Here is a 42718-nt window from a genome sequence, read left to right as displayed (position 1 = left end):
ATTGAAGTTAATAAACTTGCAGAAAGTTCAAATTCCTAGCAACAATTGAAGGCACTCAAAATGTAAAGGCCTCCCGAAGGAGGCCTAAGATCAATCCAAGTTAAACCAAACTCAGATTAGAAGCTGTGGCGCAGGCCAAGGTAAACCTGATAACCGTTCATAGCAACATCTTCTGTATTCTTCCAAGCTTTGGCGCCGTCAGCGTAACCGGCATAAGCCTTGACAGCTGTTCTCTTAGAAAGGGGATAGATATAAGCAGCGCCAATATTCCATGCGCGGACTTTCTGTTCTTCAGCACCGATAGCGTCATCGTCGCCGAAGAGATAACGGCCGCCAGCGAGGAGATCACCACCACCTACAGCAACCTTAGCAGAAAGGCCGAACATGTGAGTCTTTTTGCCTTCGTCCTGATGTGCCCACTGGTAAGCAAACATCGGTGTTACAGTACCAAGGTTGTATTCGAAGCCGTAGTTAATGACATACTGAGTCTTTTTCTTAGCATCGCCAGTTGCATCTTTATGATCAACTGCTTCGAGGATTAAGCTAGATTTGATCGCGTTAGCGTTGTAGAGTGCACCGAGGCCATAGTAATGGTTGTTTTTAGACCATTTGTTTTCATCGGCAGACGTGCCATTGGAGTACATAGCACTAAGTTTGAGGCCACCGAAGCTCGGAGTCTGGTATGCAACAGCATTATCCACGCGGGAGAAGGATGTGCCAATAGCACTTGTCCAGGAAGAAAGACCGAAGCCTGTTCCGAGAGCCCAACCTGTCAGAATAGTATTGGACTGAGCGCCGGAAGAAAGTGTACCGGTACGGCCTGCACCTAAGCGTCCGAAGGGGCCAGTTACATAGAGGAATGCTTCACGGCTGAACTGTTTGCCGCCTGTAGCTTCGCCGCCGTTGTCAACATTAAATCCCTGTTCAAGGATGAAGCCGACAGCATAGCCGTTGCCGAGTTCTTCAACGCCTTTGATACCCCAGCGAGAGCCCTGGTCAAAACCGGACTTCAGCTGAACTGTTGTGTCCTGATGTTTGGCTTTCTGAACCAGCACACCTTCTTCAATAACACCATAGAGTGTTACGTTGGAAGCGGCAATAGCCAGGGAAGAGAAAGCGCCGAGGACGCCCATTGCTAAAAGTGTCTTTTTCATTTGAGAAATACTCCAATTGAAGTTAAAAACTTGCAGAAAGTTCAAATTCCTAGCAACAATTAGAAGCAAGCTCCAACGGGATTCTTCTTCAAAGCTCATCTATCTCAAAATGTACAAACTATTGTTTTCTTTCCTGTCAGTCGGATACAAACTGAAATTCTTTAGGAAGCCACGAGACACTTTGTCCCAATGTATCTTCAACTTTTCTCTGAATAATCTGTTGAATTGTTCTACAGACTTTCGCTTGCAGATCCTCACTGCAGTTCCTGCGGGCAACTAAAAAAACTTTTCGCTTCTCTAACTCCGCAGGAGCCCTCCTTACCTGAATTTTGGAAGAACTTCTAAACAAAGAAATACCTTGCGGCTGAGTAATGCTCCAGCCTATACCTTGGCTGACAAACTCATAAATCATGAAGTTGCTGTCAAGCTCAAACTTATTTGTCGGAGCTCTTCTTTCAAAACCCTTAATAGCATTAAAACATCGGCTGTTTGCAGTGTATTTCCCATGATAAATAAAAGGCAGACCACAGAGCTGGAGCTCTTCCCAGCTCAAAGGATCGTGAGACGGAAGAGGATAACTCTTTGGGAAAAGTACGACCCAGGGTTCTAAAAATAAAAGATTCCATTGCAGAGTGGGAGATAAAACTTCCGGCACGGATACAACAGCCATGTCCAGTTCTCGCTCCATTAGACTCATCAAAAGTTTGTCAGACGTCTCAACACTCAGCCTCAACTGAACCAACACTGCCTTTCAAAGCCTGCGTGAGTTCCGCACCGCAGAACGAGGCTGCTGATTCAATTAAACCAATATCTAATACCGGCTTTAAATAATTTCTTGTACGAAACAGTTCTATCATCCTTCGATTCTGCTCGGCATCAAGAGTGAGTTTCTTGTAAAGCGCCTCACCTTCCTGCGTTGTTCTCAGAGGTCTAGTCTCCCTCTCAAAAAGATTAAACTGGAGGGAATTCTCTAAACGCTTTATTGTCTGAGAAATGGATGACTGACTTGTCTGCAGCACTTCCGTTGCGGCAGAGAAGGATTTAAGACGGGCGCATACAATAAAAATCTCACAGCTGCGAGTATAGAAACCACTGAAGTCTCTTAAGCCTGCTGTCACTTCCAGTCTCCTTCCTATCTCTGCTATTCAGGGATCATTATTTGAGAATAATATCACTTGTTAGTGAAGCTTCAACTCTCTCGCTGTTTTATAACTTCTCGATTAAATTGGACTCTGCTGTCGGCTGTTCGCCTCACTACAAATCAAGAGTAATCAGTCTACAGCCTCCTCCTCTTCTAATACTCTTTTGAAATGCCAACCAAGGAGTACAGATTATGTTTGCAGTTGAGCTCTTAGTTGTCCTCGTCGCCTTAGCTATTGGCACAAGATTAGGCGGTATCTTTTTAGGTATCGCCGGCGGTATGAAGCTTGCTGTTCTTGCTATTTTCTGCGGCCTCGCCCCTTCCTCCCCTCCAATGGATGTGATGCTGATCATCACATCCGTTATTGTCGCTGCGGCTGCGTTGCATGTAGCGAGCGGAATAGATTTTCTAGTAGATGTTGCCGAACGTATCCTTCGTGCAAATCCAAAATACATCTCTTTCTTAGCCTCGATGGTTTGCTATCTTTTCACAATCATGGCGAGAACTGGAAATATCGCTTTTGCCTTGTTGCCTGTTATCGCTAATGTTTCCAGAGAAACAGGTGTATGTCCTGAAAGACCGATGCCTATCTCCGTCGTAGCGAGCCAACAGGCAATTACAGCAAGCCCCGTTTCTGCAGCAATGGCAGCTTGATTGTCCTACTGACTCCGCATGGAATCGGCATGGAGCAAATCATGCTTATATGTATTCCGGTCACAATCGTTGCCGGAGTCACCTTTGATTCAACAGGTACAACAAAAATTGGTCGATTCATAATCAACCATTCTTATCTCCTTCCCGGTATGGTTACGACAATCACCAGTGTCGCCGCTGCATTCTTAATCGCGCCGCTCGTTCTGCAATAAAAAGGATTGGATTAAACATGAATCCCATAAACAACTTAACCGACCTCACCGTAACTGAATTCTGCGAAGTTACAGCCTCCGAAGCTCCAACCCCGGGCGGAGGAAGTATTTCCGCCCTTTCAGGAGCGTTGGCTGCATCTTTAGCTGAAATGGTCGCAAACCTTAGTCTTCCTAAAGACGGTTCGCCATCTCCGGAATTTTTGGCCATTAAAGAGAAAGCGAACTCTCTGCAGGCACGTCTTCTCACTCTCGTCGAAAAGGATGCAGCGAGCTTTGACAGTGTTATGGCTGCATTTAAACTGCCAAAAGCAACGGAGGAAGAAAAGCTGCGGAGAAAAGAGAAGATTCAGGAGGCTCTTAAACTCGCCTCTAAAGTTCCGCTGGAGGTGGCACTTGTCTCTACCGAAATCTTTGAACTCATTCCCACGCTGCTCGAGGGCAACCAAAACGCAATCACCGACGCAATGATCGCAGCAATGAATGCGAGAAACGCAGTTCTAGGAGCTCTCCTAAATGCCCGTATTAACTTAGGCTCTATCAAGGATGATGCCTATGTAAAAGCAGCCCTTCGAAACATAGAGGAAAGCGAGAAAATGGCTCGTGAATCTGAGGAAGCCTTACTGGCGATCGGATATAAGAAACTTTCTAAGGAGTAAAAAATGTCAAAAATTATCGAATGTATTCCAAATGTTAGTGAAGGAAAGAATCAGGCAGTCATTGACAAGATCTCTGAAGCTGCTGCCTCCGTTCCCAACGCGCGCCTTATTAACGTCAATGTGGACCCTGCTTATAACCGCTGCGTTCACACGATCATCGGGGAACCTCAGGCAGTCTTAGAAGCAACATTCAGAGCATGCAAGGCCGCTGTAGAAAACATCGACATGAATCACCATAAGGGTGAGCATCCGCGCATCGGTGCGATTGACGCAAGCCCGATCATCCCGATCGAAGATGTAACAATGGAAGAATGTGTCGAATACGCAAATCAGTTGGCCGAAAGAGTCTCCTCTGAACTGAAAGTCCCGGTCTACCTCTATGAAAAAGCGGCTAAAAAACCGGAACGCGTTAAACTCCAGAACGTCCGTCACCCGGAATATGAAGGCCTCTGCGAACTCATCTCTCAGCCGGAATGGGCTCCCGACTACGACGAAGCCAAAATGCACCCAACTGCAGGCGCTATGCCTCTTGGCGTAAGAGGCCCGATGGTTACCTTCAACATCACGCTCAACACTCCGGATGTAAAGATTGCAAAACACATTGCCCAGTCCTTCCGTGAGGCAAAAGGAGGTTATGAGGATGCTCGAGCAATTGGCGTTTACATCGCTGAACGCAATGTCTGCCAAGTCAGCTGCATGATTAATTACAAGATTGTTCCACTTTACAGAATTATCGAAATGGTCAGAAGCGAAGCAAGACGCTACGGCCTCAGCATTATCGGCACTGAAGTCTGCGGAATGGTCCCTTTCGACGCTCTGATGGACTGTTGCGAATTCTATATGCAGCTCGAAGGTTTTGATCGCAAGAAACAGATCCTTTAAGAGGCAGATCATGGCTGTCAGACTAAACTCAAAAACAGACTGTATCGTCCACTCATGGGCAGGCGGAAGCACAGAGGAAGTCCTGCTTCTGCCGGAAGGCTCCACATGGGAAAACAAGGATTTTAAAATCCGTGTTTCTTCCGCTGTCTACTTCGGAGGCTCTTCACTCTTTTCTGATTTCACGGGCTTTACCCGTCATATCAGCCCGAGAAAAGGTTTGCTTCAAATGGAGCATGTCTTGCAGTCGGGAGAGAAAAAGTCCGTGCATCTCGAGCCCTACGAGATAGATATCTTCCAAGGTGCCTGGAAAACAACATCTGAGGGGGCCTATGAGGATTTCAATCTTCTTACGGATAACTCCTTCTCCGGTGCAGTTCAGGCTGTCAAAGGATCAGCTGAATTCTCTTTCGATCCCCAAAAACAGTATCTAGCAGGATTCTTCTGCACCGCTGATACCGTATTTCACTGCTCCGGTGCTTCGCTAGAAGGATCTCTTTCACTTCACGAAGAAGACTTCCTCTACTTCCTTAGCGAAGACACAGACACAGCAGAGTCTGCTTCCATCTCCCCGAGAAAGCCGGATGCTCCGTGCGGATATTAGATAACGGTCCGTCATAGAAATTAATCAGAAGCCGCAATTGCTTAGCCGAAGCCTCTTTCCATGAGGCCTTCGGCTTTTTAATAAATCTTTATCTCGCGGCAAAGCCAAGGGGCTAAGGGACTAAGTCGGGTTTCGCTCTTTTGGACAACCAGACTCGACAGTGACTTTTTAATCGTTTCCCGTATTGTTCGATCTGATAGATGCGGACAAACCAACTGAACCTTACGGCTCGGCATAGCGACAGGAGCTTTTAAAATTTTCACCGTCGTTAGCGGTCCGCTTTCAAAAAGGCTCCACGGCTGAAAAAACTCCATCCCAATCCGGCGGAAATCATTTGGAAAATCGCTCGATTGTTATCCGCTTCCAACATGTAGGGAAAATTAAGAGAAAAGCGGTCTGTAAACCTCTGTATGGCAATCCCGTCCGCTGTAATCTTGGGATGATGGATAAACGGGATTCCCGCTCGGAGCAGAGTAGCCCAACTGTCAATCACTTCAATAGGGGAATCGATCGGAAGCATCAGTACCAGCGGAGACGAGAAAATCGGCTCCGGATCAAAATATTCTCCGGAGTAAAGTTCTGAGGAAATAATCGCCGCATCGAGCTCTCTGTTGGAAATCTGCGCCATCAGCGTTTCCGATGTAGCGACCTTAAGTCTCAGCTGACCGCATAAAGGTTTGAGTGACTTTACAAGGGAGGCCGCAGCAAAAGCCGCGATTGATTCTATTAATCCGATGCGCAGAATCGGACGAATAAAGTTGTCACTGCGAATACGCTGCAGCAGTTCAGAGAACTCCATTCGGTATCGCTGGAGCAATTCCATCACCGCGCTTCCCTCCGGTGTGAGGCGAAGCGGTCTTGTCGAACGCTCAAACAGATCGAAACCCAGTTTATCCTCAATAAATTTAACGGAAAGGGACACCGAAGGCTATGTGACAGAGAGCGTCTCTGCAGCTAAAGAAAAAGATCCGACTTTCGCAGCACACATAAAAACGGTAACGTGCCATAACAGAGTTGCAAAGATCCCAATTCGACTGATGCTTCTGCATAAGTCAAAATCAATACTAAATATAATACTTTGATTATAAATATATTCTTTTTCTTATGTTAGGAGCAGTCTGATCATTGTTCTCTCTAAACTCCCTCATAGGAAAAAATGATTACAGCCAAAGAAATCTCAGACTTTGTAGAAACCAACCGAACCGAAGCTATCGAATGCCTTCAGGAGCTCCTGAGGACCCCTAGCGTGACCGGAGACGAAGAGCCGGTCAGTTTCGTCTTTGAAAAGCGCATGAAGGACAGCGGCCTCAATGTGGATCGAATCGAAGCCTCACCGTCCGAATCTGCTTGCTTTGTGGGAAGGCAGTCAAAAAGGAAAAACTTTCGTTTTTAACGGTCATATGGACGTGTTTCCTCCGGATCCGGAGGACCCCGGTATGTTCGGCCCGTGGTCGGGAAAAGAGCATGAAGGCTGCATATACGGCAGAGGCGCTTCTGATATGAAAGGCGGAGACGCCGGCGCACTCATGGCGGTTATCTTCCTAAGAAAAATGGGGTTTGACCCCAAGGGTAATGTGCTTTTAAGCTGGATGTGCGACGAGGAGTTCGGAGGCGAGCTTGGCGTTCAATATCTGCTCAGCAAAGGCTATCTGCGCGGCGATTTTGGTATTTGCATGGAGCCGAGTGACGGAATGCTCGTCCCTCAGCACGGCGGAATTTTGAGAGGCTACATTTCTTATAAATCCGAGCCCGGACATACCGCGCTGCTCTACAAAGGGAAAACAGCACTTCAAAAAGCCGTCACAGCTATCGGGGAACTGGAGGTGCTCAACAGCACCCTGATCACACGTCCCTCCTCGAAAGGACTGCCGCCTCCGCACCTCACCATTGCCGTTATGAACTCCGGCAAGGCAGCTAATGTCTACCCGTCTGAGGCAACATTCTGGTTCGATCGACGCTTAGTCCCAGGAGAAAACCATGACGAAGCATTGAAAGAGATTACTGATGTCTTGGACGCTCTGAAGAAAGAAGACGATTCCTTTAACTATCAGCTCACGGTCACCTCAAGACGCCCGCTTCTGGACATCCCAAAGGATGACCCGTTTATCCAGCTAGTCGCCAAGTCGTACAAGGAAGTCATGGGTAAAGACGTGGAAATGGTTGCTGAACCCTGGGGCTCAGACGCCGCCTGGATCCGTAAAGCAACTCACATGCCGATTCCAAACTTCGGCGCCGCTAACGGCGAAAATGAAATGGGCAAAGCCAACGAAAAGATCAGCACGCAGAAATATCTTGACTTCATCAAGGTCTATATGATGACAGTAGTCAACGCTCTTAGTTAAAAGAACGATAAGGACACAGGCCTTCAGTCTTCATTGAAGGCCTTTTTTATCAACTGTGCCTGAGGCGATCCCATTAACGTTTTTAATCCCGTGTTATAAGCTTTATATATGGTTGTTGTTGTTTGATAACCGATACACAAAAATGAGACTGTCTTAAACACAAACCAAGGAAATCATAAATGATTCAAGGCAACAACAGAGGCAAAATCAAACAGCCCCCCGCAGCGGAAGTCATCAAGTACGTTATCGAACCGAGCATCAGCGCAGAAGAAGCGGAACGTTCGTTCCAAAATTATGTCCAGTGCAATAAAGCGCACGTCTTAATGCTGGAGAAACAAGGCATCATCAAAACGGATGTCGCCGCAAAGATCCTTGAAGTCGCTGAAGAAATGACCGCAATGGGTGACACCCCGAGCTTCCCGCTTCGCCCTGAGCTGGAAGAAATGTATTTCAATATGGAAAACTACCTGATCTCGAAGGTAGGCATTGAAGTCGGAGGCCAGCAGCACACCGCCAGATCCCGCAACGATCTTTACGCCACAGTCTGCCGTATGGATGTGCGCAAGCTTTATCTGGAAATCTGCCGTCTTTATAACGAGATGCGAAAGACAATCGAAACCGTTGCCCGCAACAATACAGACGCCGTTATGGCCGGATATACGCATCTGCAGCCCTCTGAGCCGATCACATTCGCCCAGTATTGTTCTGCGATCCTCAATGGAATGTCTCGTGACTACGCCCGCATCGAAAACGCCTGGAGTCAGCTGAATCTCTGTCCACTCGGTGGCGGATCAATGGGGTCCACTACCTGGAGCATTGACCGTAATTTCACATCTGATCTGCTTGGCTTTAACGCTCCCCTCGGCAATTCGATTGATGCCGTCGGCTCACGCGACTATATTCTCGAAATCCTGTCGGCTTTTGGGATTGCGGCCAATACTTTTACCAGACTGTGCCAAGACCTTTACGTTTGGGCAACCCCGGACTACGGTTATGTAGAAGTCGCCGATGAAGTTGCGGTTTGTTCCTCTATCATGCCGCAAAAGAAAAACCCATGGACTCTTGAGCATGTTAAAGGCAAATCCTCCAATGTCGAGGGCTGCTGTGTCGCTGCATGGATGGTTATGAAGAACACTCCTTACACTCACAACAACGAAAGCAGCGGAGAAGGACCCACATTACTTTGGACAGCTTTCAACGAAATGAAGGCCTGCATTGAATTGCTCAATGTAACCTTCAGAGGAATCAAGCTTAACAAGAAGCTGATGGTTCAGACCGCAACAAACAATTTCTGCACAATGGCAGAGCTTGCTAATACCCTCGTTCGTGCCGATGGAATTTCGTTCCGTACAGCACATGACATCGTTGCCCATGTAGTCAACCACATGCTTGAACACAACAAGAAAGCCAGTGAAATTGATGTTGCCGTAATTGCTCCAATTGCAAAAAATCTTTTTGGTATTGACACTAAAGTCACAAACGAACAAATTCAGCTTGGTCTTGACCCGGTAAAAAACGCTTACTCCAAGAATTCTCTCGGCGGCTCCGCTCCGGAAGAAGTCGTTCGTCAACTTGATGAACTTCATCTAGGGATTCAGGAAAACGAAAAAATCGTTGAGCAGCGCTGCGGACAGCTGAACGATGCGAAGGAAAGAACTGAAGCTAAGATCCAAGAACTTTTTGCTCGCTCTAAATAATTGACTCTCCCAGAGTGCCCGGCTCTCTAGCTGGAGAGTCGGGTCTTACTTTATTCAAAGAGGAAATCATGTTTTCTTTCTGCATCCCAACCGAATTCGTTTTTGGCGTCAATGCCCTAAAACATGTCCATGAATTAAAACTGCCCGGAAGCAAAGCTCTTATTGTCATTACCAACGGCAAATCTGTACGCGTCAACGGTTACCTAGCTGAGCTTGAGCATCAGCTGACCCAATCAGGTATCTCTTTCTCCGTTTTTGACGGGATCGGCCCAAACCCGACAAAAGACAGCATCATGGCAGGCGCAGCTCAAGCAAAAAAAGAGGCTTGTGACTTTGTACTTGCGCTTGGCGGAGGCTCTCCAATGGATAGTGCTAAGGTTATCGCTCTCATGGCAACAAACCCGGGAGATCTTTGGGATTACTGCATCCGCGGCACTGGAAAAGGAATGCCGATTCAGCACAAACCGCTGCCAATCGTCTGTATAACAACAACAGCGGGGACAGGATCCGAGGCTGACAACAGCGGGATGGTCAACAACATCGAAACCAATGAAAAGTACGGTATTGGTCACCCAAGCATGTTCCCAACACTGTCAATTGTTGATCCCGTACTGATGACAAGCGTTCCGCCGCTTCAAACAGCATTTCAGGGTCTCGACACGTTCTACCATCTAGCTGAAGGCTATCTCTCCAAAAAAGCCAATCTTTTTAACGAAATGTTCTCTATCACGGGGATTGAAAACGTTGGCAAGTATTTGGTTCGCTCTGTGAAAGACGGTAAGGATCTCGAAGCAAGAGAACATATGGCCTTTGCCAATACATTAGGCGGTCTCGTCATGTCCACAGGCAAACTTTTAAGTCAACATTCTCTTGAACATATTCTCAGCGCTTACCATCCTAACCTTCCTCACGGAGCCGGTTTAATTCTGATCTGCCGGGCTTACTTTGCGCACTTTATCCATAAAGGATGCTGTCCGGATCGATTCATTCGCTTGGCAATAGCGCTTGGGAAAAAAGACGCCTCTAAACCGGAAGATTTCCTTGAAGTTTTGGAAAAACTCTTGCAAAACTGCGGAGTTGCAGATATCAAAATGAGCGATTACGGTATTACATACGAAGAGCTCGAACACCTCGCAGTCGAAGCGAGAAAGGTTATGGCCCCTCTTTTTGAGAATGATCCGTCTCTCTTAACACCGGAAGACTGCATCCAAATTTACCAAGCATCCCACAGCTAATCTGTCTATACGGCGGTTCTCACTTGAAGTTTCGACGGAACCGCCTTGTTATTGCTGAATCCAGTAAATATGCTGGCCAAGCTCCGGCTTTAACTCTCTGATTTCCGGAGAAACTTCCTGCTCAAAAATAACCTTCATTTCATCTGAAATCAGCTGTGCAAGCGGTTTAAATGTACTCTCGCGATAAGTTAGGAAAAAAGATCTTGTCGCGCTCCTATTCCCGAAATCCAAAAAAGAAACATTCCCAAGATGCTTAGAGGCAACGATCGCTGCCAAAACCGGAATAATCGACCATGCGGCGCCTTTGGCAACCACTCCAAGATGCGCAATACATGAATCAACTTCCATCGTTGTCAGCCGTCTCAGTTCCATCGACCTGAGAACTCTTTCTGTTTGAAAGTAATCCATCGTGTCCATGCCCGTTCTAACATAAGGAGTGGTTTCAAGGTAATGTCTGAGATCAACCCAATTTCGAGGATTAAGTTTTTTACATATGTCGCGGTTCACCGTCAAAAGAAAGTCTTCTCTGAAAAGCGGAATAGAGCGAACACCCTGTTCTCTTTCAAGTAAGTCACTGGAAAGTGCGATGTTGATCTCGTTTGACTTAAGGCGTCCAGCTACCTGAGGAGTAGAGCCGCCCAACACTGTTAAATGTCCGACGTGTCGATTTAAAGACGTTATGAGACTTGCTCCGAAGTTACTCATGATCGCTTCAGAACATCCAAGGCGCAAATCAGGATTCTTCCCCTTAGCGGTCCGATACATATCCGCCACAATAGAATCCATCATTTCAATAACACTGCCTCCTCGGTTATAAAGTACAGTCCCTTCAAGAGTCAGCTTCATTGGTCGAACATCTCTATCAAAAAGAGCCATCCCTAAACCAGTCTCAATCCTCTTGATAATACTGGAAACCGCAGGCTGCGTCAGACCAAGAACAGAGGCTGCACGGGTCATGTTGCAATCCTTTGCTACTTCCATGAAGACTTTCATTTGTCCTAATTCAAGAGAGAAATTTCGCATTGCCTAACCTCATATCATTAAAAATTATAGCGAGGCAGTAATTATCTGAGTCATGCCTTTGCAACATAAGAAAAACCGATAGTTCACATTTAATCTTATTTATCTTGTTTGGTTTTTCCAAGCAAAAAATAGAAAATTCTTTCCATGCTCAACCAACCTAATCCCAGGAAAATATGAAAACTCGTATAGAAAAAGACTGTCTCGGTGAGATGGAAGTCCCGGATAACGTTTACTACGGCATCCAAACCATGCGTGTCATGGGTGTTTCCGGCTTACTTGGAGAAAAAGTTATTAAATATCCCTACCTGCATCAATGCCTATTTCAAATGAAAAAAGCCTCTGCCCTCGCAAATAAAGACGTAGGCGCACTTGAGGCGGAGAAAGCGGATGCCATTGCCTGGGCCTGTGACCAGGCGTTAACAGGGAGGTATGACGATCAGTTCCCGCTGGATATGTACCAGGGTGGAGGCTACACCTGTGTAAATATGAACGTCAACGAAGTTATTGGCAACCTTGCCAATGAGTACCTCACCGGGCACAAGGGACAGGATGCGATTCACCCGAACACACACGTCAACATGGGGCAGTCCACCAACGACGTAGTCACGAGCGCGGAACATCTTTGCATTTATCCGGCTCTTGATAAGCTCGCCCCAGAACTTGATAAACTTACAGAGGCCTTTGCTCAAAAAGCACTTGAATTTGCAGACGTAATTAAGGTCGGACGCACATGCCTGCAGGACGCAGTCCCGTTGACTTTGGGGCAGGAATTCGGTGGGTATGCGGAATTCTGCAGACGTCAGGCCGCCAATATCCGCAGCCTAAGAGAGGAATGTTTCAGCCTCATCGTCGGTGGCACCGCTGTTGGTACCGGACTTGGCGCTGCGCCCGGATACCAGGAGGCCTTCTACAAGCACCTTTCCGCTCAGCTCGGAGAAGACGTGAAAAGCGCTACGGATCTATTTGACGGCATGCAGAATGATGACTTTTGCGTAAAGGTATCAGCTGCGGTCAAACAAGCTGCCTGCGGAATTTCTAAGATCGCAAAAGACATCCGCCTGATGAGCTCCGGCCCTCGCGCCGGTTTGGGTGAAATTTCCATTCCTTCACTCTCCCCCGGCTCCTCCATCATGCCGGGCAAAATTAATCCTATCCTGCCTGAGCTCGTAAGTCAGGTCGCTCAGCAAACTTGCGGCAACGACGTAGTCATCAGCATGGCCTTTGAGCAAGGAGAACTGGAAATCAGCGTTTGGGCTCCGACTCTTTATAAGAATCTGTTCGAATCGTTTGATCTCCTGACCAAAGTAATCCCGCTCTTTATCGATAAGTGTGTCAGCGGAATCACTGCCAATCGGGAAAAATGTGCACAGGAAGCAAGAGAAACCATCGCTCTTGCAACCGTTGTTGCTGCAACCTTAGGCTATCCCGAAGGGGTCAGAGTCGCAAAATACGCGCAGCAGCATAATTTAGCGGTTGCAGATGCAGTCCTGAAAATGGGTGTCATGACTAAAGAAGAAGCCGATTCCCTGCTTGACCCTGCATTATTGGTGAACCCGGAGAGAATGGCTGAAGCCATTGCACAGTGGAAAGCTGAAAAAAGACACGCTTAAATTATCAAGTTTGATTCTCCCCCCCCCCTTTTTGTCCTTTACTGATATCCATAGGACCCTCCACTTCGGAATCTATTCTGATTCCGAAGTTTTTTCATTATTTTCATAAAAAAGTGAGGCCTGTCTAAAAGACAGGCCCGCGGCTTTTGGGAATCAGATGACCAACTTAGTACTTGCCGAACATTTCAGCAATCTTTGCGGGGTCATTCGTCTTGGTTAATCCGAGCTGCAGAAGAATTCTGGCTTTCTGAGGATTAAGAGTTCCAGCATGAACAAAACCTGCTTTATCCCAAGCTTCTGTCGATTCAATCGTCGGACCGTTCGGAACACGTGCAGCCCGAACTACGACAATACCTTTTTTGGCTGCATCGTAGAGTGCCGCTTCAGCATTCTCATGAATCGAACCGTTGCCTGTTCCTGCGTGCACAACACCTTTTGCTCCGTTAGCAACTGCAGCTTCTGCCATCTTGCCATCGTCGTTGACATGTGAGTAGATAATATCAACACGCGGAAGATCTTTAAGCTCGGAAACATCAAACTCTGTGTCCTTGGTATGCTTACGGGTTGTCGCCTTGTAGAAAACGGGACGGCCATTTTCAAAGTAACCAAGGTAGCCAAGTTCAGGACTTTGGAATGTGTCCACTCTCAGAGTATTGGTCTTCTGCACGTCACGGGCGCCGTTAATCACATCGTTCATTGCAATCATAACCCCACGACCTTTGGCGTCCTTAGAGGCCGCCAAATTAACCGCATTCAGAATATTAACCGAACCGTCTGCAGAAATTGCTGTGGCAGGGCGCATGGCTCCGATCAAAATAACCGGTTTATCCGACTTAGTCACAAGATTCAAAAAATAAGCTGTTTCCTCCAATGTATCCGTACCATGGGTAATAACAACCGCATCAACATCCGGTTTAGCCAAAAGCTCATTCACTCGCTTAGCAAGCTTGAGCCATATCTCATGAGTCATCGATTCAGAACCAATATTGGAAATCTGCTCCCCTTGGACGTTGGCAACCTTATGAATTTCTGGTACTGCATTCAAAAGCGTCTGAATCCCAATTGCTCCTGCCTTATAACCTGTCATTTGAGTATTGCTCGCGGCTGAGCCTGCAATGGTTCCGCCAGTTGCAAGAATACAGACGTTTGGCAGCTGTGCCTTTGCTGCGTGCTGTGTAGGTGCCTGCGCGAAACACGAACCAGCAACTCCGGCAATAAAGGAACTGCTTACAAAAATTGCGGCGATGGTTTTCTTCATCATAATTTTCTCCTGAGAAAAGACAATTCATCATGTCACTATTTGTAATGCAGTTAAACCAAAATTGGTTTAAGTTATACTTTCAATAAGATTCGTTTATCCCTGAAGCGCATTTTCCATACAGGTTCTGAATTGGGTAAATTTTCATAAATCGAGAAAGTTCCGGAGTCCTCGAACGAACAAGATCGGAAAAAGCCCCTATTAAAGCTTGCTCCACACATTTCTTTACGCATGCTTTCACAAACTCAGACGGTTCTTTTTGCCATCGGACCCAATAAGTCCGCTTTATATCCATTCCGGGCAGTTTATAAAGACTAACGTCTGCGAGAAAGAAACCGGAACTCCATAAATTCGTGGGCGTGATGATGGACCATCCGTTAAGTTGGCTCACAAGTCCAACCAGCAAATAACTGGTTGAAACTGAGACCTGCTCACTGACCTCCAGGTTGAGAGAGCGAATAATTCGACGAACCTGAACTCGGTCCGAACTCTCTTGGTTATACTCAATGAGCGGATGAGAGGCGGTAAAGCGCTTTAAATCGTCGAGCGTGTTAATTGATTCAGTTCCTCTCCGAGCAACAAGAATATAGTCCTCTTCAAGAAGCGCCCAACCATAAAAATCTTCCAGTTCCCCCGGCGCAAGCGGAGAAAACAAAACATCAATTCTGTCATCGTTCAATAACTTGACCATTGGTTTTGTCAGGCCTGAGGCAACTTCCAAATCTTCGACCTCTTTTTCCAGAGCTGCAATAAGCCAAGGGCCAAAAGAACCGGCTGCAGACTCCCCCAGACCCAGACGTAAAGAACTCACGCGTTCCCTTTGATCTTCCATTTTCCGGAACAACCGTTCATTTTGCTCCATGAGATAGGAACCTAACTCCGCTAGTCTTCTTCCGGAGGCAGTCAGCACCAGAGGTCGCGTATCTCTCTCAAATAATTGAGTTTTAAGAGTCTGTTCTAAAGCCTTGAGATTCTGACTCACTGCAGAAGAAGAAATGCCAAGAATTTTAGCTGCCTGCTTCAAATAGCGCTCCTGCGCCGTCACAAGAAATATATGCAGCTGCACCAAGCTCAAAATTTTATCTTTCTCCATCAAAGATCCGCTCCAGTCTATGGCCTTTTAACATGTTTACATGATCATTTGTACTTTTATATTGAGTTAAGTATTACTTAATTTAAACACTTTTCTTTCTTATCATAATTGATAACATCAAAAGATTATCTGAAACTATAAGCTCATTAAACAGAATCCCTCAAGGAGTCAAAGTATGAGCAAATATCGCATTGAACGAGATTGTCTCGGCGAAATGGAAATTCCTGATAACTGCTACTACGGAATACAAACAACTCGCATGATGGGCGTATCCGGATGTGCCAACCTTCCGGTCAGTTTCTTTCCTGACATGCATAAGGCATTAGCCCAAATCAAAAAAGCAGCAGCCCGAGCAAACAGCAAAATCGGTGCCATGAATGACGATATCGCAGAAGCTATCGCTCAGGCCTGTGACGAAATCATCGAGGGAAAGTTCGCAGATCAGTTTCCTCTTGATATGTGGCAAGGCGGAGGCTATACCTGTGTCAATATGAATATCAATGAAGTAGTCGGCAACAGGGCTAATGAAATCCTGACCGGGAAAAAGGGTTCAGACAGAGTTCACCCAAATACACACGTCAACATGGGGCAATCTACAAACGATACGATTCCGTCGGCTACTCATCTTGGCATGATTGCTCGCTTTGACGAACTGATCCGCGAATTAGGGTTGCTCTCAGTATCCCTTCGAGCAAAAGAGAGAGAATTTAAAGATGTAGTCAAGGTCGGCCGTACCTGTCTCCAAGATGCCCTTCCCTTAACACTTGGTCAGGAGTTTGGGGGATATGCGTCTGTCATTGAACGTCTTAAAGGCCAGGCAGTTTCAATGCGCGCAGGCTGCTTTGAAATAGTCATGGGCGGTAGCGCTGTTGGAACCGGATTCAGTGCAGAACCAGGCTATATGGACGCATTTTATGCAGAAATCAGCGAACAATGCGGGCAAACCATCACACCGATGAAAGACCTGTTTGACGGATTCCAAAATGCAGACTTCATCGTAGAAGTTTCTGGTCTGGTTAAAAAAGTTGCCATGACACTTTCAAAGATCAGCAAAGACTTGCGCATCCTCGGATCCGGCCCCCGTTCAGGACTCATGGAAATCAACCTCCCTGCACTTTCTCCCGGCTCCTCCATTATGCCTGGAAAAATAAATCCAACCGTTCCGGAAATGGTTATTCAAATCTCTCATCAGGTTGCGGGCAACGATGTTGCTATTTCGATGGCCTATGACGAGGGAGAACTTGATTTAAATGTGTGGGATGCAACATTCTACAAATGCCTCTTTGAAAGCTTCCAGCTCGTGAACGCAGAGCTTCCGATACTACGCAAACACTGCATAGATGGAATTACAGCAAATAAGGAACGCTGTGAGAAAGAGGCAAACGCCTCAATTGCACTAAGTACCGTGGTTGCGGCAGCACTTGGCTATCCACTTGGAGTGAAAGTCGCTCATTACTGCGAAAAAAATAATTTATCCGTAAAAGAAGCGGTCGTCAGAATGGGACTTATGACTTCGAAGGAAGCAGATAAGCTCGTCAATCCTATGCTCATGACGAACCCTAAGGCAGCTGCTCAAGCTGTCGCAGAATTCAAGAAAGAGAAACATCTGATTTAGCCGCATATTCGCATACAGGCCGCTGAGCTTACTTTTCAGCGGCCTATTATTATTTACGACTAATCTTACACGAGTAAAAATTAATTTTAATTGTGCTCCTATTTAGAGTTCCTTATTCTGGCTTCATGCCAAACCAAGGAGCATGAAATGCCAAAGAAAATTCATAATCTGCCGATTACCGGTATTGCCAGTTTCGCAAAGTACCCTATTTGTACCGATCTTGACCAGCTTGATGATGTAGACGTTTGTGTCATGGGGATTCCCTACGACATGGGTGCACCCTACTTGAGCGGAACCAAATTCGGTCCACGCCGTATCCGCGAGGTTTCCTGCCACTACGGCAGAGGCGATGCCGGTTTCTGGGATCCCGAAAGACTGACTCAGTACCTTGAGGCTCCTGTGAAAGTAGTCGACGGCGGCGACGTTGATATGGATCCAATGGACTTCCACGCCAGCTTTGATAATGTCCGCGAAGCGGCGCGCAAAATTATCTCCAAAGGTACTCTTCCGGTCTTTATGGGAGGAGATCACTCGGTAACGATCCCAACTGCACAGGCCTTGGATATGTACGAAGATCTCTGCGTTGTCCAGTTTGACGCTCACCTTGACTTCGGAAAAAGAACGTGGACAAACGGCTCTCCGATGAGAATGATCTCCGAGATGCCCCATTTTACTAAAATGTGCCAGATTGGTATGAGAGGCCTCGGAAGCAATACAAGAGAAGATTTCCAAGCTGCTTATGACTACGGTTCTGTCGTCATTCCCTCTCGCAAAGCGCTTTCTCTTGGTGCCGAGGAAGTCATTAAGATGATTCCTGAATCAAAGAACTACTTTGTGACGATTGATATCGACGGCTACGACATGAGCACTGCACCGGGCGTAGGCTCCCCCTCTCCCGGAGGCTTAAACTACAATTTTGTTACTGACGTGCTTGAAGGCATCGCGAAAAAAGGCAATATTGTCGCATTCGACCTAGTCGAAGTTGCCCCCCCCCCCCAATACGATCCGTCTGGAATTACCGCCCGCCTTGGCGCTATGACAATGCTGGCTTTTATGGGATTCATAACGAAGGAAAAAGAAAAGAGAGGCGAACTCAAACACCAGCAAAAAAAATAATCTGATTATTCCCCTATAAGTCGCTAAGACGACATAATTTCCATCGATGGAGAGCGGTCCCAGCGCTCTCCATCTTTCTATTATTTAACGAAGAAATAATGCCTCCAAGCGATAGTAAAAAAAGTTTTGACCGCACTCTTTTTAAGCTCTAATGACTCCTTATCACGAGTGGAAAAGACAAGGAAAGATACGTGGGTAAATAAAATTTACTGCCATGAAAAACTTCGGGGATCGCTCAAAAATAAATCTCTTCTGTATCTAAACTCACAAGAGCACGATAACTCGGACCGATCGTTTTGAAACAGGGCGTCCAAGGTCCTTCGAAAATCTGATAAAGGTTTCATTTGAAAAGGACTAAAAATGAAGGATCCTCTTGCCTACGCTGAATTACTTTTTCAACGGACGAAATCAGCGTCCTCTTTACAATATCAAGTAGTTCATCCGAATAATTCCTGCGGGCCACTAAATATAGCCGACGTGTTTGGAGGCCGGTCGGAGGTGCCGCAATCTTCATGTCTCGTATACCTCTTTCCGAACCCAACAGTCCAAAAAAATGTGTAAAAGACCATCCCAGTCGGTTCGCAACTAGCGCATAGACAAAATAATTGCTCTGCGCTTCATATATCTTTGGGTACATAAGATTGTGCTGCAGCATAAAATCCTGCATCATCGATCCATCAGCTGTGTCTGCGGAATGATAGATAAGAGGAAGCCCCATTACTGACATCGACTGCCAGCTTAAGTCCTCTGGAACCTCGAATTCTTTGGGAAATATCAAGAACCAAGGGTCCTCATAAAGAAAAATCTTTTTTACATCTTTGTTGCTTTCTTCCCCGGCAATTACTCCAACATCCACATCTCCATTCAAAACAGATTTGAAGAGGCTGCCGCTTGGTCCCGATAGCAGAGAAACCACTCCTAATTTGTCCTTTAGTTCCTGACAGACCTCAGGGGCGACAAGACTGCCGACTGATTCAATCATTCCCAAACGAATCGCTGGTTTGACCCAATTGCGCATCCGAATTCTCTGAAGCATTTGGCGAATATCTTCATCGCTTTGCTTTATGGAAGAATACAGTTCCAACGCATCCGATGTAGGCTGAAGCGGCCGTGTATCCCTTTCAAATAAGGAAAATCCCAACCGCGACTCCAACAGAGCTATTGTCTGAGAAACCGATGACTGAGTGACGTCGAGCCTTTTTGCCGTCTCCGAAAACTTTCGTGTCTCGATCGCAACTAAAAACACGCTAAGAGCTCGAGAAAAAAGAGAATCCTGCGATAATTTATGGGTATCCTTTTGTTTCATCTCGTCAACTTATGCTGATTGAACCAAGAAAATAGCTTTACTCTATAAGGGGAAGCGTTGTCAGAAAAAATGCCTAGGTAGCGGCTTCCCTTCACGCACCATATTTCAGCTCCTTTAGGCAGAGCCTTGTCAAATCTGCGCTTTTCTCCATCCCGAATGAACTCATCTTTCCCCGGACGAAGAACGATCAACGGGCAGGTAACCTGGGAAATAATATCAATTGGCTGTATATCCGTAGCTATCAAGAGTCGCGCGCAGATATCTCCGATAACCGGACCATAACGATCCCGAATCCAGCCGCGCTGCGTCGCATAAACCGACTCTAAAACTACGGCTGCCACGTCTCGTTCATGACGGCTATAAAAGCGAAGCAATGCATCAGCGCCTACTCCTTGACCAAGAAGTATGGCCTTTTTCTTTCTTACAGAACATCCGCAAACCTTCTCCCAAACTAATTCCGCATCCAGAAGCATCCCTTCCAGGCTCAGCAAACCTTGGCTGCGGCCGCTTCCTCGATAGTCAAACATCACGACCGGGAGGCCGCCTTTGGCAAGAAAAGCCACTTGCTGCATGTTGTAGCTCATGTTGAATTGAGCAGAATGGAAGAAAAATACGAAAGGACTTTCATCAGAAAAATTGCTTAACCCCTTCGGAAGCAGAACTTCATAGGCTATGGCTTCGTGCTCCTTCAGTCTCTCCGTGTTCCTGATTTCGCCGCGAACAGCACTCAACCCATACAGAGAAGCGTGCCAGTACTGCATTGAATCCGTTCTGAAGAACATTGCTTCAACAACGTCTGAAAGAAAGCCCATAAAACCTCCCGAGAATATTGTTTTAGCAGGGGATAAATCCTCCATATTCCCGATTATCGGAGATTTCTCTTTAATAATAATTCTAATTTAGAATTATTATTATTCTTTTTATTCATTATTATTTTTCTCTTGAAGTATATAGTGATCAACAAATCAATAAATTCCAAGAGAGAACAATGAGAATAGAAAAAGATGCGCTAGGTGAAATGAATCTCCCTGATGACGCTTACTATGGAATTCAAAGCTTGCGCTGTGCTGAAAACCATAACGTCACGGATCACACTTTCCGAGAACTTCGACAAATTCAGACTGCCTTGGCCGAAATAAAAATGGCCTGCGCGGCGGCAAACTACCGAATTGGAGCTCTTTCTCAGGAAAAAGCAGAAGCAATTATCCACGCTTGCGAAGAAATGCGCCGGGGAAATTTTGCTGACCAATTCCCAATCAACATATGGCGTTCTCACGGAACCGGTGCAAATATGAATGCCAATGAGGTTCTTGCAAACCGAGCCAACGAGCTGCTAACTGGCCACAAGGGATACGATACTGTTCACCCCAACACCCACGTCAATATGTGTCAGTCCTCAAACGATGTATATCCAACTGTGCAGTCGATTGTATTTTATCGAATGATCGGAGATGTCCTCGACAGCGTAGAACTTTTAGAAAACAGCCTTGGACGGCGAGCTCTAGAGTTTAAAGATGCTGTTCGCTTGGGAAGAACCTGCCTTCAGGATGCCGTCCCAAACACTTTCGGTCAAGTGTTTGGGGGATGGCAGCACATGATTTGGCGCCTTCGTGTTCGGCTTCAGGATTTTAGAGAAGGCTGCCGCTCTGTACCGCTCGGAGCAACGGTCCTCGGAACCGGCATGGGCCAGATGCCCGGATATGGAGAGGCAGTCATGAAGGAGCTTTCCTCTGTTCTCGGCTGGCAAGTTTATTGGCCTGTGTGGGACAAAGAAGTAATTGAAGACAGCGCTGTTTTTGACAGTATGCAAAATTGCGATGAGACCATGGTACTTGCCGGTCTGCTTAAAGCTTTATGCTGCGCTGCCGCCAGAATCGCTAAAGATCTCTGCGTCTACGCTTCTGGTCCGGATCATGGATTTAACGAAATCTTCCTTCAACCCTACGAAGGTCGACGGCCGTCTTTTATTCCCGAACTGATGATCGAACTCATGCAAAGAAGCGTCGCATTTGATCAAGTTGCAACACTGACCGTTAATGAAAACGACGGAGATGAAGCAATCAACGACAGCGCAAGTTTTGTCAATGCGATGGAACTTCTTGAGTCAATGAAAAATGCTTTTGCCCTATTCTCCGTCCACTGTATTGATACTTTGAAGATTAACGAATCACATGCAAAAGAAAATGCTGAAATGTCAACTTCATTAGCAACAATGGTAAGTGCACTTTTTGGTTACGAGATCGGAACCAAAATTGCTCACAAAGCTTGGGAAGAAGGCATTTCCTGCAAAGAAGCGGCATTGAAAGAAGGATTAATTTCATCGGAAGTTGCCGATGAACTCTTTGACCCGCTTAAGCTCACTAATAGGCATGAACTCACAGCAATGTTCCAAAAATACGGCAATTTCAGAAAAATCAAGTAAAAAGGGAAAAGAAAATGGAACTTCCAACCCAAAGTTCATTGAACATCGGACCCAGAAAACTGTTAGATTATCCGGAGTACTTTCATCGTCTGCTCAGATGCTTGGAGACCTCGATCTCTAGCATTTCAACTGACCCTGTTTTCCTACAGCAGCAGCTCGAGCTTTTTGAACATGCCAAGGCCAATGAAAAAGCGATACTCCTTTCTCTCACAGAAGATGTGTTTGGGAATCTCGGAGAGGAAAGCCCTCGGATACTGTTGGAGCACATTTTCATCTCCTTTGGCGCTCAGTGTTCCCATGAACAAACTTTCAAAATAATAGCTGCATATATCCGCCAGTTCAGCATTCAAATCGATTTGCAGGCGCGAGCACTATGCGTAGATGATCTGCAGAATCTTCTTCTCGAAGAGACGAAACATATGTCTGATACGCTAAATATGCTCTCTAAACGCTTTGAGAAAATTGACGGCCCGATTCGGTCACATCTTATGGAGGCGGGAAAAACTGCACCTCTGAGTAAAACATTTGATATTTACGCTGCAGGCGTTCGTCAATCAATGCAAATGATCCGCCAGGCGAGCAAGAGCTATGGAGCGAACTGTGACCCGTATCAATGTGATTACCTTAATGATTCCTGCACACTTCTTTGTGTGCATGCTTCGATGCAGTCTCTTTCCACTCAATTGTGGCGGCTCGCAAGCGACCTAAGATTGAGAGCCACCGGTCCAAGAGGAGGATTTAAAGAGATCATTCTCCCTGCAGTAGCGCCAGGTTCTTCCATTATGCCGGGTAAACTTAATCCTGTTATGGCAGAAATGGTTTATTCAACCTCAGACCAAGTCGATGCAAATCACGCATCAATGTCTATGGCGATCAAGTCAGGCTGGCTTGAAAGCGCTGCGAGCAGCGGCATCATACTTCGGAATTTTATTGAAAGCAGTCGCCTTCTGAGAAGAACTATCAGAAGTTTCACAGACAAGTGCCTTGTAGGAGTCGTCCCAAACACCAAAAATAGAGTTATCTCATGAGCGCTCAGACTCAGTATCTAAAAGGGATCCTTCTTGTTCTCATCAGCGCTGTCTGCTTCAGCGTCAGCGGGACACTGCAAGCCCTTGCTCCCGAAGAAGCGACCCCATTTGTTATCACGGAAATGCGAATGATCATTGGAGCGGCTTTCCTTTTCCTTTGGTGTCTTTGCTTTGGCAAACTCCCTGCCTGGGGAGTTCGTATCCCATGGAGGCCGCTTTTCATCTGCGCGTTCTTTTTGCTTATTGGACAACTCTGCTTCTTTAGCGGCATGAAATTTCTCGGCGTAGCTGCTGGAGCAGTCATCTCGATTGGTTCAGCTCCGATATTTGCGGCTCTTTTTGCCTGGATTTTCTTCCGGATCACTCCGTCGTTTATTTGGGCTGCCGCAACTACGGCTGCAATCACTGGAGTAGTACTTATCAATGGTTTTAATCTGGATTCGTCCCGATTAACCTTTATCGGAATTCTTCTCTTGGACGGTCTGACTTACGCCGCTTATATCACCTACTCCAGCCGGATAAATTTCAATATAGACTCCGATTTTTGCGTTATGCTGATCCTATCCATCATCGCAATCGCTTTAAGTCCGGTTCTTTTCCTTTACCCGACTGAATGGGTTATCAGTTCATGGAGAGGTTTCGGTGTTTGTCTCGGCCTTGGCGTATTCACCGGAGGAGTGGCATTTGCTTTTCTAACAGCAGGCGCAAGGCTTATAAGCTCAAATACTGCCTCAACTCTTTGTCTGGCTGAACCACTCGGAGCAGTCTGCTGGGGAATCTTCCTTCTAAAAGAGCAATTAAGCATCTCTAATCTAGTCGGGGTCATGCTAATCCTTTGTGCCATCATCCTTCTTCTCTTTGACAAAACAGAACAAAAAGAGCCCTCTGTCGCTTAAGATAAGAGAAAATCTTACTTTCCCGACAACGTCTCTATGGCCAAAGGTAATCCTTCTTTTACTGACAGCTTTTACGCATCAGAAGTGAACTGGAATATTTTCCTTGCGCTTGCACACTTTCGAAGCTATACAAGAACTGCTGCGTACTTCGGCTCTTCACAGTCGACAATAACAAAGTCGATCCAAAAGATGGAGAAGCATTTAGGATTTGAATTAATTAATAGAGAAAAGAGGCCTGTTTCGCTAACTCCTGAAGGTCTTGCTCTGAGAGATGAACTCCTAAGTGCTTCAAAACGAATCAACGGTGCACTGAATAAGATTTATCATAACCGACGCATCGCAATCGCACTGCGCTTTGGATGCGTTGAGAGCGCCTGTCGCTTTGTCATCCCCGACATTGTGATTAAAATGGGCCCAAAACTAACAAAGTTCTCTCAGACTACGGGAAACTCACTGATCCTGCTTGAACAGCTTTTAAACGGTGAACTCGACATCGCCTTAGTTGCGTCAGATTTCTCGGATTGCGAAAACATCAGTCGAATTGAGGTATATCGTGAACCCTCTATTCTTGTCTTCCCTAACTCTGTCCCGGATCAAGACAATTGGACGTGGGAAGAGTTAAAAAAATTACAAATCCCTCTGATTTTTTCTTCAGAAACTAGTGCTGCAGGCAAGCTTAACCGCAGTTTTCTTTCCCGAATGAAACTCTCTTTTGATAATCACTGCGAAATTGATTCAGACGAAGCAATGATAGGACTGATTGAGGCAGGATATGGCTGGGCAATCACGCGGTCTTCCACACTTTTCGCAGCACATCACCCACTTAGAAGTATTCGTGTAAAGAGGCTCCCTCCTCCAGGCTTTGACCGTCGGCTCTTTCTCATCGCAAAACAGGACAGCTTTAGTGAGGAACTCTCTGAAATTACAGCCATCTGTAAATCGAGTTTAGAAAACAAACTCAAAACCGTGGCAGAAAGACTGTTTTCTGTCACTTCACGCTAGAAGATTAGATATTCTTAACTTATCGTAAACATGCCGTTACGTTGATTGAATCCTCGCGACCCTCACTATATCTTGAGTGTGCTGTCTAAACCTTCAATGCATAAAAGGCAGCTTAAACAGACATAAGGCATTTTTATAGGGACGACTTATTTTCTTTTATTCCTAATGCCGTCTAAACCTAAAAAACCGAGGATTAAAAGGTACGGTACTTCCGTTTTATTCAACGAATTTACCGGACCTTAACCCTCACTCAAATCAAACTACGGAGGATGAAGCCGGACCCAAGACGACTTCGAACTTACTATGATTACTTTAATTGAACTACTGATCGTGTTTGCCGCGATTTTCATGGGTGTACGACACGGCAGTCTCGCGCTTGGCTTCTGGGGCGGACTTGGCCTGATCGTTCTCGCCGTCGGTTTCGGAGTTTTCCCAACAGCTCCTCCAATCGACGTTATGCTGATCATCTTAGCAGTTTGCATGTGTGCTTCCTGTATGGAAGCCGTTGGCGGACTTGAAATTTTGGTCCGCATCGCTGCTCGTGTCATTCGGGCTAAACCAAAAATGGTTGGAATTATTGCTCCGGTTGTCAGCTTTTTCTTAACGTTCTTTGCTGGTACGGGAAATGCGGGCGCACTGGAAACTCGCCCTTGTTGAATTGATAACGTTCTTTGCTGGTACGGGAAATGCCGTTTACGCCATTCTTCCGGTTATCTACGAAGTCTCCTATAACGCGGGGGTCCGCCCTGAGAAGGCGATGGCAGGCGCAGCCGTTGCTGGTCAGGTCGGTATTACCGCAAGCCCAATTGCTGCGGCCATGGCAGCCATGATTGGCCTCTTTGCACAGAATGGCCACGGTGAAATCGGCTTAGGCTCTATTCTTATGATCACTTTCCCTGCCTGCTTGATCGGCGTTGTTGTTGGTTCTGCTATCTGCATGCTTTTCGGAAAAGACCTGAAGAACGATCCTGCCTACCAGGCCCGCCTCAAGGCTGGTCTCGTATTACCTCCTGAACCGATCTCCAATCACAAGCTGCCGCCTCAGGCAACTTACTCTGTCTTTATCTTCCTTGGCGCTATCATCGTCATCGTTCTAGCTGGTTTCTTCCCAGAATTGCGAGTTCTTCCAGGACAGAGCAAAGCTGTCGGGATGTCACTTGTCATTGAATCAGTTATGCTCGCCGCTGGCGCCATCATGATGCTTTTGTGCAAGCCTGACGTTAAAAAGATCGTTAAGAGCCCTGTTCTTGAAGCCGGTATCGTATCTCTGGGCTGCGTGTTTGGCGTCGCCTGGATGGCAGACTCCTTCATTGCTGCTAACAAGGACGTCTTTATGTCTGTTGCCGGCCAGCTCGCTCAAGCAGCCCCCTGGCTCTTTTCCTTCATCCTTGCCGGTATGTCTGCATTGCTGGCCAGTCAGGGAGCTACAACCAGAGCAATCATGCCTCTTGGCTTTGCTCTCGGAATTAACCCCTGGTACCTCATCGCAATGTTCCCGGCTGTTAACTGCCTGTTTATCCTTCCGACCTCTGGTCCTGCGCTTGCCGCTGTTGGTATGGATAGATCCGGAACCACTTACATCGGAAAATACGTGATTAATCATTCATTCCAGCTTCCCGGAATTTTGATGGTTGTCATCGCTGTTATCTCAGCATTCGGCCTCGTTTCACTCGTTGCATAGCATTCTGAGATAACTACTTGAGCCTGGTTTATACCAGGCTCTGTTTTTTCGTTAAATTGTGCCCTCGTGAAGTTGAATATGTTCAAGAAGCGCCGGACACACTTTCTCCATCTCAGGAAGAATTTCTTTCTTAAAAATCTGGCAAATAAATCGATAAATCTTTCTGGAAATTATCTCGAAGACGGGATCATTATAAAGAACGTAATACCTGCGCGTCGCCTCATTAGTAAGTCTAATAAATTCAACCTTGTCAATATATTCCCTCGCCATCCACATACTAAGCGGCGGCAGAATCGACCAACCTTTTCCTAATGCAATCAGATTAATCATCGCAAAATTTGTATCAACCTCAATCCTTCTCGTGTCCATGAAATGCAAGGATCGATAAATCCGTTCAGACTGAACGAAATCAAACGTCTCTTTTCCAAATCTCAGATAAGGTAAGTTACCGACTGCAGAAATAAGATCTTGAGTACACAAAATCTTCCTGCGTTCCGCCAGAGGCTTGGGAAGAATAAATAGAAACCTTTCTGTTAAAAAATGAATGGCATGCGTCTCATCCAAGTCCTCCATAGGATCAGAAGAAAGAGCTATATCTATATTTTTTTGTCTCAACAGGCTGGAAACAAAAGGCGTTGATCCGCACTTACCGGATAAATTTTCCGTGATCTCAAGAAGGTCATTCATTAGCAAAGGACTAACACAAGCTCCCATACAATCAGAGAAACCAAGCCTAACATCAGGCTTTTTCCCTTCGATAGAATTTTGGACTGACCGAGCTAGATCATCTAACTGTTCCAAAATCAAAAACGCTCTATTCCAAAGAAGCCTTCCAGCAGTGGTGAGCTGCATCGGACGTCTATCTCGATCGAAAAGAGCAGAGCCTAACTTATTCTCAATTTTCTTTATTGCCGCAGAAACCGCAGGCTGACTGATTCCGAGAGTGTCAGCAGCGCGAGTCATATTGCAGTCCTTTGCAGTCTCAAGAAAAATTCTGAGAGAGGGAATATCTAGATTAGTCTCTTTAGCCATGATCTCAACCTAACAGGGAAAAATAGACAAAAAATTCCTCACATTATCACTTCCTCAAATTTATTTGAGGAACAAAGCTGAGTACATAAAAATAAGGCCATTTTATGAAGGTCGATCAATGTCTTATATATCGCTTCATTGCTTCAGACCTTTTCGCTAATTTCTCCTTCGAAAGGAGAAAAATATGCTTTTTGGGGTCAGTCTTGGACTAAGCGCCTGTGTGCTGTGGGGCTTTACCTATCTACTACCGCTTTTGCTTCCTCAGTATCCAACTACATACATATCTATCGCAAGGGCCATTGCTATGGGACTCACTGCAGTCGTCGGCTTATATCTGCAGCGGCAGTATCTCGCTAAAGTCACTCGATCAGATTGGAAGTGCGCCTTTTGGCTAAGTTTAGTAGGTAATCTTATTCAGCCATGGTGTTTGTTCACTGCAGTTCTTTACTCGGGTGTTGCACTTGCCGCAACTTTCTTTGGCCTTATCCCTGTCCTTGTCGCTTTGATTGCAAATGAAAGGGATCGTAAAAAAGGCAAACTCTTTCTTCCGGTAAGAAGACTAACGATCCCGCTGGCCATGATGCTGGCCGGACTATTCCTCTCAAACTTTGACGGACTTATACAAACGATATCAAATTTCGAGGAGCATCCGAATTTTTTTATCGGAATAATTTTCGCCAGCGCCTCAACAGCGATGTGGACATGGTATCCCATTCGCAATGCCGACTGGCTGTTGGATCACGCGCAGATCAGCCCGGTCTTCTTTGCTAGTATGCAGTGTTTTCTTCTCCTGCCTTTTGGTATCTTAGCCTACATAATTTTATGGTGCGCCTCGGGAGATCTAGAAGGTTTTTTAGGGCCTAAACCGATTGATTTCATCGGATGGTCCTTGTTTGCCGGCATCGTATGCTCCTTTGGTGCCACCGCACTTTGGAACGCTATGTGCCAAAAAGTCCCAACCGCAATCGCTGGGCCCATGCTTGTCTTTGAAACGATCTTCTCCGTAGTGTGGGGATGCGTTTATGCAAGCGAATTACCAAGTCTCACGCTTTTCGTCGGAATGGTTTTATTGGTAAGCGGAGTGGTCTATGCGCTGACGCTATTCAACTCACTTCAGAAAAATGAGATAAGCGACCTTAACCGCTCGGAGCTGTAAGTCCATAAAAATTACCCGGCGTTTAGCTTCTCACTATTCGCCGGGAAATGTTTGTCGGAAAACGCGTCTCGTTTTCCGACTTCTTCTTATTGTTACCCTAGTAACTTACTTGTGATATCCGCACTTGGGGCAGGCGCCATGCTCGTCAAGCATGATACCGCAGAGCGGGCAGCGGTCTTTAGAGCCGTGTGTTGCAAACTCCTGTGTCGCCGCATTAACACCGCTTGTAAATGTGATCTTGGCAATGTTGAGCTTGTCTTTGAGAAGGTCGTAAACAATCTTAATCATGCCTTCAACGGTCATGGTCTCTTTGGTCACCACCAGTCGGCATTCCGGATAGCAGGTGATCAAATCAGTCTTGATCGCTTCACCTTTCATTGTGTTGGTCGGAGCGCCGTTGCGAATGCCCTGCTCTTCATAAACATTGAGAATCGCTGGAAGAAGCGGATCATCCTCTCTCAGGATCAAAGCGTGGTCAAAGTTCTTCAGAACCGCCCAAGCAGTTTTCTGAATCTCATTACAGGGGAAAACCATGTTGACACCCGGTTCAACAGAATCCTCGACTTCTATTGTCAATACACCGGTATGGCCGTGCAGATACTGCGCCTCTCCCTGGAAGCGATAGAAACGGTGAGCATACTGAATGTCAAAACTGGTGATACTTCTCATTTTTAATCCCAAAAAAAAAGAATTGATGTTATTGTTTTTTGCCTTCGGTTTTTTCTTCAGCTTTCGCGGCACACTCTTTGCAGAGGCCGTAAAACGTCAGATCATGACCAAACAGCTTAAAACCGGAGTTGTCACGAACCGATTCTTCCAAGTGATCCAAATAAGGAAGCTCCAAATCACAGATTGCGCCACACTTAATGCACCGGGCATGGTAGTGATTGGTCTGAATGTGGTCATACCGCTCTGCAGAACCGCTTATACGCCGAAGCTTTATCTCTCCGCTCTCCGAAAGCTGCTTCAGATTGCGATAGACCGTCGCTCGGCTGACAGAAGGGTTAGTACTCGCAATATGCTGATAAACCTCATCGGCCGTCGGATGGTCCTTTAACTCCAGAACCGCGTCCAGTACAAGCTGTCTTTGAATCGTATTCCTCATCTAAACCTCACTTGCTTCGAATCAAAATTCGTTAATTGAATTCTATCTTATTTGAGACAATATGTCATTTAGGATAAATTATCGTTTGTATCAGATTGTAATAGTTTTAGAAAATCCCTGTGTGTCTCAGCAGCGTTACCGCTAAAGGCACCGTGAAAGAAGACACCACGGTCGTGATAATCATGGCATTGGCAATAACATCTTCTGCGGCTTGGAACTGCCTGCACATCAGGTACACATTGACGCCGATCGGAAGACATCCTAAAAACACCACTGAAGTGGTTTCTACAGGCCCTAACCCGATCAGAACGGCTAGCGTATAAATCAGCAGCGGATGAAGAAAAAGCTTAATTCCGCTCAATACAAAGCTCTTCTTTATACCCGGGCCTAAACCGTATTCGGCTAAGCCCATTCCCACCACAATCAAACTCATCGCGGTTGCCGAATTGCCGATCAGCCGAATCGGCTCGTCAACGACATACGGAATCTTCAAACCGGTAAGACTCCAGAGAACGCCCAAGAAAATAGAAATAATCAGCGGATTTTTAAAAACGGAAAGAACCGTTCTGAAAAAACTTCTCCACGTCAGATGTCCGGTTTGAAGCGCGAACCCGACCGTAATCGAAACCAATGTCCAAAGTATCATAGCGTTCATGGAGAGAACAGCTGAAATGGACGGAGTGACCTGCTCGCCAAGCATGGCAATCGCCAGAGGAAGACCGAGAAGCCCGTTATTGGAAAACACGCACCCGGTTCCGAAAATCGCTGAACCGACCGCTGACATCCCCAGAACCTTCCGAGCAATAAAACGGCCGACAAAAAACAGAATAAAACAAGCACCAAAGTATGCAATCAATAACCGTAAATCCGCATGCCCTTCCTGCACAAAAATATTGGATAGAAGTCGAAAGAGCATTGCCGGAAGAGCAATGTTGAACGCAAATTTAGCTAAGACATTGCTCGCTGTCTTATTAAAGCCGAACCAGCGAGACAAGGCATAACCGAGAAAAATCATCAGGAAAAGAGGCGAACTCTTCTCAAGCTGAAGTGCAAACTGAGCAAGAAGCGTCGTGTCCATTTGGGATGAGGATTTATCTGTTTAATATCCCTTGATCTTACGCTTCACTAATGCGATAAAAGATTCAGCAGATCAGAAAATTCCGAAGATACTCGGCAGTATTGATCGGGAAAAATATCAAGACGGCCTTCTTAAAAATCCCGAAGGAACTAAATTATTTCTCAAGGTTTCAGTTTGTATACAAAGATAAATTCCCGTCAATATCGCAAAGATTTCTTACGGTTTTCATTAACGCTTAAATTTATTTAAGTAAATATTAATCCCGGCCAATAATGATTGCATTCAATTAATTATCATCAACCAAGGACTAATTCAATGATCCGACTTTCATTAAAAAAGACGGCTGCCGCTGCTGCCGTAACACTGGCTTTTACTGCCGGCGCACTGCTTCAGAACGACTCCGCGCTCAGCCCTGTCGCACCTGCGGCTGCTCAGCAGATCCAGTCTCAGCTGCCGGACTTCACAAAGCTTGTTGAAGAAAACGGTAAGACAGTTGTCAGCATCGAAGTCTCCAAAAAACCCAAATCTATGCCCTCCCGCGGCGGCTCGGACCGTTTCCGCGGTATTCCCAAAGACCAGCTTGACCTGCTTCGCCGCTTCGGCTTCCCGTTCGGTCCGGATTTTGATTTCCGCGGCCCCCACGATTCCATGCCTGACATGCCGGCTCGCAAAGGCCAGGGCTCCGGCTTCATCATCAGCCCGGACGGAATCATCCTGACGAACCATCACGTCATTGACGGTGCAGACGAAATCACGGTACACCTGACAGATAACCGCGAATTCAAGGGCAAGGTTCTCGGCTCTGACGAAAAAACCGACATCGCTGTCGTCAAGATTGATGCCAAAGATCTTCCTGCCGCCAAACTCGGCAGCTCTGAAAAGGTTAAGGTCGGTGAGTGGGTTGCAGCCATCGGCGCTCCGTTCGGCCTTGAAAACACTGTCACCAGTGGTATCGTTTCCGCAAAAAGCCGCAACCTGCCGAGCGATCAGTTTGTTCCGTTCATTCAGACGGATGCGGCCGTCAACCCCGGCAACTCTGGCGGTCCGCTTTTCAATATGAAAGGTGAAGTGATCGGTATCAACTCCCAGATCTTCTCCACTTCCGGCGGCTTCATGGGACTTTCTTTCGCAATTCCGATCGACCTGGCGCTCCAGATCAAGGACGATCTGATTAAAGACGGCAAGGTTCATCGCGGCAAGCTCGGAGTCGTCATTCAGACTCTGACTCCGGAACTTGCCAAGAGCTTCGGTCTTGAGAAGGCAAAAGGCGCGCTTGTAGCTGAAGTCACAAAGGACAGCGCTGCTAATAAGGCCAAGATTGAAGAAGGCGACATCATCCTTTTCTTCGATGACAAGGAAATCGAGAAGGCTTCCGATCTGTCCCGCTCTGTCGCATCTGCAAAACCGAGCACCGAGCACACCGTTAAAGTGCTTCGTGACGGTAAAGAAGTGACACTGAAGGTAAAACTTGATTCTGCCAGTGACTCCGATGTTCCGACAGAAGCTCAGCAGGCAAAATCTAAAGGACGCCTCGGTGTTTCCGTTCGTCCGCTCAGCGACGAAGAGAAGAAGAAATTCGGCGACGGCCTGTTTGTTGTTTCCTCTGAAGGCGCAGCGGCAAAAGCCGGAATTAAAGAAGGCGACGTTCTCCTGAGCGTTGGCGGAAAGAAAATCCGCTCCTTCGATCAGTTTAAGAAGGCAGTAGAAAACGCGAAAGACACACTCGCACTGCAGGTTGCCAGAGAAGGCTCCCGCATCTATGTCGCTGTCAAACTTGACGACAAAGAAAAGAAAGAAGAAAAGAAATAATCTTTTCTCCTAAATAAAGCCGTTAAGCCCGCAGAAATCTAAATCTGCGGGCTTTTCTTTTCACAATTAAAATTTCTTAGTCAGACCGATCAGCCAGTATCTTTCAAAAATTCCGGTCAAAAGTACCAAAACGCCGGAAATCGCCATGCAGGAAGGTCCAAAAAATGCCAAGGCCGCGGCTCCAAGTCCGCCAATGAGGTAAACCATCACGAGCAAAAGACCGGTCTCAGAGTGGTAAACAAGCTTTGCGCGCTCCCGAGTCTCCAAATACATCAGTGCGAACGCGACGCATCTGGCGCAAAGAAGAATCAGCATGGGAACAAGCAGCTGCGCCCAAACAGTCCAAGATCCTAAAGCAAAGGCCATCACCGCATACAAACCGCATCCCATCAGAAGCGCGTCGGATACCATAAAACTTGTCAGCCACCGTGCGTCCTTCACTCCGGGCTGAGATGTGCAGCTGAACGCAACGCCCTTATAGCAGATAACCACCAATGCTCCGATAAAAGCGAGTACAGTGAAAAGCCTCATCAAAACGCCGGCATAGATATGTATCACCGGACCTCCGCTTCCAAAGAGATAGGTCAGCCAGTAAATCGCCACAGCGGCGCCCAAGCAGCTTGAGTAGCATGCAAGCCCCCATACTCCGACAGAAAGCGGCGATTTGAAGTGCAGAACACGCATTGCGTGAATAAATCTCGGCGGATCGCCTAAATCAAATACCAGCAGCGCCAAGTCAATCAGCACAATAATGAGCGCCAGAGTCAGCGCAAAAGGCAAAAGGTTTGAGAACACGTGACCCCCAAGAAACCAAGCCACAGTGGTAAACACCATAAAACCTGCCGTGAGATTATTAAAGAACGCGTCCCAAACAATAATATTTTCCCAGTCCGGACGATGCGTCAGGTCATGCCCCTCATACGGAGACGGATAGTTGCTAGCCCAAGGTTTTAAATTTGTATTCATTGCGGCCTCCTTAGATCAAACTTGCCGCGACAGCCGCAAGACAAAGCACAAGCGTCGCGATGCCCCTTAAATAATCACCTGCCATGTAATGGCTCGGCGTCTGAGGAGACTCCGGGAGACCATACACCTCCGGCTTATCCATCAGTAAATAGAAAGAGTTCAGACTGTCATACTGCGGGAATTGATCCTTTCCGTACAAACGCGCCTCCGGATGACCATGCTTAACGAGATAATTCAGGCGTTCTTCCGCAAGAGTCGCCATGTATTCTCTCGGTCCAAAGTCAATTGCCCCGGTCGGGCAAGCCTCTTTACAGGCCGGATCCAAACCGTCACGCAGTCTGTCATAACATTCGGCGCACTTCATAGAGTGCCCGCTCTCACTGCTGATTTCCGGAACTCCGAAGGGGCAGGCCGCAACGCACATGCCGCAGCCCATACAGATATCCGTCTGATAGTAAATTCCGCCAAATTCATTTCGAACGATCGCTCCGGTCGGACAAGCTTCATGACACGGGGACGTACGGCAATGTTTGCATTGGTCGCTCATAAAGAGCCAATGACCTTCTTTTGGTTCGTTCAAAAGCGCGTCTATCGTCTTTGGCGCAGGACGATCCACCTCATTGTGCTCAGAAAAGCGTTCGATAAACTTAACATGACGCCAATTGTTTGCGGACAAATCTCCGGTGTTGTCATAACTCTGACCGGACCAATGAATCGGGTCATTTTTCAGCTGGTTCCACTGTTTGCAGGCAACCTCGCAGGATTTGCAACCGGTACAGATTGAAGTATCGGTAAAGAATGCGAGTTCCTGAAGACGCGGCAGAGGGTCTTCCCGATCAAAAAGCGCATAACACGGATCAACCTTGTGGTTTTTCTTCGGCTCGCCTTCAGGATAACCTTTTTTCACTACGTCAAAAATGTTTTTGCCGTCAATCTTCATGATTAGTTCCTCCCTTCAGGCTGAGCGGCCCACGGGGTGTCCGGGACCGGTTTTGTCATGGACTCCGGATACTCGACAGGCTCCGGTACAGCCTTTCGGATCTTGCTCATTTCCGGTTTATCGATCTTCACAACAAAACCCTTAGAGCTTGGAATCAGTCCGTCAGGAGCCATATCCGCAGGACTTAAGTCATTTGTTATCGGATCGCACATCACGCCTTTATAACCGGAACATACGAAGCGTCCCGCAATACTTGCGGGCTTGCCGTTAATTCGTCCGATTCTCAGACGCGGCGTCACCAAGGCTCTAACCTGAATTTCCGTGCGAGGACTCTTAACGGAAACGTATCCGCCGGTCGTCACACCGATTGACTCAGCAACTTCCGGCGCGATTTCAATGAAACTAGCGGGCTGAAGCGCCACGAGCCACGGGGTATGACGCGTCATCGCTCCGCTTAGCCAATGTTCTGTCATGTGATACGTTGTCATGACAGTCGGATAATTCGGATCGCCCGGGCTGACCATCGGATTCAATTTATCTTCGATGATTCGGACATCCGGAACACGGTCTGTCGACCAAAGCAGATTCTTATACGGAGATTCACTCGTTTCGTAGTAAACGGGAAACGGGCCCTCTTTAATGCCGTAAGGCACAAACAGCCATGCACGTCCGTCCGTATGCACGCCAAAAGCGTTCGCCTGCTCCGAGGGCGCGGCAGAGGCATCAAACTGAGGATGATCAAAACCGACCCAGCTCTGTGAAGCTTCATCCCACCAAACCAGCTTTTTACGCTCAGACCAAGGTTTGCCGTTCAAGTCAGATGAGCATCGGTTATAAAGCACTCTGGAATTCAGCGGCCATGCATAGCGGTAGTAGAGATCAATTTCATGATCCGGAGTTCCTGCCTCCCGACGCTTCATCAGATTCTCACCGTCTTCATTAATAAAGCCGGAGAGAAGCCTGCATCCGCAAAGAGTGGATCCGTCATCGCGCAGTTCTCCTGAACCCTGAATCGGTTTCCCGGTTTTAAGGTCGACCCCGTTCATTTCCAGCGCAACTGCATCTATATCGCAGTCTCCTTCAATACGGGGCAGCCCCTGAGCGTTCACCGCTCCGGGAGCGTCATCGTACATCCAAGTCAGTGCGCGCAGACCTTCATCTCTGGGCAGTCCTTCAGATTCAGCCATCGCTTTTAGGCGCTTGCCCAGCTGGTAAGTCCACCAGGCATCCGATCGGCAGTCACCCGGAGAGACGCGGATTCGATCGTGCCACTGCATCAGCCGCTCAGTATTATTGGCTGATCCGTCCTTTTCCATCAGAGAAGAAGTCGGAAGATAAAACACCTCCGTCTGACAGTCTTTAGGCGCAGGGCCTGTCGGATCCGCATACCACACTGAAGCTGTTTCGTTTTCGAACATATCGCAGACAACCAGCCACTTTAAGCTTCGCAGCGCGTCTCTGCTCCATCCTGCGTTCGGATTTGTTACGGCAAGGTTCTGTCCGAATACCAGCAGACCTTCCACTTCTCCCTTCAGAGCTCTTTCCATCGTCACTGTCAGGGACTGATTCCCGCCGAGTTTCGGAAGCCACTGATAACCGTACTCGTTATCTGACGTTGCCGCATCTCCGTACCAAGCCTTCAGAAGGCTGATCATGTACTTCGGAAGCGCCTTCCAGGATCCGCGCTCTGTTTCAAGTTTCCACATGCCGTCCTGCTTATCGCGCGCACCGGAAAAACCATGTCCGTTTTCCAAGTAGTCTTTCAGCGTCGCGTTTTGCGGAGCGATCTCAGGAAGCGGAATGTAGTTGGGCAGATCTCCGAACAGCGTTGGAATATCGGTTGCGCCCTGAACGTTAGAGTGTCCTCTCAAGGCCAAGATTCCGCCGCCCGGACGGCCTATATTGCCCAGCAGCAGCTGAAGGATCGCACAGGTTCTGATAATCTGCGTTCCGCTCGAATGCTGAGTAAATCCGGTCGCATAACAAAAAGCAGTTGTTTTATCCCGACCGGAATTCCTTGCCATGAACTCTGCGACTTTGACCACATCACATGCACGGCAGCCGCAGATCTCTCCAACCATTTCCGGAGTGTATTTTTCTACCTGCCGACGAAGCAGCTGCATCACGCAGTGCGGATCCTGCAGTGTCGGATCGCGTTTAGGTTCGCCCCGTTTACCGTCGGGACCTGTTTCATAGACGTAATCCCAGGAATCGACTTCTTCACTATAGGACCTTTTTTCCGGATCCCAACCGTTAAACAAACCGGTCACATCATCAAATCGGAATTTCGGGTTGATGATGGTCGAAGCATTGGTAAAGGCAAGCACATACTCTTTAAACCAGAGTTCATTTTTGAGGATATATCGGATGATTCCCGACAAAAACGCGATGTCGGTCCCCGGGCGGATGTGAACATGATGATCACAGGCGGCGCTTGTGCGTGTATAGCGCGGATCGACATGGATCGTGACCGCTCCCTTCTTCTTTGCCTGCATCGGCCAGTAGAAAGCCACCGGATGGGCTTCTGCCATATTCGAGCCCATAATCACAATGCAGTCTGAATTCATCAGATCCCGCGGCGGGTTTGTGCAGGCGCCAAAGCCAAACGTCGGACTCAGCGCCGCAACCGTGGTCGAGTGACAGTACCGAGCGGAATTCTCCACCGGAAGAATTCCGAGTCCGCCGGTAAAGAGCTTACGAAACAGATAGCACTCTTCGTTATCGTTGGCGCTGCCGCCAATAAAACCAATATTTGCGCAGTTATTGACCGTGATTCCGGTCTTCCCATCCTTCTCTACAAAACCGCGCTTGCGGGAATCCCAGATTCGTTTTGCAACCGTGTCCAGTATCCAGTCCAGGGAGACTTCCTCCCATTTATCCGTACCGGGTGCACGATACATTGGTTTTACCTTACGATAGGGGTTATCGTTAAGTGCAAATGTAGAGGACCCTTTTGGGCACAGCCGACCCTGATTGACAGAACTTCTCGGATCACCTTCTACGTCTATGAGTGTATCGCCTTTAAAAAAGCCCAGCTGTGAGCAGCCGACAGCACAATACTGACAGATCGTGCTTCCTATTCTCGCGCCTCTGAGCCGTGAGCAGCGGAATTTAGTTCTCGGGCTGTATACGTCGCTTATTGTAGTCATGGGGTGTCTCCAATGTCATTAGAGCCATTGTGGATCACCGTGACGGCTATTATTATTTCCCTGTCCTAATTCGGGAGGAACGGTTTGCGGCTGCGGAGTCAGTTATTTCCGGTTAGGCAGGGGAATCCTTATACCAACCCCTTTTTTATTAAAATATCACTCTCACGAAAACCTTCATAAGGATTTCCCTCTGTTTCGGTCCTCTCTACGGTAGTAACCCTTGCCTTGCAGATTGTAAATTTTCTTCTTCTAATTACAATTAATTTGTTCGATTTGTTCGATTTTTTCCGTCGTTGTCGTCCTTCTCATTCCTTAGCTTAAAAAGGTCCGCAGCGGAATAACCGCATGAATCAGCAACAGAATAGAACTAGAATAGATTACTAGGGAGCTGTAGTTATGGAACTATTAAGAGAAGAATTAGCGCAGTACAGCAATGAGCTCATTATTATCGGCGTGCTGATTATTGCTTTTGTCAGTTTTTATTCTCGTTTCTTTAAGAAGAAAAAATAAACCGGCCGGTTACGGCCGGGAATCCCATTTCCTATTTCGCGGTTGCCATTAAGTGTAGCCACAGCTCCGAGAAGCCGGACCAAAATACCTGAACACCGATACAGATCAATATAAAAGCAAAAATTCTGGAGATCGCTTCCGTACCGGTCTGACCAATAACCGTTGTGATTCGGTCCGCATATTTAAAACACAGCCAAACCAGCAGCGCGTTCGCAAGTGCAGCCAAACTTGTACTTAAAACATTCGGGACAGAGAACGTCATAGATGTTCCGATCGCTGTTGTTACGGCGATTGCACCGGGGCCGAGCGTCAGAGGAAGAGTAAAAGGATAGAACGCGAGTTTCATCAAGTCTGAATGAGATTTTTTATTTATACTGCTCTGAGCCTTTTCGCCGTCTGCTTCCGAACTTGAAGAACTGCTGTTAAGTGTCAGCCAGCCTGCAGAAAACAGCACAAGACCGCCCGCGACGCGGAGAACGCCGATAGAAATCCCGAAGAAGCTCAGAATAAACTGCCCGATATAAAGAGAGCACATCGCCATCACAAAGAAATACAAGGCGACGCGATTAGAAAGTTCCGCTCTCTCCTGTCGAGTAGCTCTTCCTGTCATCGTAAGAAAGAAAAAAGCCGCTCCAAGCGGATTAACCACTGTTACCAGTGAGGTAAAGACGTAAAGAAACGTATTAAAAAATGAAGTGAGCATGAAATGCGAACCTTTCGACTGATCAACAGCAGATTCTAATGGAAAGAGACGGCAGACCCCAGGGTCTGCCGTCTCTTCGTTTACATTTCTTTAGTATTCAACGCCGGTCGTATCACCTGCCGGTTTAGCCTGTTTCGGGACCAGAAGGACCAAGTTAGGCTTGGTTGCCGCAGAAGACGGCAGCGGAGCAACATCCGCAAGCGCGCCGTATTTCTTTCTCAGCACTTCGATATCACCGAATTCGATGGCTCGGTTAGGACAGCTTTCTACGCAAATCGGCTGACGACCTGTTTGGAGACGATCCACACAGGCATCGCACTTACGCATTTTCTTAGCATCGACATCAAGTACCGGAGCATGGTACGGGCACGCCTGAGCGCACATTCCGCAGCCGATGCATTTTGCTGTCTCGATAAGGACCAGACCGTCCGCAGCGCGCTTTTGGTGCGCCTTAGTCGGGCATACCTTGACACAAGCCGGGTCGGTACACTGGTTGCATGCGGTACTCACATAGTAAGCAAATACATCCTGCTCCCATGCGCCGTTCGCGTCTTTTTTCCAGTTTCCGCCTGCATACTCTCTGACCTTTCTAAAGTTCAGACCAACAGGCAGGTTATGTGCGTCTTTACAAGCCACGGCGCAGGTCTTACAGCCGGAGCATTTAGATACATCCACAAAAAATCCAAGCTGACTCATCTTCATTCTCCTAAGCTTTTCTTACTTCAACAAGGTTGGTGTGCTGAGGATTGCCCTTAGCAAGCGGGCTCGGTCTCAGTGAGGTCAGCGTATTGATGTTGCGGCCAACGTCAACCGACTTTCCTCCAACCTGCTTCGGCGTATACCACGCACCCTGAGGCAGTGTCACAACGCCCGGCATGATGCGGCTTGTGACCTTAACCGGCATTTCAAGCGTGCCTCGGTCATTGAATACCAGCACCATGTCACCGTTCTTAAGGCCGCGGGCCTGAGCATCGAGCGGATTCATGAAGAGCACATCTGGATGCTGTTCACGGAGCCAGGGAAGATTATGGAAAGTTGAATGAATTCTGCCGTGGTGGTGGAAGCCGTAGCACTGAAGCGGATATTTCTTCGTCAGCGGGTCACCGGCCTGTTCCCATGTCGCGCAATATTTCGGGATTGCAGAAATCACGTCGCCCTCGGGAAGTTTCCAGGTTTCGGCAATCTTATTGAGACGATCCGAGTAGATTTCGATCTTACCGGAAGGTGTTTTAAGCGGATTTGCCTGAGGATCTTTTCTAAAGGCAGACAGACCGACAGTATTCTTCTTCCAATCGTAGACCTGCTGAGGACCTTCCTTCCAGAAGACTTCCCATTCAGGAAGCTGCGGAACTTTCTTACGAGTTTCGTTGTAGCACCATTCGAGCCACTGATCCTGAGTTCTACCTTCAGTGAATTCCTCTTCTTTACCAAGTTCTTTGGCGATCAGTCGGCAGATTTCATAAGAAGTCTTCTGATCCCACTGAGGCTCAACGGCCTTATGCATCGGAAGAATCGAACTTGTTGCGCCGTTAGAGCTTCCTCCGCAGGCGATATCGTTTGTTTCAGGACCCATAACGTCCGGAAGCAGGATATCGGCGTAACGGCAGGACGGCGTCATCATGTTATCGCAGACGACAATAAATTCGCACTTCGAAGTATCTTTCAGAATCTTATCGGTTGCATTGGAGTCTGCATGCTGATTGATCATGGTGTTGCCGCCCGAGTTCACAATCATCTTGATGTTGTGATCGAGCTTCTTGACGCCTCTCATACCGTCGGTGAGATCCGTCATATCTTTTCCGCGGACAATCGCATCCGTCCACATAAACACCGGAATCGTTGCCTTAACGGGATTCTTGCCTGTCGGGAGATAAACGGCCGGAAGCGTGTAATTGGCTTCTGCGTCACCGCAGTTTGTACCCGAAAGACCAATCTGGCCCAAAAGGATCGGGAGCATTGCGATCGCGCGGCTTGTCTGCTCACCGTTTGCCTGACGCTGCGGACCCCAGCCCTGAGAAACAAAGCACGGCTTTGTTGTGCCCATTTCTTTAGCCAGAGATTTAATCGTATTAACAGGAATACCGGTAATCTTTGAAGCCCATTCAGGAGTCTTAGCGATACCGTCGGGTCCTTTGCCGAGGATATGGCTCTTATAGTCGCTTCCCTTCTTCGCATCTGCCGGCAGAGTTTTTTCATCGTAGCCAATGCAGTATTTATCCAGGAAGTCCTGATCAACCCAGCCGTTATTAATCAGCTCATAGGCGATAGCTTCGACCAGAGCCGCATCTGTACCCGGGCGGATCGGGATCCACTGATCCATTCCTGCGGCAACCGTGTCGTTATACATCGGGTCGATCATGATGCTCTTGGGTTTACCGCGTTCAAGGGCGCATTCAAGCTGATAGCCTTTTCCGCCGCCGGAGCCTCTGGTAACCGCGCTGTTGCCGCCGAATGTCACATAGAGTTTGGCATTTGCAATTTCACCGACATCGGAAGCTGGTCTGGCGCCGTAGGTATAAGGGAAAGCCGCTCCGATCTGAGCGGTAGAGTACGAGCCGTAGTATTTAAGGTAGCCGCCCATAAGATTCAGCAGACGCCACCAAGCGCGGCGAGAGTTCACCAAGGACTGCTGACCGGAGCAATACTGCCAATAAAGCGACTCATTACCGTACTTCTCAACCGTATTTTTAAGGTTTTGAGCAACGGTTTTAATGGCTTCATCCCAAGTGATGCGTTCGAATTTTCCTTCACCGCGTTCACCAACACGTTTCATCGGATACTTGAGACGGTCAGGAGAATAGAGACGCTGGCGAAGAGAACGGCCTCTCAGGCAGGCACGAATTTGACGATGGTCGCAGGAGTCGCCTGCTGTGTTATCCGTTTCAACACGAATAACCTGACCGTCTTTAAGGAAGCAGCGCTGAGGGCAGCGCTGTCCGCAGTTAATCACGCAGGCGTTCCACACGAACGGTTCAATCTCTTTGACTGCCTGGGCGACAGCGTGAGAGATCGGGCTGAGTGAAAAGCCGAATGTTGCGGAGGCATATGCAGAAAGTCGCAGGAAATTCCTGCGTCCAAGAGTAGAAGAGAGAAAATCTGACATTAGAGAATTCTCCATGGGGTGGTAGTTTATGTTTCGACGATTGTCAATTTCGTCAGTTGAATTGTATATATAACGGTATTTTGTTATAACTCGGGCATTTACGGAGGGTAAAAAATAGCAGCCGAAGCCGCTATTAATAACTGAACTGCATCGTGCTAACGCTGTCTGTTTTTCATTGCCTGGGCAGTCAGACGACTGCGCATTAATCTATAGCAATAGAGTTCTAAAACTTTTTTTAGTACTGCTCTCATAATTCCCTCTCTTTTCCAAAGAGTAACAGCCCTAAGTGGTTATTTGCTTAGAAAAGGCTCAACTTGAGCGTATTTTCTTTCTATATAGAGACAAAATGTAAGAATTGCACGTAACTTGTGAACATGTTCACGGCCGCCGGAGAATGGGTTTTATAAACGAATATATTATTCCCCCTCATTACAGACAAAATAAAACCTCTCACCGCATTCGCAGCAAGAGGTTTTAAGAATGGAGAGCCCGGAGACTACCTACTTTCGCAAGAAATACAACTCACTATCATCGGCGTGGAGG

39 protein-coding genes are annotated in these 42718 nt (G+C 47.2%); 20 read left to right on the top strand and 19 right to left on the bottom strand.

The annotated features are described in order from the left end of the window. Positions 1-116: 116 nt before the first annotated feature. From NFR90_RS08625 to NFR90_RS08615, 3 genes are all read right to left on the bottom strand, one after another. Positions 117-1154 carry a porin gene (locus NFR90_RS08625; protein WP_251452294.1) on the bottom strand — a complete coding sequence of 346 codons (1038 nt, stop codon included), beginning with the start codon at positions 1152-1154 and terminating at the stop codon, positions 117-119. Between the two features lie 136 nt (positions 1155-1290). Next, positions 1291-1842, bottom strand: a complete 552-nt coding sequence (locus NFR90_RS08620; protein ID WP_251452286.1) for a substrate-binding domain-containing protein — start codon at positions 1840-1842, stop codon at positions 1291-1293. Positions 1843-1870: 28 nt separating this feature from the next. Next, positions 1871-2272, bottom strand: coding sequence for a LysR family transcriptional regulator (locus NFR90_RS08615; RefSeq protein WP_251452285.1), 402 nt, complete (start codon positions 2270-2272; stop codon positions 1871-1873). A gap of 215 nt (positions 2273-2487) precedes the next feature. Here NFR90_RS08615 and NFR90_RS08610 point away from each other — a divergent pair, with 215 nt between their 5' ends. Genes NFR90_RS08610 through NFR90_RS08590 form a run of 5 tightly spaced genes read left to right on the top strand, consistent with a single transcriptional unit; the run spans position 2488 to position 5300 of the window. Further along, on the top strand, positions 2488-2949 hold the full coding sequence (locus NFR90_RS08610; RefSeq protein ID WP_251452283.1) for an anaerobic C4-dicarboxylate transporter family protein: 462 nt from the start codon (positions 2488-2490) through the stop codon (positions 2947-2949). 41 nt (positions 2950-2990) lie between these two features. After that, the gene (locus tag NFR90_RS08605; protein WP_251452281.1) at positions 2991-3161 is read left to right on the top strand and encodes an anaerobic C4-dicarboxylate transporter family protein; all 171 of its coding nucleotides are present in this window, start codon (positions 2991-2993) and stop codon (positions 3159-3161) included. Between the two features lie 17 nt (positions 3162-3178). Beyond that, positions 3179-3817 (top strand): cyclodeaminase/cyclohydrolase family protein, encoded by a 639-nt coding sequence (locus NFR90_RS08600; protein WP_251452279.1) that lies wholly within the window; start codon positions 3179-3181, stop codon positions 3815-3817. Between the two features lie 3 nt (positions 3818-3820). Then, a complete protein-coding gene (gene ftcD, locus NFR90_RS08595) occupies positions 3821-4699 on the top strand; it encodes a glutamate formimidoyltransferase (RefSeq protein ID WP_251452278.1) in 879 nt (292 codons plus the stop codon). A gap of 10 nt (positions 4700-4709) precedes the next feature. Further along, positions 4710-5300 (top strand): HutD family protein, encoded by a 591-nt coding sequence (locus tag NFR90_RS08590; protein WP_251452277.1) that lies wholly within the window; start codon positions 4710-4712, stop codon positions 5298-5300. A 268-nt stretch (positions 5301-5568) separates the two neighbouring features. Here NFR90_RS08590 and NFR90_RS08585 read toward each other — a convergent pair whose 3' ends face one another. Beyond that, positions 5569-6222 (bottom strand): LysR substrate-binding domain-containing protein, encoded by a 654-nt coding sequence (locus NFR90_RS08585; RefSeq protein WP_251452276.1) that lies wholly within the window; start codon positions 6220-6222, stop codon positions 5569-5571. Between the two features lie 234 nt (positions 6223-6456). Between NFR90_RS08585 and NFR90_RS08580 the strand changes: the two genes are divergently transcribed. The 4 genes from NFR90_RS08580 (at position 6457) to NFR90_RS08565 (ending at position 10574) form a co-directional block, all read left to right on the top strand. Beyond that, a complete protein-coding gene (locus NFR90_RS08580; protein WP_251452275.1) occupies positions 6457-6693 on the top strand; it encodes a hypothetical protein in 237 nt (78 codons plus the stop codon). A 7-nt stretch (positions 6694-6700) separates the two neighbouring features. Beyond that, complete coding sequence (locus tag NFR90_RS08575) at positions 6701-7642, top strand: M20 family metallopeptidase (RefSeq protein WP_251452274.1); 942 nt, start codon at positions 6701-6703, stop codon at positions 7640-7642. Between the two features lie 179 nt (positions 7643-7821). After that, positions 7822-9339, top strand: coding sequence for an argininosuccinate lyase (gene argH / locus NFR90_RS08570; RefSeq protein ID WP_251452273.1), 1518 nt, complete (start codon positions 7822-7824; stop codon positions 9337-9339). 68 nt (positions 9340-9407) lie between these two features. Next, positions 9408-10574 (top strand): iron-containing alcohol dehydrogenase, encoded by a 1167-nt coding sequence (locus tag NFR90_RS08565; RefSeq protein ID WP_251452271.1) that lies wholly within the window; start codon positions 9408-9410, stop codon positions 10572-10574. Positions 10575-10622: 48 nt separating this feature from the next. Here NFR90_RS08565 and NFR90_RS08560 read toward each other — a convergent pair whose 3' ends face one another. Continuing rightward, positions 10623-11567 (bottom strand): LysR family transcriptional regulator, encoded by a 945-nt coding sequence (locus NFR90_RS08560; RefSeq protein WP_277612803.1) that lies wholly within the window; start codon positions 11565-11567, stop codon positions 10623-10625. A 203-nt stretch (positions 11568-11770) separates the two neighbouring features. On the opposite strand from NFR90_RS08560, the gene NFR90_RS08555 reads away from it, so the two are divergent. Next, a complete protein-coding gene (locus NFR90_RS08555; RefSeq protein WP_251452268.1) occupies positions 11771-13207 on the top strand; it encodes an aspartate ammonia-lyase in 1437 nt (478 codons plus the stop codon). A gap of 166 nt (positions 13208-13373) precedes the next feature. On the opposite strand, the gene NFR90_RS08550 is transcribed toward NFR90_RS08555, so the two are convergent. Next, entirely contained in the window at positions 13374-14465 is a 1092-nt protein-coding gene (locus tag NFR90_RS08550) for a type II asparaginase (RefSeq protein ID WP_370267648.1), read from the bottom strand. Between the two features lie 82 nt (positions 14466-14547). Then, positions 14548-15558: a LysR family transcriptional regulator gene (locus NFR90_RS08545; protein WP_251452266.1), complete on the bottom strand. Its 1011-nt coding sequence runs from the start codon at positions 15556-15558 to the stop codon at positions 14548-14550. 175 nt (positions 15559-15733) lie between these two features. On the opposite strand from NFR90_RS08545, the gene NFR90_RS08540 reads away from it, so the two are divergent. Both NFR90_RS08540 and NFR90_RS08535 read left to right on the top strand, forming a co-directional pair. After that, positions 15734-17173 carry an aspartate ammonia-lyase gene (locus tag NFR90_RS08540; protein ID WP_251452265.1) on the top strand — a complete coding sequence of 480 codons (1440 nt, stop codon included), beginning with the start codon at positions 15734-15736 and terminating at the stop codon, positions 17171-17173. Positions 17174-17320: 147 nt separating this feature from the next. Next, entirely contained in the window at positions 17321-18289 is a 969-nt protein-coding gene (locus NFR90_RS08535) for an agmatinase (protein ID WP_251452263.1), read from the top strand. Between the two features lie 340 nt (positions 18290-18629). On the opposite strand, the gene NFR90_RS08530 is transcribed toward NFR90_RS08535, so the two are convergent. Beyond that, on the bottom strand, positions 18630-19595 hold the full coding sequence (locus tag NFR90_RS08530; protein WP_251452262.1) for a LysR family transcriptional regulator: 966 nt from the start codon (positions 19593-19595) through the stop codon (positions 18630-18632). Further along, positions 19592-20407 carry an alpha/beta hydrolase gene (locus NFR90_RS08525; RefSeq protein ID WP_251452261.1) on the bottom strand — a complete coding sequence of 272 codons (816 nt, stop codon included), beginning with the start codon at positions 20405-20407 and terminating at the stop codon, positions 19592-19594. The genes NFR90_RS08530 and NFR90_RS08525 overlap by 4 nt, the downstream gene beginning before the upstream one ends. A gap of 176 nt (positions 20408-20583) precedes the next feature. Between NFR90_RS08525 and NFR90_RS08520 the strand changes: the two genes are divergently transcribed. The 6 genes from NFR90_RS08520 (at position 20584) to NFR90_RS08495 (ending at position 26624) form a co-directional block, all read left to right on the top strand. Beyond that, entirely contained in the window at positions 20584-22017 is a 1434-nt protein-coding gene (locus NFR90_RS08520; protein WP_160335016.1) for a lyase family protein, read from the top strand. A gap of 14 nt (positions 22018-22031) precedes the next feature. Next, positions 22032-23045, top strand: a complete 1014-nt coding sequence (locus tag NFR90_RS08515) for a lyase family protein (protein ID WP_251452260.1) — start codon at positions 22032-22034, stop codon at positions 23043-23045. After that, on the top strand, positions 23042-23941 hold the full coding sequence (locus tag NFR90_RS08510; protein ID WP_160335018.1) for a DMT family transporter: 900 nt from the start codon (positions 23042-23044) through the stop codon (positions 23939-23941). The genes NFR90_RS08515 and NFR90_RS08510 overlap by 4 nt, the downstream gene beginning before the upstream one ends. Before the next feature lie 36 nt (positions 23942-23977). Next, a complete protein-coding gene (locus tag NFR90_RS08505; protein ID WP_251452259.1) occupies positions 23978-24943 on the top strand; it encodes a LysR family transcriptional regulator in 966 nt (321 codons plus the stop codon). A 303-nt stretch (positions 24944-25246) separates the two neighbouring features. Further along, positions 25247-25600: an anaerobic C4-dicarboxylate transporter family protein gene (locus tag NFR90_RS08500; protein ID WP_251452258.1), complete on the top strand. Its 354-nt coding sequence runs from the start codon at positions 25247-25249 to the stop codon at positions 25598-25600. Further along, the gene (locus NFR90_RS08495) at positions 25569-26624 is read left to right on the top strand and encodes an anaerobic C4-dicarboxylate transporter family protein (RefSeq protein WP_251452256.1); all 1056 of its coding nucleotides are present in this window, start codon (positions 25569-25571) and stop codon (positions 26622-26624) included. Before NFR90_RS08500 ends, NFR90_RS08495 begins: the two co-directional genes overlap by 32 nt. Before the next feature lie 51 nt (positions 26625-26675). Here NFR90_RS08495 and NFR90_RS08490 read toward each other — a convergent pair whose 3' ends face one another. Next, on the bottom strand, positions 26676-27656 hold the full coding sequence (locus tag NFR90_RS08490; RefSeq protein ID WP_251452254.1) for a LysR family transcriptional regulator: 981 nt from the start codon (positions 27654-27656) through the stop codon (positions 26676-26678). Between the two features lie 184 nt (positions 27657-27840). Here NFR90_RS08490 and NFR90_RS08485 point away from each other — a divergent pair, with 184 nt between their 5' ends. Next, positions 27841-28812 carry a DMT family transporter gene (locus NFR90_RS08485; RefSeq protein WP_251452252.1) on the top strand — a complete coding sequence of 324 codons (972 nt, stop codon included), beginning with the start codon at positions 27841-27843 and terminating at the stop codon, positions 28810-28812. Between the two features lie 105 nt (positions 28813-28917). Here the strand turns inward: NFR90_RS08485 and NFR90_RS08480 are convergent, their stop codons facing one another. The 3 genes from NFR90_RS08480 to NFR90_RS08470 all read right to left on the bottom strand — a co-directional run bounded on the left by NFR90_RS08480 (position 28918) and on the right by NFR90_RS08470 (position 30995). After that, the gene (locus tag NFR90_RS08480; RefSeq protein ID WP_160335023.1) at positions 28918-29481 is read right to left on the bottom strand and encodes a 6-pyruvoyl trahydropterin synthase family protein; all 564 of its coding nucleotides are present in this window, start codon (positions 29479-29481) and stop codon (positions 28918-28920) included. A 28-nt stretch (positions 29482-29509) separates the two neighbouring features. Then, positions 29510-29917 (bottom strand): Fur family transcriptional regulator, encoded by a 408-nt coding sequence (locus tag NFR90_RS08475; protein WP_251452250.1) that lies wholly within the window; start codon positions 29915-29917, stop codon positions 29510-29512. 106 nt (positions 29918-30023) lie between these two features. After that, positions 30024-30995 (bottom strand): AEC family transporter, encoded by a 972-nt coding sequence (locus NFR90_RS08470; RefSeq protein WP_251452248.1) that lies wholly within the window; start codon positions 30993-30995, stop codon positions 30024-30026. 315 nt (positions 30996-31310) lie between these two features. Between NFR90_RS08470 and NFR90_RS08465 the strand changes: the two genes are divergently transcribed. Continuing rightward, the gene (locus NFR90_RS08465; protein ID WP_251452246.1) at positions 31311-32804 is read left to right on the top strand and encodes a DegQ family serine endoprotease; all 1494 of its coding nucleotides are present in this window, start codon (positions 31311-31313) and stop codon (positions 32802-32804) included. A gap of 66 nt (positions 32805-32870) precedes the next feature. Here NFR90_RS08465 and nrfD read toward each other — a convergent pair whose 3' ends face one another. The 6 genes from nrfD to NFR90_RS08435 form a co-directional block, all read right to left on the bottom strand. Beyond that, entirely contained in the window at positions 32871-33770 is a 900-nt protein-coding gene (gene nrfD / locus NFR90_RS08460) for an NrfD/PsrC family molybdoenzyme membrane anchor subunit (protein ID WP_251452245.1), read from the bottom strand. A 10-nt stretch (positions 33771-33780) separates the two neighbouring features. Continuing rightward, entirely contained in the window at positions 33781-34710 is a 930-nt protein-coding gene (locus NFR90_RS08455) for a 4Fe-4S dicluster domain-containing protein (RefSeq protein WP_251452242.1), read from the bottom strand. A 2-nt stretch (positions 34711-34712) separates the two neighbouring features. Further along, a complete protein-coding gene (gene fdnG / locus NFR90_RS08450; RefSeq protein ID WP_251452240.1) occupies positions 34713-37859 on the bottom strand; it encodes a formate dehydrogenase-N subunit alpha in 3147 nt (1048 codons plus the stop codon). 541 nt (positions 37860-38400) lie between these two features. Continuing rightward, the gene (locus NFR90_RS08445) at positions 38401-39072 is read right to left on the bottom strand and encodes a MarC family protein (protein WP_251452239.1); all 672 of its coding nucleotides are present in this window, start codon (positions 39070-39072) and stop codon (positions 38401-38403) included. Positions 39073-39162: 90 nt separating this feature from the next. Next, entirely contained in the window at positions 39163-39768 is a 606-nt protein-coding gene (locus NFR90_RS08440) for a DMSO/selenate family reductase complex B subunit (RefSeq protein ID WP_251452238.1), read from the bottom strand. A gap of 10 nt (positions 39769-39778) precedes the next feature. Continuing rightward, on the bottom strand, positions 39779-42175 hold the full coding sequence (locus NFR90_RS08435) for a DMSO/selenate family reductase complex A subunit (RefSeq protein ID WP_251452237.1): 2397 nt from the start codon (positions 42173-42175) through the stop codon (positions 39779-39781). Positions 42176-42718 lie beyond the last annotated feature (543 nt).

It is taken from the genome of Parasutterella muris, from assembly GCF_943193095.1.
Classification (GTDB): Bacteria; Pseudomonadota; Gammaproteobacteria; order Burkholderiales; family Burkholderiaceae_F; genus Parasutterella; species Parasutterella muris.
Note: the sequence above shows the minus strand (reverse complement) of the source record. Positions and strands in the feature narration are given on the sequence as shown.

Coding starts and splice junctions, on each gene's coding strand:
- NFR90_RS08490 (WP_251452254.1), bottom strand. CDS start 27,656: ATGGCTAAAGAGACTAATCTAGATATTCCCTCTCTCAGAATTTTTCTT.
- NFR90_RS08575 (WP_251452274.1), top strand. CDS start 6,701: ATGGACGTGTTTCCTCCGGATCCGGAGGACCCCGGTATGTTCGGCCCG.
- NFR90_RS08535 (WP_251452263.1), top strand. CDS start 17,321: ATGCCAAAGAAAATTCATAATCTGCCGATTACCGGTATTGCCAGTTTC.
- NFR90_RS08465 (WP_251452246.1), top strand. CDS start 31,311: ATGATCCGACTTTCATTAAAAAAGACGGCTGCCGCTGCTGCCGTAACA.
- NFR90_RS08475 (WP_251452250.1), bottom strand. CDS start 29,917: ATGAGGAATACGATTCAAAGACAGCTTGTACTGGACGCGGTTCTGGAG.
- nrfD (WP_251452245.1), bottom strand. CDS start 33,770: ATGAATACAAATTTAAAACCTTGGGCTAGCAACTATCCGTCTCCGTAT.
- NFR90_RS08605 (WP_251452281.1), top strand. CDS start 2,991: ATGCTTATATGTATTCCGGTCACAATCGTTGCCGGAGTCACCTTTGAT.
- NFR90_RS08485 (WP_251452252.1), top strand. CDS start 27,841: ATGCTTTTTGGGGTCAGTCTTGGACTAAGCGCCTGTGTGCTGTGGGGC.
- NFR90_RS08515 (WP_251452260.1), top strand. CDS start 22,032: ATGGAACTTCCAACCCAAAGTTCATTGAACATCGGACCCAGAAAACTG.
- NFR90_RS08510 (WP_160335018.1), top strand. CDS start 23,042: ATGAGCGCTCAGACTCAGTATCTAAAAGGGATCCTTCTTGTTCTCATC.
- NFR90_RS08590 (WP_251452277.1), top strand. CDS start 4,710: ATGGCTGTCAGACTAAACTCAAAAACAGACTGTATCGTCCACTCATGG.
- NFR90_RS08455 (WP_251452242.1), bottom strand. CDS start 34,710: ATGAAGATTGACGGCAAAAACATTTTTGACGTAGTGAAAAAAGGTTAT.
- NFR90_RS08540 (WP_251452265.1), top strand. CDS start 15,734: ATGAGCAAATATCGCATTGAACGAGATTGTCTCGGCGAAATGGAAATT.
- NFR90_RS08505 (WP_251452259.1), top strand. CDS start 23,978: ATGGCCAAAGGTAATCCTTCTTTTACTGACAGCTTTTACGCATCAGAA.
- argH (WP_251452273.1), top strand. CDS start 7,822: ATGATTCAAGGCAACAACAGAGGCAAAATCAAACAGCCCCCCGCAGCG.
- NFR90_RS08625 (WP_251452294.1), bottom strand. CDS start 1,154: ATGAAAAAGACACTTTTAGCAATGGGCGTCCTCGGCGCTTTCTCTTCC.
- NFR90_RS08525 (WP_251452261.1), bottom strand. CDS start 20,407: ATGGGCTTTCTTTCAGACGTTGTTGAAGCAATGTTCTTCAGAACGGAT.
- NFR90_RS08580 (WP_251452275.1), top strand. CDS start 6,457: ATGATTACAGCCAAAGAAATCTCAGACTTTGTAGAAACCAACCGAACC.
- NFR90_RS08480 (WP_160335023.1), bottom strand. CDS start 29,481: ATGAGAAGTATCACCAGTTTTGACATTCAGTATGCTCACCGTTTCTAT.
- NFR90_RS08520 (WP_160335016.1), top strand. CDS start 20,584: ATGAGAATAGAAAAAGATGCGCTAGGTGAAATGAATCTCCCTGATGAC.
- NFR90_RS08440 (WP_251452238.1), bottom strand. CDS start 39,768: ATGAGTCAGCTTGGATTTTTTGTGGATGTATCTAAATGCTCCGGCTGT.
- NFR90_RS08620 (WP_251452286.1), bottom strand. CDS start 1,842: ATGGAGCGAGAACTGGACATGGCTGTTGTATCCGTGCCGGAAGTTTTA.
- NFR90_RS08600 (WP_251452279.1), top strand. CDS start 3,179: ATGAATCCCATAAACAACTTAACCGACCTCACCGTAACTGAATTCTGC.
- NFR90_RS08550 (WP_370267648.1), bottom strand. CDS start 14,465: ATGAAGAAAACCATCGCCGCAATTTTTGTAAGCAGTTCCTTTATTGCC.
- NFR90_RS08470 (WP_251452248.1), bottom strand. CDS start 30,995: ATGGACACGACGCTTCTTGCTCAGTTTGCACTTCAGCTTGAGAAGAGT.
- ftcD (WP_251452278.1), top strand. CDS start 3,821: ATGTCAAAAATTATCGAATGTATTCCAAATGTTAGTGAAGGAAAGAAT.
- NFR90_RS08435 (WP_251452237.1), bottom strand. CDS start 42,175: ATGTCAGATTTTCTCTCTTCTACTCTTGGACGCAGGAATTTCCTGCGA.
- NFR90_RS08445 (WP_251452239.1), bottom strand. CDS start 39,072: ATGCTCACTTCATTTTTTAATACGTTTCTTTACGTCTTTACCTCACTG.
- NFR90_RS08610 (WP_251452283.1), top strand. CDS start 2,488: ATGTTTGCAGTTGAGCTCTTAGTTGTCCTCGTCGCCTTAGCTATTGGC.
- NFR90_RS08565 (WP_251452271.1), top strand. CDS start 9,408: ATGTTTTCTTTCTGCATCCCAACCGAATTCGTTTTTGGCGTCAATGCC.
- NFR90_RS08495 (WP_251452256.1), top strand. CDS start 25,569: ATGCGGGCGCACTGGAAACTCGCCCTTGTTGAATTGATAACGTTCTTT.
- NFR90_RS08530 (WP_251452262.1), bottom strand. CDS start 19,595: ATGAAACAAAAGGATACCCATAAATTATCGCAGGATTCTCTTTTTTCT.
- NFR90_RS08560 (WP_277612803.1), bottom strand. CDS start 11,567: ATGAAAGTCTTCATGGAAGTAGCAAAGGATTGCAACATGACCCGTGCA.
- fdnG (WP_251452240.1), bottom strand. CDS start 37,859: ATGACTACAATAAGCGACGTATACAGCCCGAGAACTAAATTCCGCTGC.
- NFR90_RS08555 (WP_251452268.1), top strand. CDS start 11,771: ATGAAAACTCGTATAGAAAAAGACTGTCTCGGTGAGATGGAAGTCCCG.
- NFR90_RS08545 (WP_251452266.1), bottom strand. CDS start 15,558: ATGGAGAAAGATAAAATTTTGAGCTTGGTGCAGCTGCATATATTTCTT.
- NFR90_RS08500 (WP_251452258.1), top strand. CDS start 25,247: ATGATTACTTTAATTGAACTACTGATCGTGTTTGCCGCGATTTTCATG.